Origin of the sequence: Micromonospora sp. NPDC050686, assembly GCF_040654475.1 — a bacterium.
Taxonomy (GTDB): Bacteria; Actinomycetota; Actinomycetes; order Mycobacteriales; family Micromonosporaceae; genus Micromonospora.
Genome location: NZ_JBFAID010000006.1, coordinates 1 through 57079, shown reverse-complemented (window position 1 = coordinate 57079; position 57079 = coordinate 1). Strand labels below are relative to the sequence as shown.

49 protein-coding genes and 2 pseudogenes (1 of these 51 cut by a window edge) are annotated in these 57079 nt (G+C 73.0%); 36 read left to right on the top strand and 15 right to left on the bottom strand.

Annotated features, from left to right (window positions below):
- From mmsB to AB0H57_RS07775, 3 genes are all read left to right on the top strand, one after another.
- On the top strand, window positions 1-68 hold the end of the coding sequence (gene mmsB / locus AB0H57_RS07785; protein ID WP_357503821.1) for a multiple monosaccharide ABC transporter permease. Its footprint begins 1237 nt before the window's first position; the window shows 68 of its 1305 coding nt (coding positions 1238-1305); the start codon falls outside the window, past its left edge; the stop codon is at window positions 66-68.
- Window positions 69-115: 47 nt separating this feature from the next.
- A complete protein-coding gene (locus AB0H57_RS07780; RefSeq protein ID WP_357503820.1) occupies window positions 116-1219 on the top strand; it encodes a sugar-binding protein in 1104 nt (367 codons plus the stop codon).
- A gap of 157 nt (window positions 1220-1376) precedes the next feature.
- A complete protein-coding gene (locus tag AB0H57_RS07775) occupies window positions 1377-2558 on the top strand; it encodes an ROK family protein (protein WP_357503998.1) in 1182 nt (393 codons plus the stop codon).
- Here the strand turns inward: AB0H57_RS07775 and ybaK are convergent, their stop codons facing one another.
- Window positions 2559-3038 (bottom strand): Cys-tRNA(Pro) deacylase, encoded by a 480-nt coding sequence (gene ybaK / locus AB0H57_RS07770; RefSeq protein WP_357503818.1) that lies wholly within the window; start codon window positions 3036-3038, stop codon window positions 2559-2561. It lies immediately after the preceding gene.
- Window positions 3039-3149: 111 nt separating this feature from the next.
- On the opposite strand from ybaK, the gene AB0H57_RS07765 reads away from it, so the two are divergent.
- From AB0H57_RS07765 to AB0H57_RS07755, 3 genes are read left to right on the top strand one after another with little or no spacing between them, the layout of a single operon-like run.
- Window positions 3150-3890 carry a 3-oxoacyl-ACP reductase family protein gene (locus AB0H57_RS07765; RefSeq protein WP_357503816.1) on the top strand — a complete coding sequence of 247 codons (741 nt, stop codon included), beginning with the start codon at window positions 3150-3152 and terminating at the stop codon, window positions 3888-3890.
- 11 nt (window positions 3891-3901) lie between these two features.
- On the top strand, window positions 3902-4219 hold the full coding sequence (locus tag AB0H57_RS07760; protein WP_357503813.1) for a multidrug efflux SMR transporter: 318 nt from the start codon (window positions 3902-3904) through the stop codon (window positions 4217-4219).
- A 19-nt stretch (window positions 4220-4238) separates the two neighbouring features.
- Window positions 4239-4853, top strand: a complete 615-nt coding sequence (locus tag AB0H57_RS07755; RefSeq protein ID WP_357503811.1) for a TetR/AcrR family transcriptional regulator — start codon at window positions 4239-4241, stop codon at window positions 4851-4853.
- Here AB0H57_RS07755 and AB0H57_RS07750 read toward each other — a convergent pair.
- Complete coding sequence (locus AB0H57_RS07750) at window positions 4850-6109, bottom strand: methyltransferase domain-containing protein (RefSeq protein ID WP_357503809.1); 1260 nt, start codon at window positions 6107-6109, stop codon at window positions 4850-4852. The genes AB0H57_RS07755 and AB0H57_RS07750 overlap by 4 nt on opposite strands.
- A gap of 254 nt (window positions 6110-6363) precedes the next feature.
- Here AB0H57_RS07750 and groES point away from each other — a divergent pair, with 254 nt between their 5' ends.
- The 3 genes from groES (at window position 6364) to AB0H57_RS07735 (ending at window position 10136) form a co-directional block, all read left to right on the top strand.
- Entirely contained in the window at window positions 6364-6678 is a 315-nt protein-coding gene (gene groES / locus AB0H57_RS07745) for a co-chaperone GroES (RefSeq protein WP_357503807.1), read from the top strand.
- Window positions 6679-6748: 70 nt separating this feature from the next.
- Window positions 6749-8395, top strand: coding sequence for a chaperonin GroEL (gene groL / locus AB0H57_RS07740; protein WP_357503805.1), 1647 nt, complete (start codon window positions 6749-6751; stop codon window positions 8393-8395).
- 127 nt (window positions 8396-8522) lie between these two features.
- Window positions 8523-10136 carry a molybdopterin-dependent oxidoreductase gene (locus AB0H57_RS07735; protein ID WP_357503803.1) on the top strand — a complete coding sequence of 538 codons (1614 nt, stop codon included), beginning with the start codon at window positions 8523-8525 and terminating at the stop codon, window positions 10134-10136.
- 358 nt (window positions 10137-10494) lie between these two features.
- Here AB0H57_RS07735 and AB0H57_RS07730 read toward each other — a convergent pair whose 3' ends face one another.
- The gene (locus AB0H57_RS07730) at window positions 10495-10899 is read right to left on the bottom strand and encodes a WhiB family transcriptional regulator (protein ID WP_357503801.1); all 405 of its coding nucleotides are present in this window, start codon (window positions 10897-10899) and stop codon (window positions 10495-10497) included.
- A 253-nt stretch (window positions 10900-11152) separates the two neighbouring features.
- Here AB0H57_RS07730 and AB0H57_RS07725 point away from each other — a divergent pair, with 253 nt between their 5' ends.
- Entirely contained in the window at window positions 11153-11971 is an 819-nt protein-coding gene (locus AB0H57_RS07725) for a response regulator transcription factor (RefSeq protein ID WP_357503799.1), read from the top strand.
- 46 nt (window positions 11972-12017) lie between these two features.
- Here the strand turns inward: AB0H57_RS07725 and AB0H57_RS07720 are convergent, their stop codons facing one another.
- Complete coding sequence (locus tag AB0H57_RS07720) at window positions 12018-12428, bottom strand: DUF5319 domain-containing protein (protein ID WP_357503797.1); 411 nt, start codon at window positions 12426-12428, stop codon at window positions 12018-12020.
- A gap of 205 nt (window positions 12429-12633) precedes the next feature.
- Here AB0H57_RS07720 and guaB point away from each other — a divergent pair, with 205 nt between their 5' ends.
- The 4 genes from guaB to AB0H57_RS07700 all read left to right on the top strand — a co-directional run bounded on the left by guaB (window position 12634) and on the right by AB0H57_RS07700 (window position 18361).
- Window positions 12634-14196 carry an IMP dehydrogenase gene (guaB, locus tag AB0H57_RS07715; RefSeq protein WP_357503795.1) on the top strand — a complete coding sequence of 521 codons (1563 nt, stop codon included), beginning with the start codon at window positions 12634-12636 and terminating at the stop codon, window positions 14194-14196.
- Between the two features lie 27 nt (window positions 14197-14223).
- Entirely contained in the window at window positions 14224-15342 is a 1119-nt protein-coding gene (locus tag AB0H57_RS07710; protein ID WP_357503793.1) for a GuaB3 family IMP dehydrogenase-related protein, read from the top strand.
- A gap of 72 nt (window positions 15343-15414) precedes the next feature.
- Entirely contained in the window at window positions 15415-16800 is a 1386-nt protein-coding gene (locus AB0H57_RS07705; RefSeq protein ID WP_357503791.1) for a M1 family metallopeptidase, read from the top strand.
- Window positions 16801-16891: 91 nt separating this feature from the next.
- Window positions 16892-18361, top strand: coding sequence for a M1 family metallopeptidase (locus tag AB0H57_RS07700; RefSeq protein WP_357503789.1), 1470 nt, complete (start codon window positions 16892-16894; stop codon window positions 18359-18361).
- 53 nt (window positions 18362-18414) lie between these two features.
- On the opposite strand, the gene AB0H57_RS07695 is transcribed toward AB0H57_RS07700, so the two are convergent.
- Entirely contained in the window at window positions 18415-19563 is a 1149-nt protein-coding gene (locus AB0H57_RS07695) for an LCP family protein (protein ID WP_357503787.1), read from the bottom strand.
- Between the two features lie 127 nt (window positions 19564-19690).
- Between AB0H57_RS07695 and AB0H57_RS07690 the strand changes: the two genes are divergently transcribed.
- Both AB0H57_RS07690 and guaA read left to right on the top strand, forming a co-directional pair.
- Window positions 19691-21385: a GMC family oxidoreductase gene (locus tag AB0H57_RS07690; protein WP_357503785.1), complete on the top strand. Its 1695-nt coding sequence runs from the start codon at window positions 19691-19693 to the stop codon at window positions 21383-21385.
- 120 nt (window positions 21386-21505) lie between these two features.
- Complete coding sequence (guaA, locus tag AB0H57_RS07685) at window positions 21506-23059, top strand: glutamine-hydrolyzing GMP synthase (protein ID WP_357503783.1); 1554 nt, start codon at window positions 21506-21508, stop codon at window positions 23057-23059.
- Window positions 23060-23065: 6 nt separating this feature from the next.
- On the opposite strand, the gene AB0H57_RS07680 is transcribed toward guaA, so the two are convergent.
- Complete coding sequence (locus AB0H57_RS07680; RefSeq protein WP_357503781.1) at window positions 23066-23362, bottom strand: PspC domain-containing protein; 297 nt, start codon at window positions 23360-23362, stop codon at window positions 23066-23068.
- A 144-nt stretch (window positions 23363-23506) separates the two neighbouring features.
- Between AB0H57_RS07680 and AB0H57_RS07675 the strand changes: the two genes are divergently transcribed.
- From AB0H57_RS07675 to AB0H57_RS07665, 3 genes are all read left to right on the top strand, one after another.
- Window positions 23507-24454, top strand: a complete 948-nt coding sequence (locus AB0H57_RS07675) for an NUDIX hydrolase (protein ID WP_357503779.1) — start codon at window positions 23507-23509, stop codon at window positions 24452-24454.
- Between the two features lie 64 nt (window positions 24455-24518).
- On the top strand, window positions 24519-25430 hold the full coding sequence (locus tag AB0H57_RS07670) for an NUDIX domain-containing protein (protein WP_357503777.1): 912 nt from the start codon (window positions 24519-24521) through the stop codon (window positions 25428-25430).
- A gap of 361 nt (window positions 25431-25791) precedes the next feature.
- A complete protein-coding gene (locus AB0H57_RS07665) occupies window positions 25792-26706 on the top strand; it encodes a CDP-alcohol phosphatidyltransferase family protein (RefSeq protein WP_357503775.1) in 915 nt (304 codons plus the stop codon).
- 61 nt (window positions 26707-26767) lie between these two features.
- On the opposite strand, the gene AB0H57_RS07660 is transcribed toward AB0H57_RS07665, so the two are convergent.
- The 3 genes and pseudogenes from AB0H57_RS07660 to AB0H57_RS07650 form a co-directional block, all read right to left on the bottom strand.
- On the bottom strand, window positions 26768-28015 hold the full coding sequence (locus AB0H57_RS07660) for a phosphatidylserine decarboxylase (RefSeq protein ID WP_357503773.1): 1248 nt from the start codon (window positions 28013-28015) through the stop codon (window positions 26768-26770).
- A gap of 650 nt (window positions 28016-28665) precedes the next feature.
- Window positions 28666-28866 (bottom strand): annotated as a pseudogene (locus AB0H57_RS07655) (hypothetical protein); the annotation flags it as partial.
- Window positions 28863-30494, bottom strand: a complete 1632-nt coding sequence (locus AB0H57_RS07650) for a PspC domain-containing protein (protein ID WP_357503771.1) — start codon at window positions 30492-30494, stop codon at window positions 28863-28865. The gene AB0H57_RS07650 and the pseudogene AB0H57_RS07655, both read right to left, overlap by 4 nt.
- Window positions 30495-30681: 187 nt before the next feature.
- On the opposite strand from AB0H57_RS07650, the gene AB0H57_RS07645 reads away from it, so the two are divergent.
- The 7 genes from AB0H57_RS07645 to AB0H57_RS07615 all read left to right on the top strand — a co-directional run bounded on the left by AB0H57_RS07645 (window position 30682) and on the right by AB0H57_RS07615 (window position 39012).
- On the top strand, window positions 30682-31929 hold the full coding sequence (locus AB0H57_RS07645; protein ID WP_357503996.1) for a PspC domain-containing protein: 1248 nt from the start codon (window positions 30682-30684) through the stop codon (window positions 31927-31929).
- A gap of 2 nt (window positions 31930-31931) precedes the next feature.
- Window positions 31932-32618 carry a response regulator transcription factor gene (locus AB0H57_RS07640; RefSeq protein WP_357503770.1) on the top strand — a complete coding sequence of 229 codons (687 nt, stop codon included), beginning with the start codon at window positions 31932-31934 and terminating at the stop codon, window positions 32616-32618.
- A gap of 633 nt (window positions 32619-33251) precedes the next feature.
- Entirely contained in the window at window positions 33252-34892 is a 1641-nt protein-coding gene (locus AB0H57_RS07635; RefSeq protein WP_357503768.1) for an ABC transporter substrate-binding protein, read from the top strand.
- Window positions 34893-35055: 163 nt separating this feature from the next.
- Complete coding sequence (locus tag AB0H57_RS07630; RefSeq protein ID WP_357503766.1) at window positions 35056-35982, top strand: ABC transporter permease; 927 nt, start codon at window positions 35056-35058, stop codon at window positions 35980-35982.
- Entirely contained in the window at window positions 35975-36955 is a 981-nt protein-coding gene (locus AB0H57_RS07625; RefSeq protein WP_357503764.1) for an ABC transporter permease, read from the top strand. The genes AB0H57_RS07630 and AB0H57_RS07625 overlap by 8 nt, the downstream gene beginning before the upstream one ends.
- 19 nt (window positions 36956-36974) lie before the next feature.
- Entirely contained in the window at window positions 36975-38006 is a 1032-nt protein-coding gene (locus tag AB0H57_RS07620) for an ABC transporter ATP-binding protein (protein ID WP_357503994.1), read from the top strand.
- Window positions 37999-39012 carry a dipeptide ABC transporter ATP-binding protein gene (locus AB0H57_RS07615; RefSeq protein WP_357503762.1) on the top strand — a complete coding sequence of 338 codons (1014 nt, stop codon included), beginning with the start codon at window positions 37999-38001 and terminating at the stop codon, window positions 39010-39012. The genes AB0H57_RS07620 and AB0H57_RS07615 overlap by 8 nt, the downstream gene beginning before the upstream one ends.
- Before the next feature lie 203 nt (window positions 39013-39215).
- Here AB0H57_RS07615 and AB0H57_RS07610 read toward each other — a convergent pair whose 3' ends face one another.
- On the bottom strand, window positions 39216-39611 hold the full coding sequence (locus AB0H57_RS07610) for a chorismate mutase (RefSeq protein ID WP_357503760.1): 396 nt from the start codon (window positions 39609-39611) through the stop codon (window positions 39216-39218).
- Between the two features lie 316 nt (window positions 39612-39927).
- Between AB0H57_RS07610 and pcrA the strand changes: the two genes are divergently transcribed.
- Entirely contained in the window at window positions 39928-42366 is a 2439-nt protein-coding gene (gene pcrA / locus AB0H57_RS07605) for a DNA helicase PcrA (protein WP_357503758.1), read from the top strand.
- Between the two features lie 63 nt (window positions 42367-42429).
- Here the strand turns inward: pcrA and AB0H57_RS07600 are convergent, their stop codons facing one another.
- Together AB0H57_RS07600 and AB0H57_RS07595 are read right to left on the bottom strand one after the other, a co-directional pair.
- Window positions 42430-43179: a peptidoglycan DD-metalloendopeptidase family protein gene (locus tag AB0H57_RS07600; RefSeq protein ID WP_357503992.1), complete on the bottom strand. Its 750-nt coding sequence runs from the start codon at window positions 43177-43179 to the stop codon at window positions 42430-42432.
- Between the two features lie 347 nt (window positions 43180-43526).
- Window positions 43527-44237 carry a M23 family metallopeptidase gene (locus AB0H57_RS07595; RefSeq protein WP_357503756.1) on the bottom strand — a complete coding sequence of 237 codons (711 nt, stop codon included), beginning with the start codon at window positions 44235-44237 and terminating at the stop codon, window positions 43527-43529.
- Between the two features lie 386 nt (window positions 44238-44623).
- Between AB0H57_RS07595 and AB0H57_RS07590 the strand changes: the two genes are divergently transcribed.
- The 4 genes from AB0H57_RS07590 (at window position 44624) to sucD (ending at window position 48202) form a co-directional block, all read left to right on the top strand.
- Window positions 44624-45028, top strand: a complete 405-nt coding sequence (locus AB0H57_RS07590; protein WP_357503754.1) for a cobalamin B12-binding domain-containing protein — start codon at window positions 44624-44626, stop codon at window positions 45026-45028.
- Window positions 45029-45362: 334 nt separating this feature from the next.
- Window positions 45363-45956, top strand: a complete 594-nt coding sequence (locus tag AB0H57_RS07585; protein WP_357503752.1) for a hypothetical protein — start codon at window positions 45363-45365, stop codon at window positions 45954-45956.
- 177 nt (window positions 45957-46133) lie between these two features.
- The gene (sucC, locus tag AB0H57_RS07580) at window positions 46134-47312 is read left to right on the top strand and encodes an ADP-forming succinate--CoA ligase subunit beta (RefSeq protein ID WP_357503750.1); all 1179 of its coding nucleotides are present in this window, start codon (window positions 46134-46136) and stop codon (window positions 47310-47312) included.
- A 2-nt stretch (window positions 47313-47314) separates the two neighbouring features.
- Window positions 47315-48202, top strand: coding sequence for a succinate--CoA ligase subunit alpha (gene sucD, locus AB0H57_RS07575; protein WP_357503748.1), 888 nt, complete (start codon window positions 47315-47317; stop codon window positions 48200-48202).
- 85 nt (window positions 48203-48287) lie between these two features.
- Here sucD and AB0H57_RS07570 read toward each other — a convergent pair whose 3' ends face one another.
- Window positions 48288-48557: a DUF4190 domain-containing protein gene (locus AB0H57_RS07570; protein ID WP_357503746.1), complete on the bottom strand. Its 270-nt coding sequence runs from the start codon at window positions 48555-48557 to the stop codon at window positions 48288-48290.
- Window positions 48558-48715: 158 nt separating this feature from the next.
- Between AB0H57_RS07570 and AB0H57_RS07565 the strand changes: the two genes are divergently transcribed.
- Window positions 48716-49999: a DUF6350 family protein gene (locus AB0H57_RS07565; RefSeq protein ID WP_357503744.1), complete on the top strand. Its 1284-nt coding sequence runs from the start codon at window positions 48716-48718 to the stop codon at window positions 49997-49999.
- Between the two features lie 70 nt (window positions 50000-50069).
- Here AB0H57_RS07565 and AB0H57_RS07560 read toward each other — a convergent pair whose 3' ends face one another.
- The gene (locus AB0H57_RS07560; RefSeq protein WP_357503742.1) at window positions 50070-50681 is read right to left on the bottom strand and encodes a hypothetical protein; all 612 of its coding nucleotides are present in this window, start codon (window positions 50679-50681) and stop codon (window positions 50070-50072) included.
- A 180-nt stretch (window positions 50682-50861) separates the two neighbouring features.
- Here AB0H57_RS07560 and purN point away from each other — a divergent pair.
- Both purN and purH read left to right on the top strand, forming a co-directional pair.
- Window positions 50862-51476, top strand: a pseudogene (purN, locus tag AB0H57_RS07555) (phosphoribosylglycinamide formyltransferase); the annotation flags it as partial.
- 3 nt (window positions 51477-51479) lie between these two features.
- A complete protein-coding gene (purH, locus tag AB0H57_RS07550) occupies window positions 51480-53051 on the top strand; it encodes a bifunctional phosphoribosylaminoimidazolecarboxamide formyltransferase/IMP cyclohydrolase (RefSeq protein WP_357503990.1) in 1572 nt (523 codons plus the stop codon).
- A 55-nt stretch (window positions 53052-53106) separates the two neighbouring features.
- Here the strand turns inward: purH and AB0H57_RS07545 are convergent, their stop codons facing one another.
- Window positions 53107-54708, bottom strand: coding sequence for an ABC transporter substrate-binding protein (locus tag AB0H57_RS07545; protein WP_357503740.1), 1602 nt, complete (start codon window positions 54706-54708; stop codon window positions 53107-53109).
- Window positions 54709-55041: 333 nt separating this feature from the next.
- Here AB0H57_RS07545 and AB0H57_RS07540 point away from each other — a divergent pair, with 333 nt between their 5' ends.
- Window positions 55042-55902, top strand: a complete 861-nt coding sequence (locus AB0H57_RS07540) for a bifunctional methylenetetrahydrofolate dehydrogenase/methenyltetrahydrofolate cyclohydrolase (RefSeq protein ID WP_357503738.1) — start codon at window positions 55042-55044, stop codon at window positions 55900-55902.
- 100 nt (window positions 55903-56002) lie between these two features.
- The gene (locus AB0H57_RS07535; RefSeq protein WP_357503736.1) at window positions 56003-56953 is read left to right on the top strand and encodes a malate dehydrogenase; all 951 of its coding nucleotides are present in this window, start codon (window positions 56003-56005) and stop codon (window positions 56951-56953) included.
- Window positions 56954-57079 lie beyond the last annotated feature (126 nt).

The window sequence follows — 57079 nt, the reverse complement described above, 5'->3', positions numbered from 1 at the left end:
GCACGCCCCCGTCCCCGCCAGCGTCGACGGCGGATCGCGAGCCTGCCCCGACGACGGTGTCCAGCTGACGGCACCGTCACCCCGTATCACCTCTGCAGAAGGGCATCACCTCCTCATGCGAAACTTCCTCGCCAAGACGGTGGCCGTCGGTGCCATCGCCGCGCTGGCCCTGACGGGCTGTGGTTCCGGCCGGGACGGCGACTCGGGCAGCGGCTCGGGCGACTCGGCCAAGGGCTTCCCGGCCGACTCCCTGATCGGTGTCGCCCTGCCCTCCAAGACCTCGGAGAACTGGGTCCTGGCCGGTGACCTGTTCACCAACGGCCTGAAGGAGGCCGGCTTCAAGAGCGACGTGCAGTACGCCGGCGCGTCGACCACGGTCGCCGACCAGCAGGCGCAGATCACCGCCATGGTGACCAAGGGCGCCAAGGTCATCGTCATCGGCGCGACCGACGCCGCGCAGCTCTCCACCCAGGTCGCCGCGGCGCACCAGGCCGGCGCGAAGGTCATCGCCTACGACCGCCTGATCACCAACACGCCGGACGTGGACTACTACGTCGCGTTCGACAACTTCAAGGTCGGTCAGCTCCAGGCCCAGGCCCTGCTGGAGGGCATGAAGGCCAAGAAGCCGAACGGCCCGTACAACATCGAGCTCTTCTCCGGCTCGCCGGACGACAACAACGCCGGGGTCTTCTTCAACGGCGCGATGGACGTGCTCAAGCCGGAGATCGACAAGGGCAACGTGGTCGTCGCCTCGAAGCAGACCGACGTCAAGCAGACCGCCATCCAGGGCTGGAAGGCCGAGGGTGCGCAGGCCCGCATGGACCAGCTGCTGACCTCGACGTACGGCAGCAAGGAGCTGGACGGCGTGCTGTCCCCGAACGACACCCTGGCCCGGGCGATCATCACCTCGATCAAGGGTGCCGGTAAGCCGATCCCGGTCGTCACCGGCCAGGACTCCGAGGTCGAGTCGGTCAAGTCGATCATGGCTGGCGAGCAGTACATGACGATCAACAAGGACACCCGCAACCTGGTCAAGGAGACCATCGCCATGGTCCAGGCGCTGCAGAAGGGTGACGCTCCCGAGGTGAACGACAAGGAGTCGTACAACAACGGCAGCAAGGTCGTCGAGACCTACCTGCTCCCGCCGGTCGCCGTCACCAAGGCCAACGCGGCCGAGGCGTACGCCAACGACCCGAAGCTCGCGCCGCTCACCAAGTGAGCTGAGGAAGTTCAACGACGCGAAGGGTCCCGGGGTCATCGCTCCGGGACCCTTCGTCGTCATGGTGCCCGGTTCGAGCGCACGATTCGCAAGGAGGCCGACGCCGGTGGAACCCAAGCACCCTGGGCTTCCCCGTCCCCGCCGCGCCTCGAAACGGCTGCTGCCGTCCCCGGGTGGCAGCCAGGAGGAGATCCGCCGGCAGAATCTCGGCGCCGTGCTGCGCCACGTCCACCTGCACGGCCCGACCTCCCGCGCCGAGCTGACCAGCGGGCTCGGGCTCAACCGCAGCACCATCGGCGCGCTCGCCTCCGACCTCGCCGCCATCGGCCTGGTCACCGAGGAGGTGCCGACCGGCGCCCGCCGCGCCGGCCGCCCGTCGCTGGTGGTCCGCCCCAGCTCCGACCGGGTGTACGCGTACGCGCTGAGCATCGAGACCGACCGCCTCCGGGCGGCCCGGATCGGCCTCGGCGGCCTGATCCTGGACCTGCGCGAGGCGAGCCGCCCCCAGGCCACGCCCGCCTTCGAGGCCGTACGCCCGCTGGCCGGCCTGGTGCGCGACATGGAGCGGCGGATCACCATCGACGGGCGGTGCGTGGGCGGCGCGGTCGCGGTCACCGACGCCGTCCGGGTCGCCGACGGCACGGTCCGGCCGGGCGGCGCCGACGAGCGGCTCGGGGCGGCCCTCGCGGCCGAGTTCGCCGTCTGCGCCGGCTTCGTCACCGGTGACCTGGCCGACATCGCCGCCGTCGCCGAACACGTCCGGGGGGTGGCGACGGACAGCACGCATCTCGTCTACCTGCACGGCGACGTCGGGGTCAGCGCCGGCCTCATCGTGGACGGCCGGCTGGTCGTCGGCCACCGAGGGCACAGCGGCAAGGTCGGTCACATGGTGGTCAGGCCGGACGGACTGCCGTGCGGGTGCGGCTCGCGCGGCTGCTGGGAGACCGAGGTGGGCGAGGCGGCGCTGCTGCGGCACGCCGGTCGGGCCGCGGGCCGGCGGGACGCCGTACGCGAGATCCTGGCCGCGGCGGCCGACGGCGAGCCGGTGGCCCGCGCCGCGGTCGACCGGGTCGCCGAGTGGCTCGGCTTCGGCGTCGCGAACCTGGTCAACGTCGTCGACCCCGACGTCGTCGTGTTCGGCGGGTCGCTGCGCGCCGTCTACACCCTCGGCGCGGACGCGGTCCGCCGCCGGCTGGGCGAGACGGCGCGGCCCGGGACCCGGCAGCACGTCCGGCTGCGGGCCGCGGCGCTGGACCGGGACGCCCCGCTGATCGGCGCGGCCGAACTCGCCTTCGAGCGGCTGCTGGCCGATCCGTTGGGCTCGCGGCCGGCCGGCTGATCAGGCCGTGGCGAGCGGCGCGGTCACCGCGCCGGTCAGGTCGACCAGGTCGGTCGGGCTCAGTTGCAGTTGCAGGCCCCGCCGCCCCGCCGAGACGTAGACGGTCGGCTGGGCCAGCGCGGACGCGTCGACCACGGTGGGCAGGCGCTTGCGCTGCCCGAGGGGGCTGATCCCGCCGCGGACGTACCCGGTGGCCCGTTCTGCCGCCGTCCGGTCCGCCATGGCGGCCCGTTTGCCGCCGGCCGCCGCCGCCAGCGCCTTCAGGTCGAGTTCGCCGGTGACCGGCACCACCGCGACGGTCAGCGCGCCGTCGACCTCGCAGACCAGCGTCTTGAAGACCCGCTCCGGCGGCACGCCGAGGGCCGCCGCGACGAGGGCGCCGTAGTTCGGGGCGTCCGGTGACACGTCGTACGGGTGGGTGCTGTGGTTGATCTTCCGCTTCGCAAGCAGCGCGGTCGCCGGCGTGCCCTGTCCCGCCATGACCGACAAGCTACTGCGGCTCTCGCCGGCCTTCATCCGGTTTTCGTGAGCGCGGCCCGTGCCGTACAGTCTCCCTAATAATGTATCGATCGACACAGAAATGAGGTCGACGTGGATCCACTTGCCGGAAAGGCAGTCCTGGTCACGGGGGGTAGCCGGGGCATCGGTGCCGCCGTCGCGGTGCGGCTCGCGCAGGACGGCGCGGACGTCGGGTTGACGTACCTGCGTGCCGAGGACCGGGCGCAGCAGGTCGTACGGCGGATCACCACCCTCGGACGGCGCTGCCTCGCCGTCCCGGCCGACAGCGGCGACCCGGCGGCCCTCGCCGCCGCCGTGGACCGGGTGGCCGCCGAGTACGGTCGCCTCGACATCCTGGTGAACAACGCGGGCGTCTTCCCGTACGGGCCGATCGAAGAGACGTCCATCGAGGACGTGGACCGGGCTCTCGCGGTCCACGTACGCGGGGTGTTCGTGGCGGCGAAGGCCGCGCTCGGGCACATGGGCCACGGCGGGCGCATCATCAACATCGGCAGCTGCTTCGTGGACCGGGTCCCCTACCCGGGCCTGAGCCTGTACGCGATGAGCAAGAGCGCCCTGGTCGGGCTCACCCGCGCGCTGGCGCGTGACCTGGGCCCGCGCGGCATCACCGTCACGGTGGTGCACCCCGGCTCCACCGACACCGAGATGAACCCGGCCGACGGCGAGAGCGCCGACGTCGAGCGGGGATACATCGCACTGGGCCGGTACGCCGAGCCCGACGAGATCGCCGCCACCGTCGCGCACCTCGCCGGACCCGGTGGGCGCTACATCACCGGCGCCTCGATCGCCGTCGACGGCGGCTTCGCGGCCTGAAGGGGGCAACCATGACCTGGCTGCTGCTGGTTGTCGCCGGCCTGCTGGAGATCGTGTGGGCGCTGGCGCTCAAGCACACCGACGGCTTCACCCGACTGTGGCCGAGCCTGCTCGCCGGCTCGACGGCGCTGCTGAGCTTCGTCCTGCTGTCGCTGGCGCTCAGGGACCTGCCCGTCGGCACGGCGTACGGCGTCTGGGTCGGCATCGGCGCCGTCGGGGTGACGCTGGCCGGTATCCTCGCCTTCGGTGAAAGCGCCACCCCACAACGACTGATCTTCATCGCGCTCGTCGCCGTCGGGATCATCGGCCTGAAGGCCTCGGGGGGCTGACGGCGGAAGGGCGGTGCTGGTGGGTAAACGGGGTCGCCCCCGCACCTTCGACCGGACCGTCGCGCTGCATCGGGCGATGGACGTCTTCTGGCAGCGCGGGTACGAGGGCGCCAGCATGACCGACCTCACCGGCGCGATGGGCATCGCCTCACCCAGCCTCTACGCGGCCTTCGGCAGCAAGGAGAAGCTCTTCCGGGAAGCGGTGTCGCTGTACAACGAGGTGGAGGGGCGCGTCCCGCAGCAGGTGCTGCGCGACGCGCCCACCGCCCGCGAAGGGATCGCGGGGTGGTTGCGGCACCACGCGCGGGCCTACCTCGATCCGGCCCGCCCCACCGGCTGTCTGGTGGCGCTGGCCGCCACCACGATCAGCGCGGAGAACGAGCCGGTGCGCCAATTCGTCGCCGAGTGCCGCCAGGCCGACGTCGCCGACATCAAACGTCGGCTCGACCGCGGTGTCGAGTCCGGCGACGTGCCCGCCAGCACCGACACGGCAGCCGTGGCCGAGTACTTCTACGCGGTATCGCTCGGCATGGCCGTCCGCGCCCGCGACGGCGTATCGGGCCGGACGTTGCACGCGATCGCCGAGGCCGCGCTCGTTGCCTGGGACCAGGTGCTGGACGCGGCACGCGACTAGGGTCGCCGGCCGTGCTCGCCGGTCACCGGCCGGCAGATCAGCGCGGTGGGTGCGCCGGCCACCCGGGTGAGGACCAGGGTGGCGGCCAGGTCGCCGGTCAGCCTCAGGTCCCGGCGGAGCCGCTCCGGCTCCAGCGCCGACCCGCGCTTGAGGATCTCCAGCCGTCCGATTCGTCGCTCCCGCAGCAAGGCCCGCAGCCGCTTCAGCGAGAACGGCCGCACGTCGGTCACCTCCAGGCAGCGCGCGTACGGGGTCGCCGTGGCGCTGTCCGCGTACAGGTAGGCGATGGCCGGGTCGGCCAGGGTGGCGTCCAGTTCCCCGGCCAGCTCGGCGACCAGGTGGGCGCGGACCACCGCCGGGCCCGGGTCGTACAGGAAGCGGCGGACGGGGCCGACCGGCGCCTCGGCGGTGCCCGGGCCGGTCAGTTGCGCGGCACCCGGGTGACAGGCGGGGGCCCCGCCGCTACCAAATGCGTTAACAGGGGGCCCCGCCTTACCACTAAGCAGGGTGGCGCGGCGGGGGACCTCGGCCAGCCGGCCGCACCAGAGGGCCGCCTCCACCAGGTCGCCGTCCACGCTGACCCACTCCGCCTCGGCGCCGGCCGGGATCAGCGCGTGGTCGAGCCCCGGGGCCACCTTGACCACGGTCCGCGGCACCCGCTCGGCGAGCGCCGTGACGAAGTCCCACGGCGGGGAGTACGCGTTCGGGTCGAAGATCCTCCGCCCGGTGCCCGCCCTGCGCCGTGCCGGGTCGCAGAACACTCCGTCGACCGTGGAGACGTCGAACGCCGTGGCGTCGCCGCACTCGACGGTGAACAGGTCGGCCACTCCGGCCGCCTCGGCGTTGGCGGCGGCCATCGCGGCGGTCAGCGGGTCGGCCTCCACCCCGTACACCCGGATGCCGGCGCGGGCGGCGGCGAGCGCGTCCGCGCCGAGGCCGCAGCCCAGGTCGGCCAGGGTGCGTACCCCGGCGGCCCGCAGCCGGGCGGCCCGCCGGTCGGCGACCACCCGGCGGGTGGCCTGCTCCAGGCCGGCCCGGGTGAGGAACATCGCCCCCGCCCCGGGCCCGAACTTGCCGGCCGCCCGGCGGCGCAGCTCGGCCTGGGTGAGCGCGGCGGCGGCCAGCCCGGCCGGCACGCCGGCGGAGCGGAGCGCGGCCGCCGCGGTCAGCGGGTCGCCGCCGGCCACTTCGGTCGCCGCGGCGAGCGCGGCCGACCCCTCGGCGGTACGCAGGGCAGCGAGCTGATCCAGATCCACCCGTCCATTCTCCGACCCGGTGACGGAGGCGACACGGCGGCTCGGCGTTGGCACTCTCCTTGACGGAGTGCTAGCCGAGGAATAACCTGCGATTAGCACTCTCACCCTGAGGGTGCCAACGCCCGGGCCTCGCGTCCGGGGGTTGAACGCCAGGCGGACCGGCACCCGCGACGACGGCCCCGCCCGGTGGCATGTGGCAGATTGACGCTGGTCGGCATGCCGGCCAGCAACGAAACCAAGTACCCCAGGAGGGTATGCCCGTGACTACCGCGACCAAGGTTGCGATCAAGCCGCTCGAGGACCGCATCGTGGTCCAGGCGAACGAGGCCGAGACCACCACCGCCTCGGGCATCGTGATCCCCGACACCGCCAAGGAGAAGCCGCAGGAGGGCACCGTGCTCGCCGTCGGCCCGGGCCGCGTCGACGACAAGGGCAACCGCGTGCCGATCGACGTCAAGGTCGGCGACACCGTCCTCTACTCGAAGTACGGCGGCACCGAGGTCAAGTACGCCGGCGAGGAGTACCTGGTGCTCTCCGCCCGCGACGTCCTCGCGGTCATCGAGAAGTAAGCAACCGATCAGTGACGCTGCCCCGGTCCGGCTCGCCGGGCCGGGGCAACGTCGCTTCGAAGGGATACTGATGGCGAAGATCCTGAGCTTCTCGGACGACGCCCGGCACCTGCTGGAGCACGGTGTCAACGCCCTCGCGAACGCGGTCAAGGTCACTCTCGGCCCGCGCGGGCGCAACGTCGTCCTGGACAAGAAGTTTGGTGCGCCCACGATCACCAACGACGGCGTGACGATCGCCAAGGAGATCGAGCTCACCAACCCGTACGAGAACCTCGGCGCGCAGCTAGTCAAGGAGGTGGCGACCAAGACCAACGACGTCGCCGGCGACGGGACCACCACTGCCACCGTGCTGGCCCAGGCCATGGTGCGGGAGGGCCTGCGCAACGTGGCCGCCGGCGCCAACCCGACCGGCCTGAAGCGGGGCATCGACGCGGCGGCCACCAAGGTCTCCGAGGCGCTGCTCGGCAAGGCCGTTGACGTCTCCGGCAAGGAGTCGATCGCGCACGTCGCGACCATCTCCGCGCAGGACGCCACCATCGGCGAGCTGATCGCCGAGGCGATGGAGCGGGTCGGCCGCGACGGTGTCATCACCGTCGAGGAGGGCTCCGCGCTCAGCACCGAGCTGGAGGTGACCGAGGGCCTCCAGTTCGACAAGGGCTTCATCTCGCCGAACTTCGTCACCGACGTGGAGTCGCAGGAGTCGGTCCTGGAGGACCCGTACATCCTGATCACCACGCAGAAGATCTCGGCGATCGAGGAGCTGCTGCCGCTGCTGGAGAAGGTACTCCAGAACAGCAAGCCGCTGCTGATCATCGCCGAGGACGTCGAGGGCCAGGCGCTGTCGACCCTGGTGGTCAACTCGCTGCGCAAGACCCTGAAGGTCTGCGCGGTCAAGGCCCCGGGCTTCGGCGACCGGCGCAAGGCGATGCTCCAGGACATGGCGATCCAGACCGGCGCCGAGCTGGTCGCGCCGGAGCTGGGCTACAAGCTCGACCAGGTCGGCCTTGAGGTGCTCGGCACCGCTCGGCGGGTCGTGGTCGACAAGGAGAACACCACCATCATCGACGGTGGCGGTCAGTCCGCCGAGGTCGCCGACCGGGTCGCGCAGATCCGCAAGGAGATCGAGGCGTCGGACTCCGAGTGGGACCGGGAGAAGCTGGCCGAGCGGCTGGCCAAGCTCTCCGGCGGCGTCGCGGTCATCAAGGCGGGCGCGGCCACCGAGGTCGAGATGAAGGAGCGCAAGCACCGCATCGAGGACGCCATCGCCGCGACCAAGGCCGCGGTCGAGGAGGGTACGGTCCCGGGCGGCGGCGCCGCCCTGGCCCAGATCCTGCCGGTGCTCGACGACGACCTCGGCTTCACCGGTGACGAGAAGGTCGGCGTCTCGATCGTGCGCAAGGCGCTGGTCGAGCCGCTGCGCTGGATCGCCCAGAACGCCGGCCACGACGGCTACGTGGTGGTGCAGAAGGTCGTCGCCCAGGAGTGGGGCAACGGCCTCGACGCCGCCGTCGGCGAGTACGTCGACCTGGTCAAGTCCGGCATCATCGACCCGGTGAAGGTGACCCGCAACGCGGTCACCAACGCCGCCTCGATCGCCGGTCTGCTGCTCACCACCGAGAGCCTGGTGGTCGAGAAGCCGGCCGAGCCGGAGCCGGCCGCCGCCGGTGGGCACGGCCACGGCCACGGGCACAGCCACCAGCACGGCCCGGGCTTCTGACCCGAGCCGTACGCCGGTCAGGGCGCACCGCCTCCGTGGCGGTGTGCCCTGTCGCGTTCCCGGGGCCGGATTACGGAACGCTGACGTGGTTGGCGCATCCCGCCCCGGGGCGACGACACTGGACGCCATGAGCCCTCTTCCGCGCCGGGACGCGGCGCTGGCCGGGGTCGCCGCCGCGGCGGTGGCGATCGGTGCCGCCGAGCCGGTGGCGGTCCTCACCGGCCCCCGGTCCGCGCCGGTGATCGCGGTCGGCGGGCTGGTCGTCGACGTCGTCCCCGAGCCGCTCAAGCAGTTCGCCATCGGGCTCTTCGGCCGGTACGACAAGATCGCGCTGCTGGCCGGGACGGCGCTGCTGCTGGCCGCGTTCGCCGCGCTGCTGGGGGTGCTGGCGGCCCGGCGGCTGTGGATCGGGCTGGCCGGGGTCGCGGCCTTCGCCGCCCTCGGGGTGGCCGCCGCGCTGACCCGGCCCGGCGCCGACCTGTTCGACGCCCTGCCCTCGCTGGTCGGGGCGGGCCTGGGTGCCGGCACGCTCTGGCTGTTGCTGGCCGGCCCGCTGCGACCGGACCTGTGGCCGTGGACGCCACCGGAGCCGGCCGCGTCAACCGGGCCTTCCGCGCCGGGGGCGCCGGGTGGCGAGCCGGCCGGCCGCCCGCCGGGCCGGGCGGAGGTCGACCCGGACGGGCGGCGGCGGTTCCTGGCCGGGGTGGGCTGGCTGACCGGTTCGGCCGTGGCGGTCGGCCTCGGCGGGCACTGGCTGGCCGGGCTGCGCGGGGTGTCCTCGGCCCGGCGGGCGGTGACCCTGCCGGTCCCGGCCTCGCCGGCGCCGCCGGTGCCGGCGGGCGCGGACCTGTCGCTGGCCCAGCTCGCCCCTTGGACCACGCCGAACAGCGGGTTCTACCGGATCGACACCGCGCTGGTGGTGCCGCAGGTGGACCCGGAGACCTGGCGGCTGCGGATCCACGGCCGGGTGCGCAACCCGATCGAGCTGAGCTTCGCCGACCTGCTCGCCCGGCCGCTGGTCGAGCGGTACGTCACGCTGGCCTGCGTCTCCAACGAGGTGGGCGGCGACCTGATCGGCAACGCGCGCTGGTTGGGCGTACCGATCAGGGAGCTGCTGGACGAGGCGCAGCCGGAGGAGGGCGCCGACCAGGTGGTGGGCCGTTCGGTCGACGGCTGGACCTGCGGCACCCCGACCGCGGTGCTGCGCGACGGGCGGGACGCGCTGCTCGCGGTCGGCATGAACGGCGAGCCGCTGCCGGTGGAGCACGGCTTCCCGGTGCGGATGGTGGTGCCGGGGCTGTACGGGTACGTCTCGGCCTGCAAGTGGGTGACCGAGCTGGAGCTGACCAGCTTCGCCGACTTCGACGCGTACTGGGTGCCGCGGGGCTGGTCGGCGCAGGGGCCGATCAAGACGCAGGCGCGGATCGACACCCCCCGGCGGGGCAACCGGCTCACCGCCGGCCCGGTCACCGTCGCCGGGGTGGCCTGGGCCCAGCACCGGGGCATCCGCCGGGTCGAGGTACGCGTCGACGACGGCCCCTGGCAGGAGGCGACCCTCGCCCCGACCGCCTCGGTGGACACCTGGGTGCAGTGGTCCTGGCGGTGGCCGGCCACCCCGGGGGACCACACCCTCCAGGTCCGGGCCACCGACGCCGCCGGCGACACCCAGACCGACCAGCGTCGCCCGGTCGCCCCGGACGGCGCCACCGGCTGGCACACCGTGCCCGTCACCGTCCGGTAGCGGGCGGAGCGGCCCGACGGGCGGATCGGGCGCGGCGGGCGGGAGCGGGCGGGGATCCACGCCGGCCGGCCGGTGTCCCGGTCACGCCCAGTAGTCAGCGGCTGAGCAGCGTCTCTCCCGAGCGTGATACCTGAGAGGCATCAAAATGCCTCTCAGGTATCACGCTCGCGGGTGCGCCATTCGCCCGGCGGCGCGGCGGTGGGCTCGTACCGGGCGGGGGTGGGGCCCCGCCCGGTGCGGTGGGCGGCGGGGTGGGCGCGCGGACCGGCGGGCGGCATTGCGGCACGAGCCCCACGTAGACACCGGCGCCGCGCCCCGGGCGGGGGCACGGCGCCGGTGGAGAAGCTGGGCGTCGGGGTCAGGCGACCTTGCGCTGATCCGGGACGGTCTTGCGCTGGTCCGGGACGGTCGACTTGTGCGGCGAGCCGAGCCGCGCCTCCAGCCGGGCGACGTCGACCCGGGTCTGCCGGCGGTCGGCCAGGTCCTCCCAGCCGAGCGCCAGCAGCCGCAGCCGCTCGGCCTCGCTGAACCCGCCCCACACGCCGTACGGCTCGCGCACGGCCAGGGCGTGGGCGGCGCACTCGGCGCGTACCGGGCAGGCCCGGCACACCGACTTGGCGCCCGACTCGCGGCGCAGCCGCGACGAACCCCGCTCGCCGTCCGGGTGGAAGAACTGGGCGCTGTCGCGGCCCCGGCAGGCGCCGAGCCGCTGCCAGTCCCAGAGGTCGACGATAGGTCCGGGCAGTCTGCGTACGTTGGACATCAGCACCCCTCCTCCCGCGCGGCACCGCGGAGATCTTTGTGAACCGACCCGGGCGGCGGACCGCGCAGGCACACCGTTTCCGGCCTGGCAGGTCGGTACCCTGCCGATCCGCACCTCACACTTCTGTGATCCAAAAGGTTTGGACAGTCCGTGGCATATGCCCCATCTGTCGGAAAAGTTCGGAGGATTGCCCGGAACCTCCTCCCGGAGCGATGCCCTCGTGTTGTGCTCTGTGGCGGAGAGGAGAGCTACTGTGCGTACGGTTCTCGTGTGCGTTCGGACACCGGTCGCGGCCCAGCATCTGACCTCCGCGGCGGCCCGGCTGGGGCTGTCCGCGGTGATCCGTACGGCCGTCTCCGATCCCGAGGTGATGCTGCGGCTGGCTGAGCGTCCGACCGATGTGGTGCTCGCCGACACGGCACTCACCCGACCGGACAGCGCCGGCTTCGTACGCCGGGTCCTGGCCCGGGCCCCGCAGGCCGCGGTGCTGCTCTTCGGAACCGAGGAGTCGGAGGCCGCGGCGGCGACCATGAGCGCGGGTGCCCGCGGCCTGATCCAGGGCGCCGACCACGATCTGACCACCGCGGTGGCCAAGGCGCTCCTGCTGCTGCTGTCCGCGCCCGGCCGGCCGGCCCGGCCCCGGGTGACCGACCCGGCGCGGGACATCGCCGCGGTGGGCGGGCCAGCCCGCTCCGGGACGCCCGGCCGGACCCCCGGCAAGCCCGGGCCGGCCTGGTCGGGCGGGGCCGCCGAGGCGACCGGGAGCAGCCCGGCGATGGTGCCGGTGCAGCGCGGGGACGACGAGGTCGACCCCGCCGAGGAGGCGAACGGCGACGCGGGCGCCGCGCAGCGCCGGACGGCGACCGACCGCTCCTCGGTCGGGCTGACCGAGCGAGAACTCCAGGTGCTGCTCGGCATGGCCGAGGGCAAGAGCAATGCCGAGATCGGCCGGGAGCTCTTCGTCTCGGAGGACACCGTCAAGACCCACGCCCGGCGGCTGTTCCGCAAGCTCGGCGCCCGCGACCGGGCGCACGCGGTGGCCGCCGGCTTCCGCGCCGGCCTGGTCGCCTGAGCACTGGCCGGCCCGGGTCGCGTCCCGCCGGCACCCCGCGAGCGGCTCAGCGCGCCGGGGGGGCCTCCTCGTCGGTGCCCTCGGTCAGGGTGTCGTGCACCCCGTCCGCGTAGCCCCGGGCGTAGTCCCAGGTCACGTAGTGGTCCGGATCGGGGTCGTAGGCCGGTTCGTGCACCCGGGGCCGGCCGGAGCTGAGCAGGTGGCGCAGGTTGCCGCGGAGCAGGTCCCAGTCGAAGTAGTGCGGCTCGCGGCAGTCCTCGCACTCGATCACCAGCCCGCGCACCCCGATCGGCGCCAGCAGGGCCTGGTAGATCTCCAGGTCGGCCAGGTCCTCCAGCACGTCCTGGCGCTCGACGTCGGTCAGCGGATCGAGCTCGGCGTCGTCGCCCGGGCCGTGCAGACCCGCCGCCGGGTCGGCGGGGTCACCGTTGAACGGGTCCATGGGCTCGTCGTGCACCCCTTCACCGTAGTCCCAACCCGCGGGCCAAGTCCGCCCCGGCCGGCGGGAACGCGCGCTCCGCCCGGCCCGGCCCGGCCCGCCACCGGCGGAGGGCCCCCGGCCCGGTGAGTACGATGAAGCCACGCGCCGTGACCCCGGCGTGCGCCGGTGCCCGCGCGCGCCGCCTCGCTGAAGCCCGTTCGAGCAGCTCAGGGGAGCAATCGTGGAAAATTCGCCCAGCATCGACCTGCCAGCCGGCACCGACCCCGGTGAGCTGGGCGGCCACCTGCCGGAGCTGCCGGCTGGCTCGGCGCGGGTGGTGCCGCTCGGGCTGACCTTCGACGACGTGCTGCTCCAGCCCGGCGAGTCGGACGTGGTGCCGAGCCGGGTGAACACCCGGACGAAGCTCACCCGCAACGTCGAGCTGACCATCCCGCTGCTGTCCAGCGCGATGGACACCGTCACCGAGGCGCGGATGGCGATCGCCATGGCCCGCCAGGGCGGCATCGGCGTGCTGCACCGCAACCTCTCCATGGAGGACCAGGCGCTCCAGGTCGACCTGGTGAAGCGCTCCGAGTCCGGCATGATCACCAACCCGGTGACCGCCAGCCCGGACGACACGCTGAGCGACGTTGACGCGCTCTGCGGCCGGTACCGGATCTCCGGCGTGCCGGTGGTGGACGCCGAGGGGCAGCTCGTCGGCATCGTCACCAACCGGGACATGCGCTTCGTCTCCGACCCGGCCACGCCGGTGCGGGACATCATGACCCGGGCGCCGCTGGTGACCGCGCCGGTCGGGGTGAGCAAGGACGAGGCCCTCGAGCTGCTGCGCCGGCACAAGGTGGAGAAGCTGCCGATCGTCGACGGCTCCGGCAAGCTGCGCGGGCTGATCACCGTCAAGGACTTCACCAAGAGCGAGCAGTACCCGGAGGCCACCAAGGACGACGCGGGCCGGCTGCGGGTGGCGGCGGCGATCGGCGTCGGCGAGGACTCGTACAAGCGGGCCCGGGCACTGGTCGACGCGGGCGTCGACGTCCTCATCGTGGACACCGCCCATGGCCACCAGCGGGCCGTGCTGGAGATGGTCGCCCGGCTCAAGAAGGACGTCACCATCGACATCGTCGGTGGCAACGTGGCCACCTACGCCGGCGCGAAGGCCCTGGTCGACGCCGGTGCCGACGGGGTGAAGGTCGGCGTGGGACCGGGCGCCATCTGCACCACCCGGATCGTGGCCGGCGTCGGCGTGCCGCAGATCACCGCGATCATGGAGGCCGCCCGGGCGGCCCGGCCGGCGGGGGTGCCGGTGATCGGTGACGGCGGCATCCAATACTCCGGCGACATCGCCAAGGCCCTGGTCGCCGGCGCCGACACCGTGATGCTCGGCAGCCTGCTGGCCGGCTGCGAGGAGAGCCCCGGCGAGCTGATCTTCGTCAACGGCAAGCAGTTCAAGGCGTACCGCGGGATGGGTTCGCTCGGCGCGATGCAGTCCCGCGGGCAGGCCAAGTCGTACTCCAAGGACCGCTACTTCCAGCAGGACGTGACCAGCGACGAGAAGCTGGTCCCGGAGGGCGTCGAGGGCCAGGTGCCGTACCGTGGGCCGCTGTCCCGGGTGGCCCACCAGCTGGTCGGCGGCCTGCGGCTGGCGATGGGGTACGCGGGCGCGGAGAACATTCCCGACCTGCACCAGCGCGGCCAGCTCATCCGGATCACCGCGGCCGGGCTCAAGGAGAGCCACCCGCACGACATCCAGATGACCGTCGAGGCGCCCAACTACCACACCCGCTGACCATCACCCCAACCACCTGGAGTCCCCATGCGTGACGTGGTCGAGATCGGGCTGGGCAAGACCGCGCAGCGCGGCTACCACCTGGACGACATCGCCATCGTGCCGAGCCGCCGGACCCGGGACGTCGACGACGTCTCCACCGCCTGGCAGCTCGACGCGTACCAGTTCGGCATCCCCTGCGTCGGGCACCCCTCCGACGCGACCATGAGCCCGTCGTCGGCGGTGCGGCTCGGTCAGCTCGGCGGCCTCGGCGTGCTCAACGTCGAGGGCCTGTGGACCCGGTACGAGAACCCGGCCAAGGTGCTGGAGGAGCTGGCCGGCCTGGGCGAGGACGCCGCGGCCACCAAGCGCCTCCAGGAGGTCTACGCCGAGCCGATCCGGCCCGACCTGATCGCCGAGCGGGTCCGTGAGCTGCGGGCCGGCGGCGGCACGGTGGCCGTCCGGGTCTCCCCGCAGCACACCCTGGCGCTCGCCCCGGTGATCCTCGACGCCGGCGTGGACATCCTGGTCATCCAGGGCACCATCGTCTCCGCCGAGCACGTCTCCACCACCGACGAGCCGCTGAACCTCAAGGAGTTCATCGCCGACCTCGACCTGCCGGTCATCGTCGGCGGCTGCACCGACTACAAGACCGCGCTGCACCTGATGCGTACCGGTGCGGCCGGCGTGATCGTCGGCATCGGCGGCGACGAGTGGTCGACCACCGAGTCGGTGCTCGGCATCCGGGTGCCGATGGCCACCGCGATCGCCGACGCCGCCGCCGCCCGCCGCGACTACCTGGACGAGACCGGCGGCCGGTACGTGCACCTGATCGCCGACGGCGACCTGCGGACCTCCGGCGACATCGCCAAGGCGCTGGGCTGCGGCGCCGACGCGGTGATGCTCGGCGAGCCGCTCTCGCTCTGCGAGGAGGCCCCGGCCGGCGGGGCCTGGTGGCACTCCGCCGCCAGCCACCCGTCCCTGCCGCGCGGCGCGTTCGAGGTGGCCGGCGAGCCGCTCGGCTCGCTGGAGCGGCTGCTCTTCGGCCCGGCCGACGAGCCCGACGGTCAGCTCAACCTCTTCGGCGGCCTGCGCCGGGCGATGGCCAAGTGCGGCTACCGCGACCTCAAGGAGTTCCAGAAGGTCGGCCTGGTCCTGGATCGCTGACCTGGGCGACGACCGGCGGCGCGGGTGGGGATTTCGGTCCCGCCCGCGCCGCCGCGCATCTACGCTCGGCGGATGAGGCAGCTGCGGCGGTACGCGGCGGCGCTGGTGACGGTGCTGCTGGTGACGGGCTGCACACCGCGCGACGACGGGTACCGGGCGGGGGCGGCCGACGCCGGTGATCCGTACGTGCCGGGCAGCGGCAACGGCGGGTACAACGTCGGCGACTACCGGCTGCGGGTCCGCTACGACCCGGCGACCGACCGGCTCACCGGGCAGGCCACCGTCACCGCCACCACCACCGCCAAGCTCTCCCGGTTCAACCTGGACCTCGCCGGCCTGACCGTCGACTCGGTACGCGTCGACGGCGCCGCCGCGCGGCACCGTCACGACGGCGCCGAACTGGTGGTCACCCCCGCCCACCGCCTCGACTCGGGCCGGCGGTTCACCGTCGACATCGCCTACGGCGGGGTGCCCGCCCCGGTCACCGACGGGGAGTTGGGCAGCGGCGGCCTGCTCGCCACCGCCGACGGCGCGATCGCGCTCGGCCAGCCCGTCTCGGCGAGCACCTGGTTCCCGGTCAACGACCACCCCTCGGACAAGGCCACCTACGACATCGAGGTGACTGTCCCGGACGGGCTCGCCGCGCTGAGCAACGGGGTGCCGAAGGGGCGCACCAGCACCGGCGGCTGGACCACCTGGCGGTGGGTGGAGGCCACGCCGATGGCCAGCTACCTGACCACCCTGGTGATCGGTGACTACCGGGTGGACACCAGCACGCACGCCGGCAAGCCGATGGTGACCGCGGTCGCCGCCGCGCTGCCCACGGACGGCCCGGCCGCCGCCTCGCTGGCCCGCACCGGGGCGGTGGTGGACTTCCTGGCCAGCCGGTTCGGGCCGTACCCGTTCGACTCGTACGGGGGGATCGCGATCGCCGACGACCGGATCCGCTATGCGCTGGAGACGCAGTCCCGGCCGGTCTACGGGCCCGGCTTCTTCCGCTCCGGCGCGAACGGCAAGGTGATCGCCCACGAGCTGGCCCACCAGTGGTTCGGCGACGCGGTGTCGGTGGCCCGGTGGAGCGACATCTGGCTCAACGAGGGCTTCGCCACGTACGCGGAGTGGCTCTGGGAGGAGCACGACGGCGGCCGTACCGCCCAGCGCAACGCGGAGCTCCAGTACGCGGCGACCGACTGGTCGCGGCCGTCGGTGGACCCGGGGCGGTCGGGCATGTTCGGCGATGCCGTCTACAAGCGCGGCGCGCTGGCCGTGCACGCGCTGCGCCGGACGGTCGGCGACGACGCCTTCTTCCGGATCCTGCGCGGCTGGGTGGCGGAGCGGCGCGGGGGCAACGCCACCACGGACGACTTCGTCGCGTACGCCGAGGGGGTCGCCGACCGCCCGCTGAAGCCCCTGCTGGACGCCTGGTTGATCGGCACCGGCGCGCCGACCCCGCTCTGACCCGGCGGTGCCGGATCCTCGGTAGTCTGCCGCGGACGGCGGACCCGACGATGGCGGTCCGTCTTGGACGCGCGGGGGAAGGACCTCGAAGATGACCTGGTGGGAGCCGCGACGTGGGGTCGCGCTGCTGCTTGCCGGAGCCCTCGGGCTGACCGGGTGCACCACGACCGACGAGCCGGCCGGGGCCGGCGCGACCGGCAGTTCGGCGGCCGAGCCGTCGCCGTCGCCGTCCCGGGAGTTCAAGCCCGGCGCGGCCGGCGCCGGGGACGGCTACTACCCGAAGTACGGCAACGGCGGCTACGACGTCGGCAAGTACCTCCTCAAGGTCCGCTACGACCCGGCGAAGGACCAGCTCTCGGGCACGGCCACCGTGCGGGCCACGGCGACCGCCGACCTGTCCTCGTTCAACCTGGACCTGGCCGGGCTGACCGTGCGCAAGGTGACCGTGGACGGCGCCCCGGCCACCCACGCCCGGCAGGGCAACGAGCTGGTGATCACCCCGGCCAGCGGCCTGGCCAGCGGCAACGGCTTCGTCGCCGAGATCACCTACGGCGGCAAGCCGAAGCCGCTGGAGAGCACCACGGCCGGCTCGGGCGGCTTCTTCCACACCTCCGACGGGGCGATCGCGCTGGGCCAGCCGGAGTCGGCGAGCACCTGGTTCCCGGTCAACGACCACCCGTCCGACAAGGCCGCCTACGACTTCGAGATCACCGTCCCGGAGGGGCTGGTCGCGGTCAGCAACGGGGTGCCCAGGGGCAAGAGCACCAGCGCCGGCTGGACCACCTGGAAGTGGTCGGAGGAATCCCCGATGGCCAGCTACCTGAGCACGGTGGTGATCGGGAAGTTCCGGGTGCGCACCGGCGAGCACAAGGGCCGGCCCGTGTTCAGCGCGGTGACCACCCGGCTGGCGAAGGGGGCGGCGGACCGGTCGATCGACCAGACCGTGCGGGTGGCCGACTATCTGGAGACGGTCTTCGGGCCGTACCCGTTCGACGCGTACGGCGGGGTGGTCGTCTCCGACGACCGGATCAACTTCGCGCTGGAGACGCAGAGCCGCCCGGTCTACTCCGGCGGCTTCTTCGACCGGGGCGAGAACACCGAGGTGGTCGCGCACGAGCTGGCCCACCAGTGGTTCGGCGACAGCGTGGCGCTGAGCCGGTGGCAGGACATCTGGCTGAACGAGGGCCTCGCCAGCTACGGCGCCTGGCTCTGGGCGGAGCACTCCGGCCGTTCCACGGCGCAGCAGGCGTTCGACATCCGGTACGAGCGGGTGCCGCCGGAGGTGTGGCGGGTCCCGCCGGGCAAGCCGGGAGTGCAGGACCTGTTCAGCGCCTCGGTGTACGAGCGCGGCGCGATGACCGTGCACGCCCTGCGGCTGGCCGTGGGCGACGCCGCCTTCTTCAAGCTCCTCAAGACCTGGACCGCGGCGAAGAAGGACGAGAACGCCAGCACCGAGGAGTTCGTCGCGCTGGCCGAGCGGGTCTCCGGCAAGCAGCTCGACAAGCTCTTCGACGCCTGGCTCTACGGCAAGAAGCGCCCCGACCGCCCCAAGACCGCCTGAGGTGATTGGCGGGCCCCTTATTGACAGACGTCTGTCAATAAGGGGCCCGCCAATCACGCGCGGATGCGCAGTTGCGGGTGGGCGGCGAGGTACGCGTCGGCCTTGCCGGCCCGCAGCGCCGGCAGGAAGCCGCGCCCCAGCGGCAGCAACTGCTCGCCCCGGTAGGCGCCGCCCGAGCCGACCCCGGTACCCGGGAGGCCGACCAGGGTGAACGCGTTCGACGGCAGCCCGCCCAGGGCGTACGCGAGGTCGACCAGGCGCTCGCCACCGGCGTAGAGCAGGGCGGCGCCGAGCGCTCGGACCACCCGCTGGAGCCGCTCCGGGTCCCGGGCCAACCCCTGGCTGAGGATCTTCCGGGCCAGCGCCCGGACCAGCTGCTGCTGGTGGCGTTGCCGGCTGTAGTCGCCGCCGGGGATGTAGCGCTGCCGGGCGTAGTCCAGCGCCTGCCAGCCGTTGAGGTGCCGGTTGCCCTTCTCGTAGACCATCTGCGGGCCGACGTAACCGCCCGCACCGGCCGGCCGGTGCTGGCCGTCCGGCCGGCGGTGCTTCGACGGGACCCGCTGGTCGACGTAGAGGTCCACCCCGCCGAGGGCGTCCACCAGGCCGTCGAAGCCGCCGAAGGTGAGCACCGCCCCGGCGTCGATCTTCAACCCGGTGTACCGGCTCACCGTGCTGCGCAGCAGCTCGTACCCCTGGGCGGCGCTGGGCTGCTTCGGTTTGCCGGGCACCCGGGCGCCGTAGCTCATGGCATGGGTGAGTTTGGTCCGCCCGCCCCGGTACCCGGCCTTCGGGAACGCGGGGATGTCCACCAGCAGGTCGCGGGGGAGCGAGAAGAGGTACGCCCGGTTCAGCCCCCGGGGCACGTGCAGCACCAGCACCGCGTCCGAGTGCGGTACCCAGCCGGGGATCTTCACCCGGGTGTCCACGCCGACCAGCAGCAGGGTCAGCGGGCCGGTGATGTCGGCGCCGGGCGGCGGGGTGGGGCTGGCCGTGGGCGCCGGGGCGGTGGCGGTGGCGGTGGCGGTGGCGGTGGCCGCCGCGGTGGCGGTGGGCGACGCCGCGACCGGCCCGGACGGCGCCTCGACCAGCGGCCGGCCGACCAGCCGGGTGACCGTCACCGTGCCCGCCGCGATCAGGACCACCGCGGCGAGCACCGCCCAGCCCCAACGCCAGCGTCGCGGTGACGCACTCGGGTGAACCATGCCGCTCCCTTCCCCGGTGCCTGCTGGCCGCCCGAACCGATACTCCGCCGGGTCGGCCGCCGGACCGCAGCATGATTGCGTAAAACCGGCCCTGGCGCGACGGCTACCCGTCGGTAATGATGCGGGCATGCGGTACGACGTGCTGGTGATCGGCTCGGGCTTCGGCGGCAGTGTCAGCGCCCTTCGGCTGGCCGAGAAGGGCTACCGGGTCGGCGTGCTGGAGGCCGGCCGGCGCTTCGCCGACGACGAGTTTCCGCGGACCTCCTGGCGGCTGCGCCGGTTCCTGTGGGCGCCCCGGCTGGGCTGCTACGGGCTGCAACGGATCACGCTGCTCCGCTCGGCCCGGCGCAGCGCCGGCGGCGGGGTGCTGGTGCTCTCCGGCGCGGGGGTGGGCGGCGGCTCGCTGGTCTACGCCAACACCCTCTACGAGCCGCTGGAGGCGTTCTACGCCGACCCGCAGTGGCGGGACGTCACCGACTGGCGGGCCGAGCTGGCCCCGCACTACGACCAGGCGAAGCGGATGCTCGGCGTCACCACGTACCCGGTGGTCACCGGCGCGGACCGGGCGATGCGGTCGGTGGCCGAGCGGATGGGGGTGGGGCACACCTTCCACGCCACCTCGGTCGGCGTGCATATCGGGCGGCCCGGCGAGCGGGTGGCCGACCCGTACTTCGGTGGGGCCGGGCCGGCGCGCACCGGCTGCACCCACTGCGGGTCCTGCATGACCGGCTGCCGGCACGGCGCCAAGAACACCCTGGTCAAGAACTACCTCTGGCTGGCCGAGCGGCTCGGCGTCGAGGTCCACCCGCTCACCACGGTGACCGCCGTCCGGCCGGCCGCCGGTGGCGGTTACCAGGTGTACGCCGAGCGCACCGGGGCCTGGCTGCGCCGGCGCCGCCGGGTGATCCACGCCGACCAGGTGGTCCTCGCCGCCGGGGCGCTGGGCACCCAGCGGCTGCTGCACGAGATGAAGGCGACCGGCGCGCTGCCCGACCTCTCGCCGCGCCTCGGCGAGCTGACCCGGACCAACTCGGAGGCGATCCTCGGCGCCTCGGTGCCCCGGCAGCGGGCCCGCAGCGCCGGGCTGGACTTCACCGAGGGGGTGGCGATCACCAGCTCGTTCCACCCCGACCCGCGGACCCACATCGAGCCGGTGCGCTACGGCCGCGGTTCCAACGCGATGGGCCTGCTCCAGTCCCTGCTGGTCGACGGCGGCCCGCGCCGGGTCCGGCGCTGGCTGGGCAGCATTGTGCGGCAACCCGCCCTGGCCGCCCGGATGCTGTCCGTGCGGGGCTGGTCGGAGCGGACGGTGATCGCGCTGGTGATGCAGTCGGTGGACAACTCGCTCACCACCCGGCTGCGGCGCGGGCCGCTCGGCCGGCGGCTGGTCACCGGCCCCGGTCCCGGCGCGCCCAACCCGACCTGGATCCCCGCCGGCAACCAGGCCGTCCGGCTGCTCGCCGAGGAGATCGGCGGTACGCCGGGCGGCGCGCTGACCGAGCCGTTCAACATCCCGATGACCGCGCACATCCTGGGCGGGGCGGTGATCGGGGCCACCCCGGCCGACGGGGTGGTGGACCCGTACCACCGGGTGTTCGGGCACCCGGGGCTGCACGTGGTGGACGGCGCGGCGGTCTCCGCGAACCTCGGGGTCAACCCGTCGCTGACGATCACCGCCCAGGCGGAGCGGGCTATGTCGTTCTGGCCGAACAAGGGTGAGCCGGACCCCCGGCCGGCGCTGGGCTCGGCGTACCGGCGGCTCGACCCGGTCCCGCCGCACGCGCCGGCCGTGCCTTCGCACGCCCCCGGCGCGCTGCGGTGAGCGGCCGGGCCCCTTGTTAACGCTTTCGGTAGAGCAGGGGCCCCCGGTTGACACGCCCACCCCGGTGAACCCGTGGGGCGCGGCCGGGTGCGGGGGTGACTGTCGGTAGGCTTTCTGCGCATGAGCACGCCTCGCCCCGTCCTCGTGGTGGACTTCGGAGCCCAGTACGCCCAGCTCATCGCGCGCCGGGTGCGCGAGGCGAAGGTCTACTCGGAGATCGTCCCGCACTCCATGCCGGTCGCCGAGATGCTGGCGAAGGACCCGGCCGCGATCATCCTGTCCGGCGGTCCATCCAGCGTCTACGCGCCGGACGCGCCGCAGATCGACGCCGGCATGTTCGACGCCGGGGTGCCCGTCTTCGGCATCTGCTACGGCTTTCAGGCGATGGCCCAGGCGCTGGGCGGCACGGTGACGCGGACCGGCAACCGGGAGTACGGCGGCACCCCGCTGCACGCCAGCGCCGAGGCCGGCGTGCTGCTCCGCGACCTGCCGGCGGACCTGCCGGTGTGGATGAGCCACGGCGACTGCGTCACCGAGGCCCCGGCCGGCTTCCGTGTCACCGCCGAGTCGGCGGGCGCGCCGGTCGCCGCGTTCGAGGATCTGGCCGGCCGCCGGGCCGGCGTGCAGTTCCACCCGGAGGTGGGGCACACCGCGCACGGCCAGGAGATGCTCACCCGCTTCCTGTACGACATCGCCGGCGTCGAGCCCACCTGGACGCCGGAGAACATCATCGACGACCAGGTGGCCCGGATCCGGTCGCAGGTCGGCGACAAGGAGGTCATCTGCGGCCTGAGCGGCGGCGTGGACTCCGCGGTCGCCGCGGCGCTGGTGCACAAGGCGGTCGGCGACCAGCTCACCTGCGTCTTCGTCGACCACGGGCTGCTGCGGGCCGGCGAGGCCGAGCAGGTGGAGAAGGACTACGTCGCGGCGACCGGGATCAAGCTCAAGGTGGTCGACGCGCGGGAGCGGTTCCTCGGCGCGCTGGCCGGGGTGACCGACCCGGAGCAGAAGCGCAAGATCATCGGCCGGGAGTTCATCCGGGTCTTCGAGGCCGCCGCCCGGGAGGTCGCCGCGCACGGCGACGTCGAGTTCCTGGTGCAGGGCACCCTCTACCCGGACGTGGTGGAGTCGGGCGGCGGCACCGGCACCGCCAACATCAAGAGCCACCACAACGTCGGCGGCCTGCCGGAGGACCTGAAGTTCGCCCTGGTCGAGCCGCTCCGCACGCTGTTCAAGGACGAGGTCCGCACGCTCGGCCTCCAGTTGGGCCTGCCGGAGGCGATGGTCTGGCGGCACCCGTTCCCGGGGCCGGGGCTGGCCATCCGGATCATCGGCGCGGTGGACGAGGAGCGGCTCGCGGTGCTCCGCCGGGCCGACCTGATCGCCCGGCAGGAGTTGAGCGCCGCCGGCCTGGACCGGGGCGTCTGGCAGTTCCCGGTGGTGCTGCTGGCGGACGTGCGCAGCGTCGGCGTGCAGGGCGACGGGCGCAGCTACGGGCATCCCGTGGTGCTGCGCCCGGTATCCAGCGAGGACGCGATGACCGCCGACTGGTCCCGGCTGCCCTACGACGTGGTCGCGAAGATCTCCACCCGGATCACCAACGAGGTCGCCGAGGTCAACCGGGTGGTGCTGGACGTGACGAGCAAGCCGCCGGGCACCATCGAGTGGGAGTGACCGGGCTCACCCGGCCGGCGGCGCCGACCAGGTGGGCGGCTCGGGCCGGGCTGGGCCGGCCGCCGGGTGCGGCCAGGCGGGGGCGCTCGCCGGCTCCTCGGGCATCAGGAACCACATGATCGGGTACGCCAGCGCGAGGAAACCGCCGGTGAGCAACGCGCTCACCGCGAACACCACCCGCACCAGGGTCGGGTCGACGCCGAAGTAGCGGCCGAGGCCACTGGCGACGCCGGCCACCATGCGGTCGGTGGTGGGTCGCCGGAGCTGCTTGTACGGAGGCTGGGGTGCGTGGGTCGAGGTCATGTCTCCACGGTCCGCGCCGGCCGGCGGATCGGCCTCGGTGACCGCCCGGATCAATACCCTGACCTGTCCCTGAGGCGCCAGCGAAGAGTCAGGAAGCTGACAGTTTTCGATGTAGGTAACCGCAGAAGGGGAGAATTTCCCCCCGTGACCACCTTGCTGGAGCCGCTCCGCAGGATCGCGGCATACGCAGTTTGTGCTGACTCAGTCGGCCGAGTGTTGCTGGTCCGCGCATCGCAGCGCTCCGGCACCCCCGGCACGTGGTCCCTGCCCGGTGGGGCGGTCGACCACGGCGAGGACCCGAACCACACCGTCGTCCGGGAGACCGCCGCCGAGACCGGCCTCTCCGTCGCCGTCTCCGGCCTGCACGACGTCCTGGCGGACATGCGGGCGCTGCCGGAGCGGGGCATCACCATCCACACCGACCGCCTCCTCTACCGGGTGACGGTGCGCGGCGGCACGCTCACCGAGCGGGTCGACCGCCCCACCGATCTGGCCCGCTGGTTCACCCTCGACGAGGCCCGGCAGCTGCCGCTGCGCTCGTTCACCGCGCGGGCCCTGGGCCTGCCCGCCTCCTCCGCCGACATCGCCCCCGACGAGGCGCCGGAGTTCCCCTCCTTCTACGCCGTGCCGGGCCCCGACGGGCTGCACCGCGCACAGCGCTTCGCCGCGTACGCGGTGGTGACCGACCCGGACGGCCGGGTGCTGCTCACCCGGGTCTCGGACGGCTACCCGGGCGCCGGCTGCTGGCACCTGCCGGGCGGCGGCACCGACTACGGCGAGCAGCCGGGCGCGGCGCTGATCCGGGAGCTGGTCGAGGAGACCGGGCAGAACGGTCGCCTGGTGGAGCTGCTCGGCGTGGCCAGCCACCGGGACGCCGCCTCGCTCGGGCCGGAGGGCTACCCGATCGACTGGCACGGGGTCCGCGCCTTCTACCGGGTGGTGGTCGACCAGCCGGCCCCGCCGACCGTGGCCGACGTGGGCGGTTCCACCTGCGAGGCGCGCTGGTTCGCCCGCGAGGAGCTGGGCGCGCTGCCCACCGACCGCCTCACCGAGGTCACCGCCGAGGCCGTCCAGGCCGCCCAGCTGACCTGAACGCCGGGCCGGTTGCCGCTAACCTCATGATCGACGAGGTGGCGCGGGAGCGGGGGAGCGGTCCATGGAGCAGCGGCGGCGGATCGGGGCGTACGGGGTGCTGCGGCGCGGCGAGCGGGTGCTGCTGGCCCGGGGCGCCGCCTCCTGCCCGTTCCCCGGGGTGTGGCAGCTGCCGGGCGGTGGCCTGGCACACGCCGAGCACCCGGCCCACGCGGTGGTCCGGGAGTTCGGCGAGGAGACCGGGCTGACCGTCGTGGTGGCCGGGGTACGGGCCGCCGTGGCCGACGTGGTCACCTTCCGCGCCGACGACGTCGCCCTGCACGTCGACCGGGTCGTGTTCGACGTCGAGGTCCGTGCCGGCGAGCTTCGGCCGGAGTCCGCCGGGGGCAGCGACGAGCTGGCCTGGGTGACCCCGCGGGAGGCGGCCGGGCTGCCGTTGATGCCGTTCACCGCGGAGCTGCTCGGGGTGCCGGTCACGCCCCTGCCGCCGGACCTGCCGCGGGCCGCCCCCGCGGAGCTGCTCGCCCCGCCGCCGCTCGACCGCGGACAGCGCTTCGCCGCGTACGGGCTGGTCACCGATCCGGCGGGGCGGGTGCTGCTGACGATGATCGCCGACGGGTACCCGGGCGCCGGGCGGTGGCACCTGCCCGGCGGCGGCACCGACCACGGCGAGCAACCGGCCGTCGGGCTGCTGCGCGAGCTGGTCGAGGAGGCCGGCCAGCTCGGCCGGGTGCTGGAGCTGGTGGCCGTGGACCACCTGCACAACCCGGCGGCGCTCGGGCCGGAGGGCCGGCCGATGGACTGGCACTCGGTGCGGGTGGTCTACCGGGTGGCGGTGGACGCCCCGACCGAGGCGGTGGTCACCGAGCTCGCCGGCGGCTCGACCGCCCGGGCCGCCTGGTTCACGTCGGCGCAGCTCAACGGGCTGTCGATGACCGGGGTGGCCGCGCTGGCAACCGGACGCCGGGGCCGGTAGCACCCGCTCGCGGGGCGGACATCGGCCATCTCCGGTACAGTCAGAAGTCGGCCTGTGAAGAAGACGGCCGATGAAGGAAATGGGCGATGGAGCCCGGGATGGGAACAAGGCGGCGGTCTGTGCGGTTAAGCCAGATATAAGTACCGCCGGCAGCTATCGCCAAGCCCCGTTCCCTGTGCAATGGTGTACTCCGCTGAAACGGCTGCCGGGCCAGAACGGTCCGGCACGAGACAGCCGGACACCCCGCCCGACGTGGCGGGTCACCCGATCCGGTGATGGAGGAAACGTGCCGAGAGCCCCATGGCGCCGGCGTCGTACGACTGACAGTCCGCGCCCCGCAGGGCGTCGCTGGGCGGGCAGGTTGCGCCGCAGCAGTACGTTCGCCCGTCAGGTGCTGCTGGTCCGCGTCGGTCGCCGTGACGGCGACCTGACAACCGGTACCGACCTGGTCCTGCCCGAGCACCGCCTCGCCGGCCGGCGTCACCGGCCCGCTCGCGGTCGCTACGAGCGCGAGATCGAGGCGATCATGCCGGTCAGCCCGGCTCTCGCGCCCAGTGAGCCGGTGGACGACTCCCCGGGGCGGGCGATCCCGCTGCTCCCGGGCGAGCGCACCGCCGCCCGCCGGATGAAGTTCGGGCTGGTCAACGGCTGCACCCTGAGCAGCCTGGTGCTCGGCATGCTGGCCATCTTCCTGGCCATGCAGGGCGACGTCCGGGCCGCCGCGCTCTGCCTGATCGCGTGCGTGGCCTTCGACGGACTCGACGGCGCCCTGGCCCGCAAGCTCGGCGTGGCCAGCCCGTTCGGCGCCCAGATGGACTCGCTGGCCGACATGTGCTCGTTCGGCCTCGCCGCCCCGGTGGTCGTGTACGCCTCGCTCGCCGGGTCGGTGCCGCCGGCCGCCGCCGCGGTGGCCTGCGCGCTGGTCGCGGCCTGCGCCGCCGTCCGGCTGGCCCGGTTCAACGTCTCGCCCAAGGACGGCCGGTTCTTCTGCGGCGTGCCGACCACGATGGCGGCGGCGGTGCTGGCGCTGACGGTCGCCATCGGGCTGCCCGTGTCCGGCGCGGTGATGGTCGCCGGGGTGGTGCTGCTGGCCTTCGCCATGGTCTCCAGCTTCCCGTACGCGAAGCTGGCCCGGCTGCTCAAGCTGCCGCCGTGGCTGTGGCTCGCTCCGGTGGTCGGCGCGCTGATCGACATCCGGCTCACCTTCGCCCTGGTCGTGGTGGGCTACCTGGTCAGCGGGCCGCTGCTCTGGCTGCACCAGCGCCGGGCCGCCTGACCCACCCGTACCTCCGAAAAGGGGCGCCGCGACGAGCGGCGCCCCTTTTCCGTGCCCCCGATCAGCGCCAGCGGGCGATGACGGTCGAGCCGCCGACCACCTTGTCACCGGGGCCGACCAGCGGCTCCGCCGCGTCGGCCGGCAGGTAGACGTCGGTGCGCGAGCCGAACCGGATCAGCCCGAAGCGCTCGCCCCGGGCCAGCAGCGCGCCGATCGGCGCCCGCTGCACGATGCGCCGCGCGATCAGGCCCGTCCGCTGTGCCACCACCACCGTGCCGCGCTCGGTGTCCAGCACCGTGTACGCGGCGACGTTGTGCTCGGCGTCCGGCTTCATGGCGTTGACGAACCCGCCGTCGGCGACGAAGTAGTCCACCACCTTGCCGGCGACCGGGGAGCGGTTGACGTGCACGTCCAGCACGGACAGGAAGACCGCGATCCGCAGCCACTCACCCGCGCCGAACCGCTCGTCGTGCAGCCGCTGCACCGACAGCACCTGCCCGTCGGCCGACGCGACCACCGCGGCCGGGTCCTCCGGGACGTCCCGCTCCGGATCCCGGAAGAAGGCGGCGACCGGGGCGGCGGCCAGCGCGGGGAGCAGCCACAGCTTGGACTTCGGCCGGGCGGCGCGGGCCAGCGCGGCCAGGCCGAGGGTGATGCCGGCCGCGGCCACGCCGTTGGAGTCGATGTGCATGGTCCGGGTCAGCGGCACACTCGACGGCCGGTACGCCGGCGCAAGCCGGCCGGCCAGCGCCGCGCCCGCCGGCGAGAACCGCAGCTGGTGCACCCGTACCGGGGGGTTGTTGCGCAGCACCAGGTCGGTGCGGGCCCCGTGCAGGACGCCCTGGCGGTCCAGTTCGGCGCTCGCGCCGGCGGTGCCGTACAGCGGCGCGGCGACGCTCAGCGTCGAACCGTCGGTCAGGTACTTGGCCAGGCCGTCCACCGTCGCCCGGGCCTCGTCGGCGGTGCCGGTGAAGGGCTCGGCGGCGACCACCACCTCGGCGGCGTCGGCCTCGGCGAGGGAGTCGACGACGCGTACCCGGTCGGCGACCCAGCGCCCCTGGGCGGTGACATGGTCGCGCAGCGCGGCCCCGCCCGCCGGCTCGGCCGGCACCACGGTGAGCGTGTCACCGGGCAGCAGCGCGTCGATCGCCGCGGCGAGCACCGCGGACTCCGGCGCCGCGCCGACCAGCAGGGCTGACTTCGGGTCGTTGCGACGGGCGAGTTCGCTGACGAGGGTACGGGCGGCGCGCTCGCCGACGCGGACCGGACCGGACCGGCCGGAGGTCCGCACGGCGGGGGACTGGGTCATCTCGGAAGGACTCCTGACGAGGTAGCGGTGGGAATCGCGGCGGGATCACCCGGGCGAGCCGGGCGGCTCGGGACGGTCGGGCCGGGCGGCGCGGGCCGGCCGGCGGAGGCGACTTCTCCACCGGCCAGCATATGCGCCGGTCCACGGCGGTCGCACCGCACTGGTCAGCCGTCCCCGCGTCGTTCCACGGTGGGCGGTCGGGTGGGTGACTCCGGCTCGGCCCCGCCCGCCGGCTGGTCCGCGTCGGGCCGGGACGGCGACCAGTGGGCCGGGCTCACCGGCTCGTCGGCCGTCCGGTCCTCGACCGCTTCCCGGGGTCCGTCGGTCACCGCGGCCGGCGGCCACTCGTCGGCGGCCTCCGGTGCCGTGCCCGACCGGTCGCGTTCGCCCTCGTCGGGACCGGCGGCGAACGATCCGCCGAAACCGGCCGCCGGCAGCGGCTCGGTCACCGGCTCCGCCCCCGGCCACGCGGTGGCCGTCGGCTCCGCCCCCGGCCACCGGGCGGTCGGTGACGACGCGGCGGGCCACTCGGCGGTCGGCGGCCCCGCGCCCGGCCACTGCGCCCCCCAGCCGCCCGTGGCGGCGCCGGCCGGTGGCGCCGGGGCCATCGGCCAGCCAGGTCCGGCGGGACCCTGCACGGGCGCGTCCGGGGCCGGCGCGGCGGTGTGCCGGCCGGAGCGCAGCGCGCCGAGCAGCCCGAGCAGGCCGACCAGGATCAGCCCGCCGGCGAGGAACCAGCCGACCGGCGGCAACGCGAGCCCGAGCAACTGGGCGAGCAGCCACCAGGCCGACAGGCCGAGGAAGAGCAGCCCGAAGACGAGTGAGAGAGCGTCCGTGCGGTGCGCCTTCACCGGGTCACCTCCAGGTTGCCCGCGTTGACGTTGATGATCAGGTGCAGCCGGCCGCCGCCGGCCCCGTCGGCGCCCAGGTCGGTCCACTGCCGCGGCCGGCCGCCGAAGCCGGCGGCGCGCTGGCCGAAGACCGTCGCCTCGCCGGCCTTGACGTCGGCCACCGCGGTGACGTCGACGTCCGGCGGCACCACCACGGTCGTGTTGCCGAAGTTGACCACGACGTTGACCTTCGTGTCCCGCTCGTCGAAGGTCACCGCGCGCAGGTCCAGCACCGCGTCACCGAAGCTGTTCTCGTACCGCACGGCGAGGTCCCGGTAGCTCGGCGGGGCCCAGGTCACATTGCCGTCGAGGCCACTGACCCGGTCGTACGACTCGGCCACCGTGGCGAAGCCCAGCGCGGCGGCGGTGACCAGGCCGAGCGCCACCAGCCAGCGGGCCCGGCCGAACCAGGTGCCGACGAGCAGCCCGGCGCCGATGACGGCCAACGCCACCGCGAAGTACGCGGCCGCCCCGATCGGGAACACGTCCAACAGGTCGAGCAGGGCGACCACGCCCAGCGCCAGGAAGATCAGTGAGAAGGTGACCGCGCCCAGCGGCGACCGCTCGCGGGGTCGCTTCGGCGGCCGGGCCGGGCGCGCCGTCGGGGCGTACCCGAGGGGTGGTTGCGGGGTTCCGGCGAACGGGCCGCGCGGGGCGAACGGCGGCCGGTAGCCGGTCGGGGGCGGCGCGGGCGGCGGCCCGGTGACCGGCGGGACCGGCGCGGGCGGCGGCCAGGCGGCCGGCTCCGCGACCGGCGGGACCGGGGCGGGTGGGGCGGTGGCGACCGTGACCGGCTCGGCGGGCGTGGTCGGGGCGGTGCCCGGCGTGGCGGGCTCGGCGGAGACCGGCCGCTCGGCGGTGACCGGTGCCGGCCCGGTCGGCGCCGGCCAGCTCACCGGCGGGACCGGGCCGGGTGGCGGGGTGGGCGGCACGGGCGGCGCGGCCGGGGCGGGGCCGCCCGTCGCGCGGCGGTCGTCCCGGTTGAGCAGCAGCGCCCCGCCGATCAGGATGGCCGCGCCGAGCAGCACCGCGCGGAAGGCGTCGGTGACGATGTAGCCGAAGATCGCCGCGACCAGGATGCCGAGCACGATCACGGTCACCGGGGACATGCTGGACCGGCCGCGGCCCAGCATCGACTCGATCGGGGAGGCGCTGTCGCCCTCGCCGGGGATGATCAGCCAGGCGGCGACGTACACGAGGACGCCGATGCCGCCGAAGAACCCCAGGACGGCGAGGATCACCCGCCAGAGCACCGGGTCGGTGTTGGTGGCCCGGCCGATCGCCGCGCAGACCCCGGCCAGGTACCGGCCGTCCCGCGGCCGGACCAGGCCGTACCGCGAGGTGAAGCCGGCGCCGGGCGGGGCGTACCCGCCGGGTGGCACCTGGTGGCCGGCGGCGCTCGCGCCCGGCGTGCCCGTCCCGTCGCCCGCCTGGGGCGGATCGGTCGGGCCCGGTGGTGGGGCCGTGGCCCAGCCGGTGCCCGGCGCGGGTCCCGGCTGGTCGGCAGGGGTGGCCGCCGGCGGCGGTGGTGGTGGCCCGTCCTGCGGTGCCGCCCCGGGCAGGGGCGGACGGGCGGCTTCCTCGGTCATGCCTCGATCCTGCTGCGCGGCGCGCCCGATCGTCCTCCGGAACCGACCCTGACGCCACCCTGAGATCCCCGACCCGGGAATGTCCGGGGCGTCCCCGTGGTCCCCGGCGGCCACCGCGTGTGACGATCGGTACCGGCGCCACCACCGGTGGACGTCGCCGCACGCCACCCCGACCCGGGAGCCTCCGATCAGCACGGTCAGTCAGCCACCCCGCCTCTACCGGGCGCCCGAGCACCGGATGGCGGCCGGCGTCGCCGCCGGTATCGCCGAGCATCTCGGCATCTCGGTGCTGCGGGTACGGGTCGCCTTCATGGTCCTGCTCGGGCTGAGCGGGCTGGGCCTGCTGCTCTACGCGGCCTTCTGGGCGGTGGTCCCGCTGCGCCCCGGCGAGCAGGCCGCCCCGGCCCGCCGCGACGTCGCCGAACTGCTGCCGTTCGTGGCCATCGGGCTGGGCGTGCTGATGGTCCAGGTGATGGTCTTCGACTCGGTGGGCGCGGCCGGCACGGCCGGCTGGCTGGTCGCGATCATCGCGGTCGGCGCCGGGGTGATCTGGCACCAGTCCGCGCCGGAGCGGCGCCGGCAGTGGGGCGAGTCGATGCCGGTGCCCTGGCTGGGCGCGGTGGTGGAGGAGAGCGACCGGCGCGCCTTCGTGCTCCGGTTCATCGGCGGCGGCGTGCTGGTCGCGGTCGGCATCATCGGCGTGGTCGCGGTCTACTCCCCGGTGCAGAACTTCGACGTGGTGGTCAACGGCGTGATCTTCGCGCTGGTCGGCCTGGCCGGGGTCGGCGTGGTGGCGGCGCCGGTGCTGTGGCGGACGTGGAACCAGTTGCGCTCCGAGCGGGAGGGGCGCATCCGCGAGCAGGAGCGCGCCGAGTTGGCGGCGATGGTGCACGACCAGGTGCTGCACACCCTCGCGTTGATCCAGCGCAACGCGACCGACGTGAAGGCCGTGCAGCGGCTCGCCCGGGGTCAGGAACGGTCGCTGCGCAACTGGCTCTACCGCCCGACCGCCTCGCCCACCGAGCGCTTCGCGGCGGCGTTGGAGCAGGCCGCGGCCGAGGTCGAGGACACTTTCGCGATCACCGTCGAGGCGGTGGTGGTCGGCGACCGGGAGACCGACGAGCGGGTCGGCGCGCTGATCGCGGCGGCCCGCGAGGCGCTGGTCAACGCGGCCCGGCACGCCGGGGTACGCACGGTCTCGCTCTACGCCGAGGTCGAGCCGGACCAGGTGAGCGTCTTCGTCCGGGACCGGGGCAAGGGCTTCGACCTCGATACGGTGGAGGATCGCCGGCACGGGGTCCGTGGTTCGATCCTGGGCCGGATGAAGCGGCACGGCGGCCGGGCGGAGATCCGTTCCGGGCCGGGCGAGGGGACCGAGGTCCGGTTGATCCTGCCGATCACCGGCAACGGCGGCACAGCGGAGAGGGACAGATGACCATGGCCGAGCAGACTGCGGTACCGGACGAGGGCGCGGGCACGCCGGCCGGGCGCCTGCGGGTGTTCCTCGTCGACGACCACGCGATGTTCCGCGCCGGGGTCCGGGCGGAGCTGGGCGGCCACGTCGAGGTGGTGGGGGAGGCGAGCACGGTGGCCGAGGCGGTCAGCCGGATCGCCGCGACCACGCCGGACGTGGTGCTGCTGGACGTGCACATGCCCGACGGGGGCGGCCGGGCGGTACTGGAGGCGATGCGGCGTACCCACCCGCAGGTGCGGTTCCTGGCGTTGAGCGTCTCCGACGCGGCGGAGGACGTGATCGGGTTGATCCGGGCCGGGGCCCGGGGCTACGTCACCAAGACCATTTCGCCGGACGAGCTGACCGACGCGATCCGCCGGGTGGCCGACGGGGACGCCGTCTTCAGCCCGCGGCTGGCCGGGTTCGTGCTCGACGCGTTCGCCGCCCGGCCCGACGCGCCGGTGGCCGATCCCGAGCTGGACCAGCTCACCAACCGCGAGCGCGAGGTGCTGCGGCTGCTGGCCCGGGGGTACGCGTACAAGGAGATCGCCAAGGAGCTCTTCATCTCGATCAAGACGGTGGAGACCCACGTGTCGAACGTGCTGCGCAAGCTCCAGATGTCCAACCGCTACGAGCTCTCCCGCTGGGCGGCGGACCGCCGCCTGGTCTGAACCGGGGAGCGGCCCGAGCGGTCGCCGTCGAGCTGATCGTTATCGGTCGGGCGGGGCGATGGCCGTCCCGACCGTCCGGTAACGTCGGACAGCCGGCCCAGCACCTCGGCCGCCCGGCCGAGGGTCCCGTCAGCCGGACGGACAAAATCGGCCAGCATGCGGTTGACCTGCGGCGACGATGGAGGGCCGGCCCGGGGTTGGGTGGTTTTCGCCCGACCGGCCACCCATGCCCGAGTCCGCGTCGTGTCTTACCTGCTCAGATCGGTATGACCGCCTCGTTTCGTGATCTTTTCTCAGGTATCGGTGACACGGCAGGCAACTAACGGCTTGATAACGGCACCTTCACGGAAGCGGCCGATTGGTGTCACAGTGGCAAGCACCTGACCCCCCGGGTGAGGCACTCCGTACGGCAGCCGTGGACCATGGGACCCACCCCGAGGTGCGTTTCCGTGGCCGTCTACCGTGCGCGGTGCCGATGCCGAGGGGTTGCGGAAGCCCGGCGGATCGGTACATCAGGGGTGTCCCGATTTCACTGCGGTGGCCGGTGGTCCTTCGGACCGCCGGCGGTGTCACCCCCCACGACGTGCGTGAAACCCACGACGGAACCAGGTCAGAAAGAGGAGGCCCCTCGGAATGAGAGTCTCGAAGCGGGCGAGCGCGGTCGCGCTGGGCGCGGCATTCGCGCTCATCGCGTCCGGCTGCTCGAGCGGCAGCAACGAAGGCGGCGAGGGCGGCAACAGCTCCGACGGCGCCGTCACCATCCACGGCGTCCAGCCGGAGAACCCGCTGGTGCCGGCGAACACCACCGAGACCGGTGGCGGCAAGATCGTCGACGACCTGTGGACCGGCCTGGTCGAGTACCCGAACAACGGTGGCGCCCCGCAGAACGCGGTCGCCGAGTCGATCGACACCAGCGACTCGAAGCTCTTCAAGATCAAGATCAAGGAGAACACGAAGTTCCACGACGGCACCCCCGTCAAGGCCAAGAACTTCGTCGACGCCTGGAACTGGGCCGCCTACTCGCCGAACGGCGCGCAGAACGCCTCCTTCTTCGCCGACATCGCCGGCTTCTCGGACGTGAACACCGAGGACCCGGACGGCGAGGAGGGCCCGCAGAAGGCCCCCGAGCCCACGGCCGACAAGATGTCCGGTCTGAAGGTCGTCGACGACTGGAACTTCGAGGTCACGCTCTCCGCGCCGACCGCCGTGTTCCCGACCAAGCTCGGCTACAGCGCCTTCATGCCGCTGCCGGACGCGTTCTTCTCGCAGAAGGCCGAGGACTTCGGCAAGAAGCCGATCGGTAACGGCCCGGTGAAGTTCGTGTCGTGGGAGGACGACGTCGCGATCAAGCTGACGCGCTTCGACGACTACAGCCTGCGCGACAAGATGAAGGTCAAGGACGTCACCGTCAAGCTGTACCAGGACGAGAACGCGGCCTACAACGACCTGCTCTCGGGCAACCTGGACTTCCTGGAGTCGATCCCGGTCTCCGCGCTGGCCGGTGACAAGTGGAAGACCGACCTGGGCGACCGGGCCATGAACACCACCACGCCGACGACCGCCTTCATCGCCTTCCCGTTCTACGACAAGCGGTTCCAGAACCCGAAGCTGCGCAAGGCCGTCTCGCTGGCGATCGACCGGCAGGAGATCTCCGACAAGATCTTCTTCGGCACCCGTAAGCCGGCCGACAGCTGGGCCAACCCGCTGACCCCGGGCGCCAAGCCGGGCAACTGCACCGTCTGCAAGTTCGACGCCGCCCAGGCCAAGCAGCTCCTCACCGAGGCCGGTGGCTTCCAGGGCGAGATGGTCTTCTACTACAACGCCGACTCCAGCCACAAGGAGTGGATGGACGCGGTGGCGCAGCAGGTCAAGACCAACCTGGGCATCAACGCTCGCGCCGAGGGCATGCCGACCTTCGCGGTGTTCCGCCAGGCCGTCAACGCCCACAAGATGAAGGGCCCGTACCGCGCTGCCTGGCAGCAGGACTACCCGGACGTGGAGAACTGGGTGAACCCGCTCTTCGTCAAGGGCGGTTCCTCGAACGACGGTCTCTACAGCAACCCCGAGGTGGACCGGCTGGCCAAGGAGGCCAGCGGCGCGCCGAGCCTGGAGGCTTCGCACGAGAAGTTCGCCGAGGCCGTCGCGCTCGTCGACCAGGACGTTCCGTCGCTGCCGATCTACTTCTACGGCCTGCAGTCCGGCCACTCGGAGAAGATCAAGAAGATGGAGCTGAACAACGTGGGTGAGGCTGACATCACCACGATCGAGCTCTGATCCACACGGTTTGACCCCCGGGTCGGGCTCGCCGCCTGCGGTGAGCCCGACCCGGGGCCGTTCCGCGTGAGGGTGTAGCTTCCCTCGCGTTCGTCGCCACTCCGCGCGTTCGACGCCACCCCTGTCGGCCGCCCGACGCGCCCCCTTGTCAGGAGGACCACCCATGGGCCGTTATCTGCTGAGACGGCTGCTGCAACTCGTTCCGGTCTTCATCGGCACGACGTTCATGATCTACTGGCTCGTCTGGTCGGTGCCTGGAGATCCCTTCGCCGGCAAATGCGGCGAGCGGCGGTGCCCGGAGACGTACGTCGCGTTCATGACCGAGAAGTATCAGCTCGACCAGCCGGTATGGGTGCAGTACGCGACCTACATGAAGAACCTGCTCCAGGGGGACTTCGGCACGAAGTTCAGCGGCCAGTCGATCAACGACATCATCCTGACGTCGTACCCGAACACGCTCAAGCTGGCCCTGGTCGCCCTGGCCATCGAGGCGGTCATCGGCCTCGGCGCCGGCGTGCTGACCGGCCTGCGTCGCAACGGCTTCCTGGACAACCTGGTCCTGGTCTCCACGCTCTTCCTCATCGCGCTGCCGATCTTCGTCATCGGCTTCGTCACCCAGTGGCTGTTCGGCGTCAAGTGGGGCATCGTCACCCCCACCGTGTCGAGCGAGATGCGGCTCACCGAGCTGATTCTCCCCGGCTTCGTGCTGGGTAGCGTGTCGATGGCGTACATCGCCCGGGTGGCGCGGACCAGCATCGCCGAGAACCGGCGGGGTGACTACGTGCGCACCGCGATCGCCAAGGGCCTGCCCATGCGGCGGGTGGTCGGCGTGCACCTGCTGCGCAACTCGCTGATCCCGGTGGTGACCCTGCTCGGCACCGACCTCGGCGCCCTGATGGGCGGCGCGATCGTGACCGAGGGCATCTTCGGCATCAACGGCATCGGCCGGCAGGTCTACCGGGCGATCCTCACCAAGGAGAGCGCTACCGTTGTCTCCATCGTGGTGGTCCTGGTGCTGGTCTACCTGCTGATGAACCTGCTGGTCGACCTGCTCTACGCCGCCCTGGACCCGAGGATTCGTTATGAGTGACCCGAGCACCGCTTCGATCGTCAGCACCCCCCGTATCGAGCAGCCGGCGCAGGCCGGCGCGCCGGCCGACGCCGGCCTGCCGGAGAGCGGCCGCCGGAAGGACAAGCCGCGTGGCCTCCTCGGCGACGCCTGGCGGGACCTGCGCCGCAAGCCGCTGTTCTGGATCTCCGCGACGTTCATCGTGATCTTCCTGGTGATGGCGGCCTTCCCGCAGCTGTTCACCTCGGGTGACGCGGTCAACGGCGCGCTGTCCCGCAGCCGGGTGGAGCCGTCGGCCGACGCCTGGTTCGGCTACGACGTGCAGGGCCGGGACGTGTACGCCCGGGTGATCTACGGTGCCCGCGCCTCGATCGTGGTGGCCGTCATCTCCGTGATCGGTACCCTGCTCATCGGCGGCACCATGGGCATCATCGCCGGCTACCGCGGCGGCTGGGTGGACGCGCTGCTGAGCCGCATCGCCGACGTCTTCTTCGGCCTGCCGTTCGTGCTCGGCGCGATCGTCATCCTGACCACCTTCAACGGCTCCGGCACCAGCAACAGCGAGTGGAAGATCATGGGGCTGGTCATCCTGTCCCTGGTGGTGCTGAGCTGGCCGGTCGTGATGCGGCTGATGCGCTCCTCGGTGCTGGCCACCAAGGAGGCCGACTACATCGTCGCGGCCCGCGCGCTGGGTGCCGGCACCGGCCGGATCATCCTCAAGCACCTGCTGCCGAACTGCCTGGCGCCGCTGCTGGTCTACGGCACGATCATGGTCGGCTCGTTCATCGGCGCGGAGGCAACGCTCTCCTTCCTGGGCGTCGGGCTGAAGAGCCCGGTCGTCTCCTGGGGCATCATGATCAGCGAGGCGCAGAACTACATCCGGGTCTCGCCGTTCCTGCTGTTCTTCCCCGCGCTGTTCCTCGTCGTCGCCGTGCTCAGCTTCGTGATGCTCGGCGAGGCGGTCCGCGAGGCCCTCGACCCGAAGCTCCGATAGGGGAACTGAAGTGTCCGACATTCTCGTCTCCGAGCAGTCCGCGCCGGGCGCCGGATCCGGCCGCCCCGCCGGTCGCCTGCTCGAGGTGGAAGACCTGCGGGTCGAGTTCCGCACCCGGGACGGCGTCGCCAAGGTCATCAACGGGGTCACGTACCACGTCGACGCGGGGGAGACCCTCGCCGTGCTCGGCGAGTCCGGCTCCGGCAAGAGCGTCACCGCGCAGACCATCATGGGCATCCTGGACACCCCGCCCGGGTTCGTCACCGGCGGCCAGGTCCGCTTCCACGGCAAGGACATGCTCAAGATGTCCGGCGAGGAGCGGCGGCGGATCCGTGGTGAGGGCATTGCGATGATCTTCCAGGACTCGCTCTCCGCCCTCAACCCGGTTTTCACGGTCGGTTTCCAGGTCGCCGAGCAGTTCCGCATCCGGCGCGGCATGAGCCGCGCGGACGCCAAGAAGCGCGCGATCGAGATGCTCGACCAGGTGAAGATCCCCAACGCCAAGGGTCGGTACAGCAACTACCCGCACCAGTTCTCCGGCGGCATGCGGCAGCGCGCGATGATCGCGATGTCGCTGGCGCTCGACCCGGAGGTGCTGATCGCGGACGAGCCGACCACCGCGCTGGACGTGACCGTGCAGGCCCAGATCATGGACCTGCTCGGCGAACTCCAGCGGGAGCGGCGGATGGGCATGATCCTGATCACCCACGACCTCGGCGTGGTCGCCGACGTCGCGGACCGGATCGCGGTCATGTACGCCGGGCGGATCGTCGAGGAAGCCGACGTGTACGAGCTGTACGCCAAGCCGGGACACCCGTACACCCTCGGCCTGCTCAACTCGATCCCGCGGATGGACGAGAAGGGTCAGGAGCTCCGTACCATCAAGGGGCTTCCGCCGAACCTGATGAACATCCCGCCGGGCTGCCCGTTCAACCCGCGCTGCCCGATGGCGCAGCCGGTGTGCCGGGAGAAGGTGCCCCCGCTGCTGCAGATCGGTGCCAGCCGGGCCAGCGCCTGCCACTTCGCCGAGGAGCTCGTGAACCGTGACTGAGAACATCATCGAGGTTCGTGACCTGGTCAAGCACTACCCCGTCACCCGCGGTGTGGTGTTCAAGAAGACCGTCGGTCACGTCAAGGCGGTGGACGGCGTCTCCTTCGACCTGAAGGCGGGTGAGACGCTCGGTGTCGTGGGCGAGTCCGGCTGTGGCAAGTCGACCCTGGCCCGGGTCCTGATGAACCTGGAGAAGCCGACCGCCGGCCAGGTGCTCTACAAGGGGCAGGACATCTCCAAGGTGCGGGGCGGCGCGCTGCGCCGGCTGCGGCGGCAGATCCAACTGGTGATGCAGGACCCGTACACCTCGCTGAATCCGCGGATGACCGTCGGCGACCTGATCGGCGAGCCGTTCGAGATCCACCCCGAGGTGGCCCCGAAGGGCAGCCGCCGGTCCAAGGTCCAGGAGCTCCTCGACCTGGTCGGCCTGAACCCGGAGCACATCAACCGGTACCCGCACCAGTTCTCCGGCGGTCAGCGGCAGCGCATCGGCATCGCCCGGGCGCTGGCCCTGCGGCCCGAGATCATCGTCTGTGACGAGCCGGTGTCGGCCCTGGACGTGTCGATCCAGGCGCAGGTGATGAACCTGCTGGAGAAGCTCCAGGCGGAGTTCGGCCTGTCGTACGTGTTCATCGCGCACGACCTGTCCGTGGTGCGCCACCTCTCCGACCGGGTCGCCGTGATGTACCTCGGCAAGATGGTCGAGGTCGGCACCGAGGACGAGATCTACGAGCGGCCGACCCACCCGTACACCCAGGCGCTGCTGTCGGCGGTGCCGGTGCCGGACCCGACGCTGCGGGACAACAAGGCGATCATCCGGCTCACCGGTGACGTCCCCTCCCCGATCAGCCCGCCCTCGGGCTGCCGGTTCCGCACCCGGTGCTGGAAGGCGCAGGACGTCTGCGCCCAGGAGGTGCCGCTGCTGGAGATCCGGCGCGGCTCGGACCACCCGAGCGCGTGCCACTTCGCGGAGCAGCGGGAGATCGTTCCCACCCACGAGGTGTGATCCACCCGGACCGCCTGCCGGCGTCAGCGTGACGCCGGCAGGCGGTCCGTCGTATCCGGGGCCGGCCGGCGGCCGGCCCCGACGGTCCGGGGTGCGGCATGTCGGCCGGTCGGCTGGTGGGATGCGCCGAAGTGCGGGGCCGTCGGCTGGTGGGGATGCGCCGAAGTGCGGCATGTCGGGTCCATGGCCCGGGCGAGCCGTCGTCATAGGGGGCCGCGGCCGGCGCGCAGCAGCAACAGCGCAAGCTGGGTGCCGTCGGCACCCAGGGCCGCCCGGAACCGCTCCAGGATCTGCCGCTCTCGGGAGAGCACCAGCCGGGTGCCGCCGGAGGCCATCCGGGTGGCGCCGACCTCCTGGGAGAGGGCGGCCCGCTCCTGCCACAGCGCGATGATGCTGCTGTCGATCTCGTCGATCCGCTCCCGGATGGCGGCGATCCGCTCGGCGGCCGCCGAGTCGTCGGTGCCGGTCGCCTTCGTGCCGGTCGCCTCGGCACCGGCCGGGCGGGCAGCGTCGGTGCCACCCGCCGGTCGTGCGCCGGTGGGCTGGTCACCGGTCGCTCCCGGCACGCCGCCGCTGGACTCCACCACGTCTGTCATCATCGCCGTGCTCCTCGCCGGAATCGTGCCCGGTGCCGGGAAACCGGGACGAAAAAGCCCCGGGCTCCTCGAGCCCGGGGCTTTTCGTAGGTCTGGTTGATCAGGCGCGACCTACGGCTGCCGGACTCCCGGTGCCGTAGTAAAAGTAGAAGCGCTGATCGAACACGTCGTCGAGTATGCCGGCCGGGCGGCGGGCTCCGCAAGGATTCCGCCAAACCGTGGGACGCCGGCGCCGTCCGGGCCCGGTGGTGACGCCTTCGTCTCGTCGGCGCGTACGCGGGCGGGAAGTGTCCGCCCGGCGGCATAGACTCGCCGTGCGATGCATCCTCTCTTCGACATCCCCGCGTCCCCGCCCGCGCCCGAGCCCGCCCGCCCCGCGCCGCATCGGCCCGGGCCGGCCCGTGGCCGCCTCGACCCGCATGAGCTGGTCGAGGGCCTCAACGGGCCCCAGCGGGACGCGGTGACCCACGCCGGCTCCCCGCTGCTGATCGTGGCCGGCGCCGGTTCCGGCAAGACCCGGGTGCTCACCCACCGGATCGCGTACCTGCTCGCCGCGCGGGACGTGCACCCCGGCGAGATCATCGCGATCACCTTCACCAACAAGGCGGCCGGCGAGATGAAGGAGCGGGTGGCCGCGCTGGTCGGCGCGCGCGCCCGGCTGATGTGGGTGTCGACGTTCCACTCCGCCTGCGTGCGGATCCTGCGCGCCGAGCACGAGCACGCCGGGCTGAAGTCGACCTTCTCGATCTACGACGCGGACGACTCGCGCCGGCTGATGCAGTTGGTGACCCGCGAGCTGGATCTGGACCCCAAGCGCTACCCGGCCCGCGGGCTGGCCGCCCAGGTCTCCAACCTGAAGAACGAGCTGATCGACCCGGAGACCTTCGCCGCCGGGGCCAAGGGGCCCAACGAGCGGGCGCTGTCGGAGGCTTACACGCTCTACCAGCGGCGGCTGCGCGAGGCGCACGCGCTGGACTTCGACGATCTGATCATGACGACGGTGCACCTGTTCCAGTCGCACCCGCACGTTGCGGAGACCTACCGCCGCCGGTTCCGGCACGTGCTGGTGGATGAATACCAGGACACCAACCACGCCCAGTACACGCTGATCAAGGAGCTGGTCGCCGGCACTGAGGGGCTGGCGCCCGCGGAGCTGTGCGTGGTCGGTGACGCCGACCAGTCGATCTACGCGTTCCGGGGTGCGACGATTCGCAACATCCTGGAGTTCGAGCGGGACTTCACCGACGCCCGGACGATCCTGCTGGAGCAGAACTACCGCTCCACCCAGACCATCCTCAACGCCGCCAACGCGGTGATCGACCGGAACACCTCGCGTAAGCCGAAGCGGTTGTGGAGTGACGCCGGGGCCGGCGAGCGGATCGTCGGCTACGTCGCCGACACCGAGCACGCCGAGGCGGACTGGGTGGGCCGGGAGGTCGACCGGCTGGTCGACGCCGGCGAGACCCGCCCCGGCGACGTGGCGGTCTTCTACCGCACCAACGCCCAGTCCCGGGTCTTCGAGGAGGTGTTCATCCGGGTCGGCCTGCCCTACAAGGTGGTCGGCGGGGTGCGCTTCTACGAGCGCAAGGAGGTCCGCGACGCGCTGGCCTACCTGCGCGCGGTGGTCAACGACGACGACACGGTGAGCCTGCGCCGCATCCTCAACACGCCCCGCCGGGGCATCGGGGAGCGGGCCGAGGCGTGCGTCGAGGCGCTGTCCAGCCGGGACCGGGTCTCCTTCGGCGCCGCGCTGCGCCGGGCCAAGGACGCCCCGGGCATCTCCACCCGGGCGGCGAACGGCATCGCCGACTTCGTCGCCCTGCTCGACGGCGCCCGCGAGCTGGCCGAGACCGGCACACCGGAGGAGGTGCTGGAGGCGGTGCTGACCCGCTCCGGTTACCTCACCGAGCTGGAGGAGAGCCTGGACCCGCAGGACGCGGGCCGGGTGGACAACCTCCAGGAACTGGTCAGCGTCGCCCGGGAGTACACCGAGCGGATCGAGGCGCTCGGCGCGGAGGGGGAGCGGGCCACCCTGGCCGGCTTCCTGGAGCAGGTGGCGCTGGTCGCCGACGCCGACCAGATCCCGGTGCAGCCAGGCTCGGCACCTGACGGTGCCGAGGCAGACGATGCCGCGCCTCATCAGGGCGTGGTCACCCTGATGACCCTGCACACCGCCAAGGGCCTGGAGTTCCCGGTGGTCTTCCTGACCGGCCTGGAGGACGGCGTCTTCCCGCACCTGCGTTCGCTGGGCGACACCCGCGAGCTGGAGGAGGAGCGCCGGCTGGCGTATGTGGGCATCACCCGGGCCCGGGAGCGGCTCTACCTGTCCCGGGCGGTGACCCGCTCGGCGTGGGGGCAGCCCGCGTACAACCCGCCGTCGCGGTTCCTGGAGGAGCTGCCGCCGGAGCTGGTCCGCTGGGAGCGCACCGAGGGGTCGTACACCTCGTGGGCCGGCGGGGGCGGTGGCGTCGGCGGGCGCGGGGACCGCGCCGGCCGACCGGGCGGCTTCGCCGGGGGTACGCCGAAGGCGGCCCAGCTGGCCCGCAAGCTCGGCGTGGACGGCAGCCGCCTGGCCACCGCCAGCGAGCTGCCGCAGGCGCCGAAGGTGGCGGCGGGGGACCGGGTCAACCACCAGCGGTACGGCCTCGGCCGGGTGCTGGCCGTCGAGGGGCACGGCCCAGGCGCGCGGGCCCAGATCGACTTCGGTGACCAGACCATGTGGCTGGTGCTCCGGCACGCGCCGATCGACAAGCTCTGAGCGACGCGGGGCCCGGTCGCCGGCGAACCGCCGGTGACCGGGCCGCCGCCCGTCCATGAGCCGTCAGCAGGCCACGTCGATGCCCCGGGCGCGCAGGAACGGCGCCGGGTCGATCTGGTTCCACATGCCGCCCTGATGCACCTCGAAGTGCAGGTGCGGGCCGGTGGAGTCGCCGGTGGAGCCCTCGTAGCCGATCAGTTCACCGGCACTGACCTGGTCGCCCTCGCTGACCACCAGCCGGCTCTGGTGGGCGTAGTGGGTGAGGTAGCCGTTGCCGTGGTCGACGAAGACCGAGTTGCCGTAGCCGTCACCGGCGTCGCCGGCCTTCACCACGGTCCCGGCGGCGGCGGCGTGGATCGGGGTGCCGGCGGGCATCGCGAAGTCGATGCCGGCGTGCAGGGTGCCCCACCGCTGGCCGTAGCAGGAGGTGATCTCGGCGCCCTTCATCGGGATCACCCAGGCGGGCTTCGGCTTGGCGGTGCGCTTCGGCGTCGCGGTGGCGGTCGGCTTCGGCTTCGGCTTGGCGGTGGCACGGGGGGTGGGGCGGGCCGACGGGCGGACGGTCGGGGTGGCCGCGCTGGGGCTGGCGGTGGGGGTGATCGGGGTGGCCTCGTCCCGGGCGGAGCGGTCGGCCGGGGCGGCGGCATCGGCTCGGGCGGCGGCGTCGGCCTGGGCCTGGGCGTCGAGCGACACCGCGGCGGAACGCGGCGCGTCCGGCCGGCTCAGCGTGGCGGCGGAGACACCGGCGACGCCCAGGGCGACCAGCGTGACCGCGCCGACCACCAGCCGGCCGCGGCGCCGTCCGGCCAGCAGCCGGTGCCGGCCGACGGCGGCAGTCTCCTCGTTCGGGTTGTCGTGGTCTTGCTGAGGGTAGCTGTCTTCCTGCACAACGGACCTTCACGGATCGGGGACACGTGACCCGCAAATACTGGTGTCAGCGTGCTGACCGGCGGGTAGGTGTCCCCGGCAGAAGTGCGGATCAAGGGAGGCGGCGGGCCGGATATCTGCCGGTCCGAGGCGGATCGTCCCGGTAGCTGATCTTGCCGGCCTGTGGTCCGCGCCACACTTCCCGCTGTGGTCCAGCAGACATCAAGTGGGGCGAGGCGACGAAAAACCGCCCGGATCGGTCGATCCGGGCGGTCATCGGGCGGTACGCGCCGTCAGGACGCGGCTACCTCGCTGTAGTAGGTGTCGATCTGCAGCTTGATGTTCACTCCGCGGGTCTCCAGCCACGGCACCGGGTCGAGCGGCTGGCCGTCGACGTGGACCTCGATGTGCAGGTGCGAGCCGTACGAGTGGCCGGTGTTGCCGACCAGGCCGAGCTGGTCGCCCGCCTTCACCTGCTGCCCCTCGCGGACGCTCACCTCGGAGGAGTGGCCGTAGATGATTTCGCTGCCGTCGGCGTGCTGCACGATCACCGCGTAGCCGTAGCCGCCGAACCAGCCGGCCTTGGTGACGGTGCCCTCGTGGATCGCCACGTACGGGGTGCCTTCCGGGGCGACCAGGTCGATGCCGGTGTGCAGCTTGCCCCAGCGCATGCCGTACGGCGACTTGAAGTCGTAACCCTGCAGCGGCAGCAGCCAGACCTCTTCCCGGGTCGCCTGGCTGTCCCGGGCGTTGCTCCGGGAGGGCTTGTCGGCGGAGGCGGCCCGTTCGGCCGCGTCCTGACTGGTGATCGAGGCCTGCTTGAGCTCGTCGAGGACCGACGGGTTGACGCTCTTGGCGTCGGGCAGGGCGCCGGCGCCCAGCGCGACGACACCGGCGCCGACGAAGGCGGTGGTGACGACGGCGGCGTAGCGGCTCCGGGGTGGGGTGGGTACGCGGCGGCGGCCGCGATATCTATCGGGCTCAGACGACAGGCGCTGGCGCACGCACACCCTCCGTTGTCGGGGATCCGATGCGGTTACCGACCGTTCGGTGCAGCTCGATCGAACGTCCGGTGCCGCGTCGTCACCCGTCCATGGACCTGATGACAACCGTGGACACGTTAGCCAACCCCCGCCCCGGTCACAAGCGGAAGCGCCGAACCGGCGTTTCTTTCTGTCCCTTTCCGTCCGGCATTGTCATAGCTCCATGCCCCGGTCGGAGGTCCCCGATACTGCCCGTTCGTCGCCGACAGTGACCGTTCGGCGGAGGCGTCCGACTTCCTGGACGGCGGTCGGCGCTGGTAGGGGCGGCCCGGATTTCCCGGCTCCGGGTCGGCGGGTTACCGTTCGTTCAGGTGTTGAGTCGCGGAGCCCGTGAAAGGTGTGCGCTGATGAGCTCTCGAATCCGGGTCGTCGTCGCGAAGCCGGGCCTGGACGGCCACGACCGCGGTGCCAAGGTGGTCGCCCGCGCCCTCCGCGACGCCGGCATGGAGGTCATCTACACCGGCCTGCACCAGACCCCGGAGCAGATCGTGGAAACCGCGATCCAGGAGGACGCGGATGCGGTCGGCCTCTCCGTGCTCTCCGGGGCGCACATGACGCTCTTCCGCCGGGTGCTGGAACTGCTCGGCGAGCGGGACGCCCGGGACATCGTCGTCTTCGGTGGCGGGATCATCCCGGACGCCGACATCCCCGAGCTGGAGCAGCTCGGGGTAGCCAAGATCTTCACGCCGGGCGCGACCACGCAGTCGATCGTCGAGTGGGTCCGGACGAACGTGGCGCAGGCCGTCGCCTGAACCCGGCCCCGACCGCCTAACGATCCGGATTTGGGCAGGGAGAAGGGCCGGACGCACCCCTCACACGCCCGGCCCTTCTATGCACGATGCCCCGCCGCCACCCCTCGACCGACAGGGCATCGGCCGCTCCCGCCCTCGCGCTGAATCAGCGCTCCGACATCACACTCAACGACGCCCCCGACCGGCGGTTACGGGTGCGAGCAGGGACCCCTGCCACCGCATTCCGGCGTACCGGGGGCCTGGCCGGCCACCGAGGGTGGTGACGGCGGGTCACCGAGTATTGACGCAGGGTCGTAGGCTGGTCGGTACCGCCACCCATCCCCCGGAGGCCGCCGTGCCGGTCGCGCCGCAGCCCGCTCCGGACTCCGCCGTGCGCGTCGCCCGCCGCGTCCCCGAGGGCCAGCCCTTCGTCGTCCGTCCCCGGGTGCGCCGCCGCGCCGGCCGGGTCGCCGTCCTGATCGGGGCGGTGCTGGGCGGGTTCTTCCTGGTCACCGGGATCGGCCGGCTCGGCGGCCCGCCGGCCGCCGGGCTGCTGGCCCCGCTCGCCGGCTGCTGCCTGCTGGTGTCGGCACTGTTCTGGCTCGGCAACCCGGACGATCCGGTGCTCGCGGCCGGCCCGGACGGCCTCTGGGTCCGGGCCCGGGCGTTCCGGGGCCAGGTGGTCTGGCTGCCGTGGACGGAGATCGCCCTGGTGCACCGCCGCCGGCACGGCCTGGCGCCGGTGCTCTGCGTGGAACCCCGGGACCGCGGCCTGTTCCGCCGGCTCGGCCTGCTGGCCTGGCTGGACACCCAGGTGCCCGGACCGCCCGGGCCGGCGCGGCCGGCGCACCCGGGCTTCCTCGCCCGGCTGCGGCTCACCGACCGCGCCGAGGAGGAGGTCGTCGCGGCGCTGCGGCGCTACGCCCGGGGGCGCTGCCCGATCGACTGACTCGGCGCGGGGCTGTGCATTACCGCACACCCCGCACCCGGTCGGTTGCCGCCCGTCCCAATCTCGTTAGGCTGCGGCAAATGGCCTGTCTGATCTGATGACAGGCGTCAAACTGTTTATCTCAACGCTGGTGGCGGCGCGACGGCGCGCCGCGGAGACGGGACGGGACGCGCAAACGTGGACCTGTACGAGTACCAGGGGCGGGACCTGTTCGAGCGGCACGGCTTGCCCGTGCTCGCCGGCGGCGTCGCCACTACCCCGGAGGAGGCCCGCGCGATCGCCGAGCGACTCGGCGGCCGGGTCGTCGTCAAGGCGCAGGTGAAGGTCGGCGGCCGAGGCAAGGCCGGTGGCGTCAAGCTCGCCGAGGGCGCGGAGGAGACGGTGGCCCGGGCCACCGACATCCTCGGCATGGACATCAAGGGCCACAGCGTCCACAAGGTCATGATCACCGTGACGGCGGACGTGGCCGACGAGTACTACTTCTCGTACCTGCTCGACCGGGCGAACCGCACCTTCCTCTGCATCGCCAGCGTTGCCGGCGGCATGGACATCGAGCAGGTGGCCGCGGAGACCCCGGACAAGGTGGTCAAGGCCCCGATCGACGCGGTCAAGGGCGTGGACGAGGCGAAGGCCCGGGAGATCGTGACCGCCGCCGGCTTCCCGGCCGAGGTCGCCGACCAGGTCGTCGAGGTCGCGGTGGGCCTGTGGCAGGCCTTCGTGGCCGAGGACGCCACCCTGGTCGAGGTGAACCCGCTGGCCACGACCAAGGACGGCAAGCTGCTGCTGCTGGACGCGAAGATCTCGCTGGACGAGAACGCCGCGTTCCGCCACCCGGACCACGAGGCCCTGGTCGACCAGGCCGCCGTGGACCCGCTGGAGCAGGCCGCCAAGTCCAAGGACCTCAACTACGTCAAGCTCGACGGCGAGGTCGGCATCATCGGCAACGGCGCGGGCCTGGTCATGTCGACCCTCGACGTGGTCGCGTACGCCGGTGAGCGGCACGGCGGCGTCAAGCCGGCCAACTTCCTCGACATCGGCGGCGGCGCGAGCGCCGAGGTGATGGCGAACGGCCTGGAGATCGTCCTCTCCGACCCGTCGGTGCGCAGTGTCTTCGTCAACGTCTTCGGCGGCATCACCGCGTGCGACGCCGTCGCCAACGGCATCGTGCAGGCGCTGGCGCTGCTCGAGCAGCGTGGCGAGAAGGCCACCAAGCCGCTCGTCGTCCGCCTCGACGGCAACAACGCCGAGGCCGGTCGGGCGATCCTCGACGACGCGAACAACCCGCTCATCCAGCGGGTCGACACCATGGACGGCGCGGCCGAGCGGGCCGCCGAGCTGGCAGCTGCGGGGGTCTGACAATGGCTATCTGGCTGACCAAGGACTCCAAGGTCATCGTGCAGGGGATGACCGGTTCCGAGGGTTCCAAGCACACCCGGCGGATGCTCGCCGCCGGCACCAACGTGGTCGGTGGCGTGAACCCGCGCAAGGCCGGCACCACTGTCGACTTCGACGGCGCCGAGCTGCCGGTCTTCGCCTCCGTCGCGGACGCGATGAAATCCACCGGGGCGGACGTCACGGTCATCTTCGTGCCGCCGCAGTTCACCAAGGGCGCCGTGGTCGAGGCGATCGACGCCGGCATCGAGCTGGCCGTGGTGATCACCGAGGGCGTGCCGGTGCACGACACCGCCGCGTTCTGGGCGTACAACGTGGCCAAGGGCGAGCGGACCCGGATCATCGGTCCGAACTGCCCGGGCATCGCCTCGCCGGGCGCGTCCAACGCCGGCATCATCCCGGCCGACATCACCGGCTCCGGCCGGATCGGCCTGGTCAGCAAGAGCGGCACGCTGACCTACCAGATGATGTACGAGCTGCGCGACATCGGCTTCTCCACCTGCGTCGGCATCGGCGGTGACCCGATCATCGGCACCACCCACATCGACGCGCTGGCCGCCTTCGAGGCGGACCCGGAGACCGACGCGATCGTGATGATCGGTGAGATCGGCGGCGACGCCGAGGAGCGGGCGGCCGAGTTCATCAAGGCCAACGTCACCAAGCCGGTGGTCGGCTACATCGCCGGCTTCACCGCCCCGCCCGGCAAGACGATGGGCCACGCCGGCGCGATCATCTCCGGCTCGGCGGGCACCGCCGACGCGAAGAAGGCAGCGCTGGAGGCGGTCGGCGTCAAGGTCGGCAAGACCCCGACCGAGACCGCCAAGCTGATGCGGGAGCTCATGTCCGGCCACTGAGCCGCCGCACGTGACGCACCGAGGGGGCCGACCGGCACCGGTCGGCCCCCTCGGCTCGTCGTACCCCGTCACCCCGCCGGGCGGGTCAGCGGTACCAGTACGGGTAGTAGTAGGCGCCCCGCGCCCGCACGATCGCGCTGACGATGAGGTTGATGACGCCGAGCGCGATGGCCAACCAGCCGAGCAGCGGCGACCTGCCGAAACGCTTGGCGTCCCGGATCGACAGCCAGCCGAAGACGATGCCCAGGATGCCGCAGCACAGCAGGCCGAGGATGATCCCCAGGACGCCCCACAGGGTGGTCCGGTCCCGGCCGGCGGCCGGTGGCGGCGGTGGTGGCGGATAAGGAGCGTTCACGGCTTCCTCCGAGCGGTCGGTGCCGCGACGGGAAGGTCGCGTCCCTGGCCCGAGGCTAAACCGGATCGCCGGCCAGGACCGGTGGATCACGGAACTCGCCACCGGTAGGGGGCGGTACCGGCCTGCCGGGGCCCGGGCGGCATGCCAGAGTAGACCCGATGTCCTCCGTCACCCCTGACCAGCCGCGCCGTCCCGTCGCCGACACCCGACCGCCCGGCCGCCCCCGGGCGGGGGCCCGGGTGCCCGCGCCGCGCGCCGGCGAGCCCTCCCGCAGCCGGGCGCCGTTGCCCGTCGCCGCCGGGGTGGCGGCGCTCTGGGCCGCGCTCACCGGCTGGCTGCCGGTGGCCGTGGTGCTGGCCCTCGCCCAGCTGACCGAGGACGCCGGCTCGCTGCCCGGCGCGCTCGGCGCCGGGCTGGCCGGCTGGCTGCTCGGCCACGGCGTGCCACTCGGCACCGAGGCCGGGCCGCTCGGCCTGAGCCCGCTGGCGCTGACCGGCCTGGTCGTCTGGCGGCTGACCCGGGCCGGGGTGCACGCCAGCCGGGCCGTGGGCGCCCGCGGCGGCCGTTCGCCCCGGGCGGCGCTCACCGTCGCGGCGGCGGTGGGAATCGCGTACGGCCTGCTCGGCGCGGTGGCCGCCCTGCTGGTCGGGCTCGCCGGCCCGCAGGTCTCCCCGGTCCGGGCCGGGCTCACCGCCCTGGCGTTCGGGGTGCCGGCCGCCCTGCTCGGCGCGGTACGCACCACCGGGGTCGCCGTGCTGCTCGCCGAGCGGCTGCCGCCGCCGGTGGTCGACGGCGTGCGCACCGGCGTGGTGGCCGCGCTGCTGCTGCTCGGCGCGGGCGCCGGGGCGGCCGGGTTGGCGGTGGCCACCGGGGGTGGGGACGCCGCCGACATGATCGGCGCCTACCGCACCGGGGTGGCCGGCCAGGCCGGGATCACCCTGGTCAGCCTCGCGTACGCGCCGAACGCCGCGGTTTGGTCGCTGAGTTACCTGCTCGGTCCCGGGTTCGCCGTCGGCGTCGACACCGCCGTACGCACCAGCGAGGTCTCGCTCGGCGCGCTGCCCGCCGTACCCCTGCTGGCCGGGCTGCCGCGCGGCCCGGTCGACGGGCCGGGTGCCCTGCTGCTCGCCGTCCCGGTGCTGCTGGCGATGGCCGCGGGTTGGCTGCTGGCCCGGCGGTTGCTGCGGGCCGCGACCCAGCGGCGGGCCGTGCCGGGCTGGCCGGTCCTGCTGGTGCCCGCGGCGCTCGCCGGCCCGGTGGCCGGCCTGCTGCTCGGCGCTGCCGCGGCGGCGGCCCGCGGCCCGCTCGGCGGCGGCCGGCTGGCCGAGGTCGGTCCGGTGCCCTGGCAGGTGGCGGGCGTGTCGACCGCGGTGGTCGCGGTGGGCGCGCTGCTCGGCTGCGCGGCCGGCAAGCTGCTCGCCCGGCCCGCCCCGTCCCGCTGACGCCGGCGCTGGACCGGGAGACGCCGAGGGGCGCCCCGGTCGGGGCGCCCCTCGGGCAGCGGTGCGGCGATCAGGGGTTGGTCGGCAGGTCCAGGCCCAGGCCGACGAAGTACAGGATGATGAGCAGGATGCCCAGGGCGACGGCGACGGCGCCGCAGATCAGACCGGCCTTGGCCTGGCCGCCGTTGCTGGCCAGCCCCTGGGCGGCCTTCTGCCGGCCGAGGTAGCCGGTGACCACCGCCGCGATGCCCAGCGGGATGCCCAGGTAGAGGCAGCAGACCATCGGGATCGCGGCGATGCCCAGGATCATCGAGACCAGGCCGAGGGTGTTGTTCTGCCCCTGCGGCTGCGGGTAGCCGGCGTTCGGGTAGCCCGGGGCGCCGTACGGCTGCTGCGCGGCGTACGGGTCCTGGTACGGCTGCGGCTGGCCGTACGGCTGGCCGGAGGTGGGCGGCTGCCCGTACGGCTGGCCCGAGGTGGGCTGCTGGCCGTACGGCGCCTGCGGCGGGGCCGCGTACGGGTCCGGCTGGCCGTAGGGCTGGCCCGAGGTGGGCTGCTGCCCGTACGGCGGCTGCGGCGCCTGCGGCGGCTGGCCGTACGGGTCGGCGGGGAAGTGGGGGGCGGTCGGGTCCTGGTTGGGCTGCTGGCCGTACGGGTCCTGACCGGGCTGTCCGGGCTGCATGCGCGCGTACTCCTCGTTCTGACGGCACTGTCGGCGTGCCGTCCGTTGACGGTCCGGAGCCGGCCGTACGCCGGGCACCGAGCGATCGGCAGCGTATCGCGTCCAGGCCAGCGCGGTGATCGCGCACGATCCGCACCGCCCGTGCGTCCGGCGGGCCGGCCGCCCGATAGGCTGGCCCCCGTGACCGAGCCCGCGTCCGGCGCCCGCCTCGTCGTCCTCCTCTCCGGTTCCGGCAGCAACCTTCAGGCGCTGCTGGACGCCGCCGCCGACCCCGGCTACGGGGCGCGGGTGGTCGCCGTGGGCGCCGACCGGGACGGCATCGCCGGCCTGGACCGGGCCGCGGCGGCCGGGGTGCCGACCTTCGTGGAGCGGCTGACGGACCACCCGACCCGCGAGGACTGGGACCGGGCACTGACCGCGCGGGTCGCGGAGCACCGGCCGGACCTGGTGATCAGCGCCGGCTTCCTCAAGCTGGTCGGCCCGCACTTCCTCGCCGCGTTCGGCGACCGCTACCTCAACACCCACAACACCCTGCTGCCGGCGTTCCCCGGCATCCACGGGCCCCGCGACGCGCTCGCCTACGGCGTCAAGGTCACCGGGGCCACCCTCTTCTTCGTCGACGCCGGCATGGACACCGGGCCGATCGTCGCGCAGGTCGCGGTGCCGGTGCTCGACGGCGACGACGTGGCGGCGCTCACCGAGCGCATCAAGACCGCCGAGCGGCGCCAGCTCGTCGAGCAGGTCGGCCGCCTGGTCCGTGAAGGTTGGACAGTCACCGGAAGAAAGGTCACGGTCGGAGTGAGTGCCACCGCAGACGAGCGCCGTCCGATCCGACGGGCGCTGGTGAGCGTCTACGACAAGGGCGGCCTGGTCGAGCTGGCCCGGGCGCTGCACGCCGCCGGGGTGGAGATCGTCTCGACCGGCAGCACCGCCACCACCATCGCCGGCGCCGGCGTGCCGGTGACCGCGGTCGAGCAGGTGACCGGCTTCCCGGAGATCCTGGACGGCCGGGTGAAGACCCTGCACCCGAAGATCCACGGCGGCCTCCTCGCCGACCTGCGTAGGGACTCGCACGCCGCCCAGCTCGACGAGCACGGGATCGGCGGGATCGACCTGCTGGTCTCCAACCTCTACCCGTTCCAGGACACGGTGGCCTCCGGCGCCGGCCCCGACGAGTGCGTCGAGCAGATCGACATCGGCGGCCCGGCGATGGTCCGCGCGGCGGCCAAGAACCACGCCTCGGTCGCCGTGGTGACCGACCCGGCGGCGTACCCGGCACTGGTCGCCGCGCTGGCCGAGGGCGGCTTCACGCTGGCCCAGCGCCGGGCGCTCGCGGCCCGCGCGTTCGCCGACATCGCCGAGTACGACGTGGCCGTCGCCGAGTGGTTCGCCGCCACGCTCAACCCGGCCGCCGACGGATGGCCGGAGTTCGCCGGGCTCGCGCTGCGCCGCCAGGCGGTGCTGCGCTACGGCGAGAACCCGCACCAGGGCGCAGCCGTCTACGCCGACCCGGCCAGCCCGCCGGGTCTGGCGCAGGCCGAGCAGCTGCACGGCAAGGAGATGTCCTACAACAACTACGTGGACGCGGACGCCGCGTGGCGGGCGGCCAACGACTTCGCTGACCAGCCGGCCGTGGCCATCATCAAGCACGCCAACCCGTGCGGCATCGCGGTCGGCGCGGACGTGGCCGAGGCGCACCGCCGGGCCCACGACTGTGACCCGGTCTCCGCCTTCGGCGGGGTCATCGCGGTGAACCGCCCGGTCAGCGTGGAGCTGGCCCGGCAGGTCGCGGAGATCTTCACCGAGGTCCTGGTGGCACCCGGGTTCGAGCCGGGCGCGGTGGAGATCCTCCAGGGCCGGAAGAACCTCCGGCTGCTGCGGGCGCCCGAGTTCAACCCGCTGCCGGCCGAGTGGCGGCAGGTCACCGGCGGAGTGCTGGTGCAACTGCGGGACCGGATCGACGCCGAGGGCGACGACCCGGCCAACTGGCGGCTGGCCACCGGCGAGCCGGCCGACGAGGCGACCCTGCGCGATCTCGTGCTGGCCTGGCGGGCGGTGCGCGCGGTGAAGAGCAACGCGATCCTGCTGGCCAAGGACGGCGCCTCGGTCGGGGTCGGCATGGGCCAGGTGAACCGGGTCGACTCGGCCCGACTGGCGGTCAGCCGGGCCGGTGCCGAGCGGGCGCGTGGCGCGGTGGCGGCCTCGGACGCGTTCTTCCCGTTCGCCGACGGCCCGCAGATCCTCATCGACGCCGGGGTACGGGCCATCGTGCAGCCCGGTGGCTCCGTCCGCGACGAGGAGACCATCGCCGCCTGCAAGGAGGCCGGTGTGACCATGTACCTCACCGGCACCCGGCACTTCTTCCACTGACGCCGGCACGGGGCGGGACGCGGTCACCGCGTCCCGCCCCGTCTGCCTCCCGGTCTTACCGGAGCGCCTCGATCTTCAGCAGGTCGACCCGGTCGAAGAGGTCCATCTCCACGTTCCTGACCTTCGCCGAGTGGCCGAAGCTGTTCTGGCCGAACCGCAGCGGGATCACCGGCAGGTCCGCGGCGAGCAGGTCCTCCGCCGCCTGGTACTTCCGGATCGCCTCCGCCTCGCTCGGGGCCTTGGCGCCCTCGGCGAGGAGCCGGTCGAACCGCTCGTTGCGGTAGCCGTAGTAGTTCGACGAGCCGTTGGTGCTGTACAGCGGGCCGAGGTAGTTCTCCATGGACGGGTAGTCCATGACCCAGCCCATCCGAAACATACCCACCGGCTGCTTCCGGCCCAGCTTGGTCAGCAGGTCGGCGAACTTCGGCTCGGCGGTGCCGACGCAGCTCACGCCGAGGTTCGCGGCGAGCTGGTCGCAGGTCGCGTCGACCCAGGCGCGGTGGGCGCCGTCGCCGTTGTAGGACAGCTCGATCGTCCTCGGGCCGCCCGCGGCCTCGTACATCGACCGGGCCCGGGCCGGGTCGTAGCGCCCCGCCTCGCCGATCGTGTTCTCCCGGTACCCGGCGACCACCGGGGAGACGAACGAGCGGGCCGGCTGCTCCGCCCCCTTGAAGATCGAGTCGCTGATCCCGTCGCGGTCGATCGCCATCGAGATCGCCTTGCGCACCTCGGGCTTGCTGAACTCCTGCTGGAAGGTGGGGAAGGCCAGCATCTGCAGCGACGAGGCGGGGCTCTGCCGGAACCGGTCGCCGAGGTCGGTGGGCGCCGTCGACAGGTTCTCGGTCGGAATGGTCTTGATCACGTCGAGGTTGTCCGACAGCACGTCGGCGTACGCGGCGGTGGCCTGCTGGTAGATCCGGAACTCGACGCCGGCGACCCGCGGCTGCTGCCCGGGGAAGGCGTCGTACCGCTCCACCTCGACCTTCGCGTCGTGCACCCAGCTGCCCTTCATCTTGAACGGGCCCTGGCCGATCGGCGTCTCCTCGTAGCCCTCGTCGAGGACGCCCGGCGCGGCGAAGGCCGCCTTCGGCAGCGGGTAGAACGCGGTGTACCCGAGCACGGTGCGGAACTCGGCGTACGGCTCGGCGAGCGTCACGGTGAAGGTCAGGTCGTCGACCTTCCGCAGCCCGGACAGGGTCTTCGCCGCGGGCGGGTCGCCCTGCAGGTCGTCGTACCCGGCGATCTTCTCGAAGAAGTAGCTGGAGTTCTGCTCGTTCGGGCCGTATGCGCCGTAGTTCCAGGCGTCGAGGTAGTTCTGGGCGGTGACCGGCTCGCCGTTGTGGAAGGTGTAGCCGGTCTTCAGCTTGACCGTCCAGACCCGGTTGTCCGTCGACTCGATCGACCGGGCCGCCACCTCGTACGGCTTGTTGTCCCGGTCGTAGTCGATCAGCGGGCTGAACAGGGCGCTGAGCACCTGCGAGCCGTTCGTCTCGGAGGTGTCGGTCGGCACCAGGTGCTGCGGCTCGGCGATCTCGATGCGTACGGCCGCGTCGGGGTCGGGCCGACCCGCGCCGTCGCCGTCCGATCCGCAGGCCGCCAGGCCCAGGGTCGCCGTGAGCGAGAGAGCCGGCCAGATGGCGAGCCTACGAACACGCATGGGGGTCTCCTCATCTGCTCACGCTGCGCAGCCGGGTCCGGCATCGGTGACGCAGCGCAATGATCCGCGGCGGCACGTCGCCGGGTGGGCGCGGCCGCGCGAGGGTTTCGCGCGGGCAGCGTACCGCCCGGGCGGCGAGGGCATTTGTCCGACTTCGGCCCACGCCGTCCCGGCTCGGCCTGTGGCCCGCCCCACAAGACGTGACTCTCGGTGACGAAGAACACGTCACGTACCGTGATTGCAGCCGGTCGTTCCGGAACCCGGCGGCCGGTCGACCGCGCCGGGTGGTGCGGTGCGCGCGGCGGCCGGCGCGGGGCGTGAGACGATCGGCAGGTGACGGCGACCATCCTGGACGGCAAGGCGACCGCGGCCGAGATCAAGGACGAGCTGCGGGCGCGGGTGAAGGCACTGGCGGAGCGCGGCATCGTTCCGGGCCTGGGCACGGTCCTGGTCGGGGCCGACCCCGGCTCCCAGGCGTACGTCAACGGCAAGCACCGCGACTGCGCGGAGGTCGGCATCGCCTCGATCCGTCGGGAGTTGCCGGCCGACGCCACCCAGCAGCAGGTCGACGACGTGCTCGCCGAGCTGAACGCCGACCCGGCCTGCCACGGCTACATCGTCCAGCTGCCGCTGCCCGGTCACCTGGACACCCAGCGGGCGCTGGAGATGATCGACCCGACCAAGGACGCCGACGGCCTGCACCCGGTCAACCTGGGCCGGCTGGTACTCGGCTACGACGGTCCGCTGCCCTGCACCCCGCGCGGGATCGTCGAGCTGCTGCGCCGGCATGACGTACCCCTGCAGGGCGCGAAGGTGACGCTGGTCGGCCGGGGCAACACGGTCGGCCGCCCGCTCGGCCTGCTGCTCACCCGGCGCAGCGAGAACGCCACCGTGACCCTCTGCCACACCGGCACCCTCGACCTCGCCGCGCAGACCCGGGCGGCGGACATCGTCATCGTGGCCGCCGGCGTGCCGGGCCTGCTCACCGCCGAGATGGTCACCCCCGGGGCGATCGTGGTCGACGTCGGCATCACCCGGGTCATCGGGGAGGACGGCAAGGGCCGCTACACCGGCGACGTGGACCCGGAGGTCGCCGAGGTGGCTGGCAAGCTCGTGCCGATGCCCGGCGGGGTCGGCCCGATGACCCGCGCCATGCTGCTCACCAATGTGGTGGAACGCGCCGAGCGGGGCTGAGGCCGGCAACCATGTCATAACCGTCCGCCCCTGACCGGTTCGGTGCCAGGATGACTGATACGGTCCGGAAAACCGACTGGTATCAGGGAGTGGGACGACCATGGGTAAGAAGGTCACTGTCGTCGGGGCCGGGTTCTACGGCTCCACCACCGCACAGCGCCTGGCCGAGTACGACGTCTTCGACACCGTCGTGATCACCGACATCGTGGAGGGCAAGCCGGCCGGCCTCGCCCTGGACCTCAACCAGTCGCGGGCGATCGAGGGCTTCGAGACCAAGCTGGTCGGCGTCACCACCGGCCCGAACGGCGAGGGGTACGAGGCCATCGAGGGCTCGGATGTCGTCGTCATCACCGCCGGCCTGCCCCGCAAGCCGGGGATGAGCCGGATGGACCTGCTGGCGACCAACGCCAAGATCGTCCGCCAGGTCGCCGAGAACGTCGCCAAGTACGCCCCGAACGCCGTCGTCATCGTCGTCTCCAACCCGCTCGACGAGATGACCGCGCTGGCCCAGCTCGCCACCCAGTTCCCCCGCAACCGGGTGCTCGGCCAGGCCGGCATGCTGGACACCGCCCGGTTCTCCAACTTCGTCGCCGAGGCGCTGAGCGTGCCGGTGAAGTCGGTGAAGACGTTGACCCTCGGCTCGCACGGCGACACCATGGTGCCGGTGCCGTCGAAGAGCACCGTCGACGGCCGGCCGCTGCGCGACGTCATGCCGGCCGAGCAGATCGAGGAGCTGGTCGTCAAGACCCGCAACGGTGGCGCCGAGGTCGTCGCGCTGCTCAAGACCGGCTCGGCGTACTACGCCCCGTCGGCCGCCGCCGCCCGGATGGCCAAGGCCGTGGCGGAGGACTCCGGCGACGTCATGCCGGTTTGCGCCTGGGTCGACGGCGAGTACGGCATCTCGGGCGTCTACCTGGGCGTGGAGGCCGAGATCGGTGCCGGGGGCGTCAAGCGGGTCGTCGAGACGGAGCTGGACGCCGACGAGCTGGCCGCCCTGAAGGAGGCCGCCGAGGCCGTCCGCAGCAAGCAGGCCGACGTAGCCAACATGTGACGCCGCATCATCACCACCGCCGCTGGGGGCGGGGGGGGGGGGGGCCGGGGCCGCCCCCCCCCCCCCCCCCCCCCGCGGCGGGCGGGGGGGGGCGGGGGGGGGGGGCGAGAGAGGGTAGAGAAGGAG

Bases quoted from the DNA above. Each gene is read 5' to 3' on its own strand.
- AB0H57_RS07650 (WP_357503771.1), bottom strand. From the start codon at position 30,494: ATGACCGAGGAAGCCGCCCGTCCGCCCCTGCCCGGGGCGGCACCGCAG.
- AB0H57_RS07780 (WP_357503820.1), top strand. From the start codon at position 116: ATGCGAAACTTCCTCGCCAAGACGGTGGCCGTCGGTGCCATCGCCGCG.
- AB0H57_RS07625 (WP_357503764.1), top strand. From the start codon at position 35,975: ATGAGTGACCCGAGCACCGCTTCGATCGTCAGCACCCCCCGTATCGAG.
- groES (WP_357503807.1), top strand. From the start codon at position 6,364: ATGCCCGTGACTACCGCGACCAAGGTTGCGATCAAGCCGCTCGAGGAC.
- AB0H57_RS07730 (WP_357503801.1), bottom strand. From the start codon at position 10,899: ATGTCCAACGTACGCAGACTGCCCGGACCTATCGTCGACCTCTGGGAC.
- AB0H57_RS07630 (WP_357503766.1), top strand. From the start codon at position 35,056: ATGGGCCGTTATCTGCTGAGACGGCTGCTGCAACTCGTTCCGGTCTTC.
- AB0H57_RS07660 (WP_357503773.1), bottom strand. From the start codon at position 28,015: ATGACCCAGTCCCCCGCCGTGCGGACCTCCGGCCGGTCCGGTCCGGTC.
- AB0H57_RS07610 (WP_357503760.1), bottom strand. From the start codon at position 39,611: ATGATGACAGACGTGGTGGAGTCCAGCGGCGGCGTGCCGGGAGCGACC.
- AB0H57_RS07695 (WP_357503787.1), bottom strand. From the start codon at position 19,563: ATGGTTCACCCGAGTGCGTCACCGCGACGCTGGCGTTGGGGCTGGGCG.
- AB0H57_RS07535 (WP_357503736.1), top strand. From the start codon at position 56,003: ATGGGTAAGAAGGTCACTGTCGTCGGGGCCGGGTTCTACGGCTCCACC.
- pcrA (WP_357503758.1), top strand. From the start codon at position 39,928: ATGCATCCTCTCTTCGACATCCCCGCGTCCCCGCCCGCGCCCGAGCCC.
- sucD (WP_357503748.1), top strand. From the start codon at position 47,315: ATGGCTATCTGGCTGACCAAGGACTCCAAGGTCATCGTGCAGGGGATG.
- AB0H57_RS07635 (WP_357503768.1), top strand. From the start codon at position 33,252: ATGAGAGTCTCGAAGCGGGCGAGCGCGGTCGCGCTGGGCGCGGCATTC.
- AB0H57_RS07680 (WP_357503781.1), bottom strand. From the start codon at position 23,362: ATGACCTCGACCCACGCACCCCAGCCTCCGTACAAGCAGCTCCGGCGA.
- AB0H57_RS07545 (WP_357503740.1), bottom strand. From the start codon at position 54,708: ATGCGTGTTCGTAGGCTCGCCATCTGGCCGGCTCTCTCGCTCACGGCG.
- AB0H57_RS07565 (WP_357503744.1), top strand. From the start codon at position 48,716: ATGTCCTCCGTCACCCCTGACCAGCCGCGCCGTCCCGTCGCCGACACC.
- AB0H57_RS07590 (WP_357503754.1), top strand. From the start codon at position 44,624: ATGAGCTCTCGAATCCGGGTCGTCGTCGCGAAGCCGGGCCTGGACGGC.
- guaA (WP_357503783.1), top strand. From the start codon at position 21,506: ATGAGCACGCCTCGCCCCGTCCTCGTGGTGGACTTCGGAGCCCAGTAC.
- AB0H57_RS07735 (WP_357503803.1), top strand. From the start codon at position 8,523: ATGAGCCCTCTTCCGCGCCGGGACGCGGCGCTGGCCGGGGTCGCCGCC.
- AB0H57_RS07700 (WP_357503789.1), top strand. From the start codon at position 16,892: ATGACCTGGTGGGAGCCGCGACGTGGGGTCGCGCTGCTGCTTGCCGGA.
- AB0H57_RS07640 (WP_357503770.1), top strand. From the start codon at position 31,932: ATGGCCGAGCAGACTGCGGTACCGGACGAGGGCGCGGGCACGCCGGCC.
- AB0H57_RS07670 (WP_357503777.1), top strand. From the start codon at position 24,519: ATGGAGCAGCGGCGGCGGATCGGGGCGTACGGGGTGCTGCGGCGCGGC.
- AB0H57_RS07560 (WP_357503742.1), bottom strand. From the start codon at position 50,681: ATGCAGCCCGGACAGCCCGGTCAGGACCCGTACGGCCAGCAGCCCAAC.
- groL (WP_357503805.1), top strand. From the start codon at position 6,749: ATGGCGAAGATCCTGAGCTTCTCGGACGACGCCCGGCACCTGCTGGAG.
- AB0H57_RS07710 (WP_357503793.1), top strand. From the start codon at position 14,224: ATGCGTGACGTGGTCGAGATCGGGCTGGGCAAGACCGCGCAGCGCGGC.
- AB0H57_RS07705 (WP_357503791.1), top strand. From the start codon at position 15,415: ATGAGGCAGCTGCGGCGGTACGCGGCGGCGCTGGTGACGGTGCTGCTG.
- AB0H57_RS07760 (WP_357503813.1), top strand. From the start codon at position 3,902: ATGACCTGGCTGCTGCTGGTTGTCGCCGGCCTGCTGGAGATCGTGTGG.
- ybaK (WP_357503818.1), bottom strand. From the start codon at position 3,038: ATGGCGGGACAGGGCACGCCGGCGACCGCGCTGCTTGCGAAGCGGAAG.
- AB0H57_RS07690 (WP_357503785.1), top strand. From the start codon at position 19,691: ATGCGGTACGACGTGCTGGTGATCGGCTCGGGCTTCGGCGGCAGTGTC.